The organism is Pseudoalteromonas sp. SG44-17 (assembly GCF_014164235.1).
Classification (GTDB): domain Bacteria; phylum Pseudomonadota; class Gammaproteobacteria; order Enterobacterales; family Alteromonadaceae; genus Pseudoalteromonas; species Pseudoalteromonas rhizosphaerae.
On record NZ_JACJEV010000002.1, the window covers coordinates 219,669 to 277,339 of the forward strand.

The 57,671-nt window shown below is 40.0% G+C and carries 49 protein-coding genes, 2 pseudogenes and 1 CRISPR repeat array (1 of these 52 only partly in view); of the genes and pseudogenes, 27 read left to right on the forward strand and 24 right to left on the reverse strand.

Annotated features, from left to right (window positions below):
* The 5 genes and pseudogenes from H5182_RS02375 to H5182_RS02395 form a co-directional block, all read left to right on the forward strand.
* On the forward strand, window positions 1-225 hold a 225-nt coding region (locus H5182_RS02375; RefSeq protein WP_182759439.1), incomplete at its 5' end, for a S9 family peptidase.
* A gap of 83 nt (window positions 226-308) precedes the next feature.
* Window positions 309-521 (forward strand): S9 family peptidase, encoded by a 213-nt coding sequence (locus H5182_RS02380; RefSeq protein WP_182759440.1) that lies wholly within the window; start codon window positions 309-311, stop codon window positions 519-521.
* Between the two features lie 71 nt (window positions 522-592).
* A pseudogene (locus H5182_RS02385) lies at window positions 593-817 on the forward strand (alpha/beta hydrolase family protein); the annotation flags it as partial.
* A 71-nt stretch (window positions 818-888) separates the two neighbouring features.
* A pseudogene (locus H5182_RS02390) lies at window positions 889-1,113 on the forward strand (alpha/beta hydrolase family protein); the annotation flags it as partial.
* Between the two features lie 357 nt (window positions 1,114-1,470).
* A complete protein-coding gene (locus tag H5182_RS02395; RefSeq protein ID WP_182759442.1) occupies window positions 1,471-4,203 on the forward strand; it encodes a choice-of-anchor I family protein in 2,733 nt (910 codons plus the stop codon).
* Window positions 4,204-4,508: 305 nt separating this feature from the next.
* Here H5182_RS02395 and H5182_RS22610 read toward each other — a convergent pair whose 3' ends face one another.
* From H5182_RS22610 to H5182_RS02410, 3 genes are all read right to left on the reverse strand, one after another.
* Window positions 4,509-4,901, reverse strand: a complete 393-nt coding sequence (locus H5182_RS22610; protein WP_182757415.1) for a GreA/GreB family elongation factor — start codon at window positions 4,899-4,901, stop codon at window positions 4,509-4,511.
* A 230-nt stretch (window positions 4,902-5,131) separates the two neighbouring features.
* Window positions 5,132-8,221: an efflux RND transporter permease subunit gene (locus H5182_RS02405; RefSeq protein ID WP_182759443.1), complete on the reverse strand. Its 3,090-nt coding sequence runs from the start codon at window positions 8,219-8,221 to the stop codon at window positions 5,132-5,134.
* Window positions 8,221-9,270 carry an efflux RND transporter periplasmic adaptor subunit gene (locus H5182_RS02410; protein WP_182759444.1) on the reverse strand — a complete coding sequence of 350 codons (1,050 nt, stop codon included), beginning with the start codon at window positions 9,268-9,270 and terminating at the stop codon, window positions 8,221-8,223. The genes H5182_RS02405 and H5182_RS02410 overlap by 1 nt, the downstream gene beginning before the upstream one ends.
* Window positions 9,271-9,440: 170 nt before the next feature.
* Here H5182_RS02410 and H5182_RS02415 point away from each other — a divergent pair, with 170 nt between their 5' ends.
* Window positions 9,441-10,046: a TetR/AcrR family transcriptional regulator gene (locus tag H5182_RS02415; protein WP_182759445.1), complete on the forward strand. Its 606-nt coding sequence runs from the start codon at window positions 9,441-9,443 to the stop codon at window positions 10,044-10,046.
* Window positions 10,047-10,063: 17 nt separating this feature from the next.
* Here H5182_RS02415 and H5182_RS02420 read toward each other — a convergent pair whose 3' ends face one another.
* Both H5182_RS02420 and H5182_RS02425 read right to left on the reverse strand, forming a co-directional pair.
* On the reverse strand, window positions 10,064-10,753 hold the full coding sequence (locus H5182_RS02420) for a VC0807 family protein (protein WP_149980025.1): 690 nt from the start codon (window positions 10,751-10,753) through the stop codon (window positions 10,064-10,066).
* A 107-nt stretch (window positions 10,754-10,860) separates the two neighbouring features.
* Window positions 10,861-11,769, reverse strand: coding sequence for a LysR family transcriptional regulator (locus H5182_RS02425; protein WP_182759446.1), 909 nt, complete (start codon window positions 11,767-11,769; stop codon window positions 10,861-10,863).
* 120 nt (window positions 11,770-11,889) lie between these two features.
* Here H5182_RS02425 and H5182_RS02430 point away from each other — a divergent pair, with 120 nt between their 5' ends.
* From H5182_RS02430 to H5182_RS02440, 3 genes are all read left to right on the forward strand, one after another.
* Window positions 11,890-13,878 (forward strand): ligand-gated channel protein, encoded by a 1,989-nt coding sequence (locus H5182_RS02430; protein ID WP_182759447.1) that lies wholly within the window; start codon window positions 11,890-11,892, stop codon window positions 13,876-13,878.
* A gap of 483 nt (window positions 13,879-14,361) precedes the next feature.
* Window positions 14,362-16,389, forward strand: a complete 2,028-nt coding sequence (locus H5182_RS02435; protein ID WP_182730900.1) for an ATP-binding protein — start codon at window positions 14,362-14,364, stop codon at window positions 16,387-16,389.
* A 330-nt stretch (window positions 16,390-16,719) separates the two neighbouring features.
* A complete protein-coding gene (locus H5182_RS02440) occupies window positions 16,720-17,583 on the forward strand; it encodes a sensor domain-containing diguanylate cyclase (protein WP_182759448.1) in 864 nt (287 codons plus the stop codon).
* A 65-nt stretch (window positions 17,584-17,648) separates the two neighbouring features.
* Here the strand turns inward: H5182_RS02440 and H5182_RS02445 are convergent, their stop codons facing one another.
* The 6 genes from H5182_RS02445 to H5182_RS02470 form a co-directional block, all read right to left on the reverse strand.
* The gene (locus H5182_RS02445; protein WP_182759449.1) at window positions 17,649-18,512 is read right to left on the reverse strand and encodes a DMT family transporter; all 864 of its coding nucleotides are present in this window, start codon (window positions 18,510-18,512) and stop codon (window positions 17,649-17,651) included.
* A 210-nt stretch (window positions 18,513-18,722) separates the two neighbouring features.
* A complete protein-coding gene (locus H5182_RS02450) occupies window positions 18,723-20,384 on the reverse strand; it encodes a methyl-accepting chemotaxis protein (protein WP_182759450.1) in 1,662 nt (553 codons plus the stop codon).
* 217 nt (window positions 20,385-20,601) lie between these two features.
* Entirely contained in the window at window positions 20,602-21,591 is a 990-nt protein-coding gene (locus H5182_RS02455; RefSeq protein ID WP_182759451.1) for a Gfo/Idh/MocA family protein, read from the reverse strand.
* A 2-nt stretch (window positions 21,592-21,593) separates the two neighbouring features.
* Window positions 21,594-22,397 carry a class I SAM-dependent methyltransferase gene (locus tag H5182_RS02460; protein WP_182730895.1) on the reverse strand — a complete coding sequence of 268 codons (804 nt, stop codon included), beginning with the start codon at window positions 22,395-22,397 and terminating at the stop codon, window positions 21,594-21,596.
* A gap of 8 nt (window positions 22,398-22,405) precedes the next feature.
* Window positions 22,406-22,777 (reverse strand): hypothetical protein, encoded by a 372-nt coding sequence (locus H5182_RS02465; protein WP_145234209.1) that lies wholly within the window; start codon window positions 22,775-22,777, stop codon window positions 22,406-22,408.
* Between the two features lie 57 nt (window positions 22,778-22,834).
* Entirely contained in the window at window positions 22,835-23,254 is a 420-nt protein-coding gene (locus H5182_RS02470) for a DUF3429 domain-containing protein (RefSeq protein ID WP_182759452.1), read from the reverse strand.
* Window positions 23,255-23,499: 245 nt separating this feature from the next.
* Between H5182_RS02470 and ahpC the strand changes: the two genes are divergently transcribed.
* From ahpC to H5182_RS02485, 3 genes are all read left to right on the forward strand, one after another.
* Window positions 23,500-24,069 carry an alkyl hydroperoxide reductase subunit C gene (ahpC, locus tag H5182_RS02475; protein ID WP_145234205.1) on the forward strand — a complete coding sequence of 190 codons (570 nt, stop codon included), beginning with the start codon at window positions 23,500-23,502 and terminating at the stop codon, window positions 24,067-24,069.
* Between the two features lie 103 nt (window positions 24,070-24,172).
* Window positions 24,173-25,747, forward strand: a complete 1,575-nt coding sequence (gene ahpF / locus H5182_RS02480; RefSeq protein WP_182759453.1) for an alkyl hydroperoxide reductase subunit F — start codon at window positions 24,173-24,175, stop codon at window positions 25,745-25,747.
* 135 nt (window positions 25,748-25,882) lie between these two features.
* Window positions 25,883-26,287 (forward strand): GFA family protein, encoded by a 405-nt coding sequence (locus H5182_RS02485; RefSeq protein WP_182759454.1) that lies wholly within the window; start codon window positions 25,883-25,885, stop codon window positions 26,285-26,287.
* Window positions 26,288-26,385: 98 nt separating this feature from the next.
* On the opposite strand, the gene H5182_RS02490 is transcribed toward H5182_RS02485, so the two are convergent.
* Both H5182_RS02490 and H5182_RS02495 read right to left on the reverse strand, forming a co-directional pair.
* Window positions 26,386-26,856, reverse strand: coding sequence for a DM13 domain-containing protein (locus tag H5182_RS02490; RefSeq protein ID WP_182730892.1), 471 nt, complete (start codon window positions 26,854-26,856; stop codon window positions 26,386-26,388).
* Window positions 26,857-27,056: 200 nt separating this feature from the next.
* Entirely contained in the window at window positions 27,057-27,869 is an 813-nt protein-coding gene (locus H5182_RS02495; protein ID WP_259398217.1) for a transporter substrate-binding domain-containing protein, read from the reverse strand.
* 140 nt (window positions 27,870-28,009) lie between these two features.
* Between H5182_RS02495 and H5182_RS02500 the strand changes: the two genes are divergently transcribed.
* Entirely contained in the window at window positions 28,010-29,635 is a 1,626-nt protein-coding gene (locus tag H5182_RS02500) for a methyl-accepting chemotaxis protein (protein WP_182730891.1), read from the forward strand.
* A gap of 155 nt (window positions 29,636-29,790) precedes the next feature.
* Here the strand turns inward: H5182_RS02500 and H5182_RS02505 are convergent, their stop codons facing one another.
* The 8 genes from H5182_RS02505 to H5182_RS02540 form a co-directional block, all read right to left on the reverse strand.
* Entirely contained in the window at window positions 29,791-30,636 is an 846-nt protein-coding gene (locus H5182_RS02505) for a patatin family protein (protein ID WP_259398218.1), read from the reverse strand.
* Between the two features lie 29 nt (window positions 30,637-30,665).
* Window positions 30,666-31,901, reverse strand: coding sequence for an ABC transporter permease (locus tag H5182_RS02510; protein ID WP_145234192.1), 1,236 nt, complete (start codon window positions 31,899-31,901; stop codon window positions 30,666-30,668).
* Entirely contained in the window at window positions 31,901-33,097 is a 1,197-nt protein-coding gene (locus H5182_RS02515) for an efflux RND transporter periplasmic adaptor subunit (RefSeq protein WP_145234190.1), read from the reverse strand. Before H5182_RS02515 ends, H5182_RS02510 begins: the two co-directional genes overlap by 1 nt.
* Window positions 33,094-34,254, reverse strand: coding sequence for an efflux RND transporter periplasmic adaptor subunit (locus tag H5182_RS02520; protein ID WP_182759455.1), 1,161 nt, complete (start codon window positions 34,252-34,254; stop codon window positions 33,094-33,096). Before H5182_RS02520 ends, H5182_RS02515 begins: the two co-directional genes overlap by 4 nt.
* On the reverse strand, window positions 34,244-35,215 hold the full coding sequence (locus H5182_RS02525) for an efflux RND transporter periplasmic adaptor subunit (protein ID WP_149980037.1): 972 nt from the start codon (window positions 35,213-35,215) through the stop codon (window positions 34,244-34,246). The genes H5182_RS02520 and H5182_RS02525 overlap by 11 nt, the downstream gene beginning before the upstream one ends.
* Complete coding sequence (locus tag H5182_RS02530; protein WP_145234184.1) at window positions 35,209-35,883, reverse strand: ABC transporter ATP-binding protein; 675 nt, start codon at window positions 35,881-35,883, stop codon at window positions 35,209-35,211. The genes H5182_RS02525 and H5182_RS02530 overlap by 7 nt, the downstream gene beginning before the upstream one ends.
* Before the next feature lie 320 nt (window positions 35,884-36,203).
* Window positions 36,204-36,656: an NfeD family protein gene (locus H5182_RS02535; RefSeq protein ID WP_182734054.1), complete on the reverse strand. Its 453-nt coding sequence runs from the start codon at window positions 36,654-36,656 to the stop codon at window positions 36,204-36,206.
* 18 nt (window positions 36,657-36,674) lie between these two features.
* Window positions 36,675-37,628, reverse strand: coding sequence for a slipin family protein (locus H5182_RS02540; protein ID WP_145234179.1), 954 nt, complete (start codon window positions 37,626-37,628; stop codon window positions 36,675-36,677).
* Window positions 37,629-37,822: 194 nt separating this feature from the next.
* On the opposite strand from H5182_RS02540, the gene H5182_RS22250 reads away from it, so the two are divergent.
* Window positions 37,823-37,957: a hypothetical protein gene (locus H5182_RS22250; RefSeq protein ID WP_259398219.1), complete on the forward strand. Its 135-nt coding sequence runs from the start codon at window positions 37,823-37,825 to the stop codon at window positions 37,955-37,957.
* Window positions 37,958-38,078: 121 nt separating this feature from the next.
* Here H5182_RS22250 and H5182_RS02545 read toward each other — a convergent pair whose 3' ends face one another.
* Entirely contained in the window at window positions 38,079-38,534 is a 456-nt protein-coding gene (locus H5182_RS02545; RefSeq protein WP_182734056.1) for a hypothetical protein, read from the reverse strand.
* A 558-nt stretch (window positions 38,535-39,092) separates the two neighbouring features.
* Between H5182_RS02545 and H5182_RS02550 the strand changes: the two genes are divergently transcribed.
* From H5182_RS02550 to cas2e, 11 genes are all read left to right on the forward strand, one after another.
* Window positions 39,093-39,824 (forward strand): FadR/GntR family transcriptional regulator, encoded by a 732-nt coding sequence (locus H5182_RS02550; RefSeq protein ID WP_182734058.1) that lies wholly within the window; start codon window positions 39,093-39,095, stop codon window positions 39,822-39,824.
* 104 nt (window positions 39,825-39,928) lie between these two features.
* Window positions 39,929-40,342, forward strand: coding sequence for an SMP-30/gluconolactonase/LRE family protein (locus H5182_RS02555; RefSeq protein ID WP_259398220.1), 414 nt, complete (start codon window positions 39,929-39,931; stop codon window positions 40,340-40,342).
* A 174-nt stretch (window positions 40,343-40,516) separates the two neighbouring features.
* Window positions 40,517-41,380, forward strand: a complete 864-nt coding sequence (locus tag H5182_RS02560; protein ID WP_182759456.1) for a YafY family protein — start codon at window positions 40,517-40,519, stop codon at window positions 41,378-41,380.
* 131 nt (window positions 41,381-41,511) lie between these two features.
* A complete protein-coding gene (gene cas3, locus H5182_RS02565) occupies window positions 41,512-43,920 on the forward strand; it encodes a CRISPR-associated helicase/endonuclease Cas3 (RefSeq protein WP_182759457.1) in 2,409 nt (802 codons plus the stop codon).
* Window positions 43,921-43,947: 27 nt separating this feature from the next.
* Window positions 43,948-44,493, forward strand: coding sequence for a type I-E CRISPR-associated protein Cas6/Cse3/CasE (gene cas6e / locus H5182_RS02570; protein WP_145234122.1), 546 nt, complete (start codon window positions 43,948-43,950; stop codon window positions 44,491-44,493).
* Window positions 44,494-44,506: 13 nt separating this feature from the next.
* The gene (locus H5182_RS02575) at window positions 44,507-44,923 is read left to right on the forward strand and encodes a type I-E CRISPR-associated protein Cse2/CasB (protein ID WP_145234120.1); all 417 of its coding nucleotides are present in this window, start codon (window positions 44,507-44,509) and stop codon (window positions 44,921-44,923) included.
* Window positions 44,924-44,970: 47 nt separating this feature from the next.
* Complete coding sequence (gene cas7e, locus H5182_RS02580; RefSeq protein WP_145234118.1) at window positions 44,971-45,996, forward strand: type I-E CRISPR-associated protein Cas7/Cse4/CasC; 1,026 nt, start codon at window positions 44,971-44,973, stop codon at window positions 45,994-45,996.
* Window positions 45,997-46,022: 26 nt separating this feature from the next.
* The gene (cas5e, locus tag H5182_RS02585) at window positions 46,023-46,670 is read left to right on the forward strand and encodes a type I-E CRISPR-associated protein Cas5/CasD (protein ID WP_145234116.1); all 648 of its coding nucleotides are present in this window, start codon (window positions 46,023-46,025) and stop codon (window positions 46,668-46,670) included.
* A gap of 31 nt (window positions 46,671-46,701) precedes the next feature.
* Complete coding sequence (locus tag H5182_RS02590) at window positions 46,702-48,132, forward strand: type I-E CRISPR-associated protein Cse1/CasA (RefSeq protein WP_310736900.1); 1,431 nt, start codon at window positions 46,702-46,704, stop codon at window positions 48,130-48,132.
* Between the two features lie 2 nt (window positions 48,133-48,134).
* Window positions 48,135-49,055 (forward strand): type I-E CRISPR-associated endonuclease Cas1e, encoded by a 921-nt coding sequence (gene cas1e / locus H5182_RS02595; protein WP_182759458.1) that lies wholly within the window; start codon window positions 48,135-48,137, stop codon window positions 49,053-49,055.
* A 9-nt stretch (window positions 49,056-49,064) separates the two neighbouring features.
* Complete coding sequence (gene cas2e, locus H5182_RS02600) at window positions 49,065-49,367, forward strand: type I-E CRISPR-associated endoribonuclease Cas2e (RefSeq protein WP_145234109.1); 303 nt, start codon at window positions 49,065-49,067, stop codon at window positions 49,365-49,367.
* Window positions 49,368-49,449: 82 nt separating this feature from the next.
* Window positions 49,450-51,553: a CRISPR direct-repeat array (repeat unit 29 nt; unit sequence GTGTTCCCCGTACTCACGGGGCTGAACCG).
* 254 nt (window positions 51,554-51,807) lie between these two features.
* Here the strand turns inward: cas2e and H5182_RS02605 are convergent.
* Entirely contained in the window at window positions 51,808-53,250 is a 1,443-nt protein-coding gene (locus H5182_RS02605; RefSeq protein WP_182759459.1) for a sensor domain-containing diguanylate cyclase, read from the reverse strand.
* A 217-nt stretch (window positions 53,251-53,467) separates the two neighbouring features.
* On the opposite strand from H5182_RS02605, the gene H5182_RS02610 reads away from it, so the two are divergent.
* Window positions 53,468-54,355, forward strand: coding sequence for a cation diffusion facilitator family transporter (locus H5182_RS02610; protein WP_182759460.1), 888 nt, complete (start codon window positions 53,468-53,470; stop codon window positions 54,353-54,355).
* A 130-nt stretch (window positions 54,356-54,485) separates the two neighbouring features.
* The gene (locus tag H5182_RS02615; protein ID WP_310741254.1) at window positions 54,486-57,209 is read left to right on the forward strand and encodes an ATP-binding protein; all 2,724 of its coding nucleotides are present in this window, start codon (window positions 54,486-54,488) and stop codon (window positions 57,207-57,209) included.
* A 4-nt stretch (window positions 57,210-57,213) separates the two neighbouring features.
* On the opposite strand, the gene H5182_RS02620 is transcribed toward H5182_RS02615, so the two are convergent.
* A protein-coding gene (locus H5182_RS02620; RefSeq protein ID WP_404936099.1) for an EAL domain-containing protein crosses the window boundary here: on the reverse strand, window positions 57,214-57,671 show its 3' portion. It continues 4,081 nt past the right edge of the window; only the last 458 of its 4,539 coding nucleotides appear in the window; its start codon lies off the right edge, out of view; the stop codon is at window positions 57,214-57,216.

The following is a 57,671-nucleotide window of genomic DNA, read 5'->3' on the forward strand; positions in this document are numbered from 1 at the left end:
GGCACCTTCCCAATGCAAAGCGAGCGTATGTACGCTGCGCTAAAAGGTTTAGGTAAAGAAGCGCGTTTAGTGATGTTACCTTACGAAGCTCACGGCTACCGTGCTCGCAAGAGTTTACTGCATGTGCTTTGGGAACAAGAGCAGTGGCTGGATAAATACTTGTTAAGTGACGAAGCTCCTGCAAGCGATGCTCAAGTAAATACTGAGCCTTCTTTAACAGAATAAATTCAAAGCGCGGTTTATGCCGCGCTTGTTGATTTAATTATATGGGGATGAAGACCCACCCTTAATCTCACGGCACCTTCCCGATGCAAAGCGAGCGTATGTACGCTGCGCTCAGAGGTTTAGGTAAAGAAGCGCGTTTAGTGATGTTACCTTACGAAGCCCATGGTTATCGTGCCCGTAAAAGCTTATTACATGTTTTATGGGAACAAGAGCAGTGGCTGGATAAATACTTGTTAACTGACGAAGCTCCTGTAAGCGATGCTCAAGCAAATACTGAACCTTCTGTATCAGAGTAAATTGAAAGCGCGGATTATGCTGCGCTTTTTAATTTAATTATATGGGGAAGAAGACCCACCCTTAATCTCACGGCACCTTCCCAATGCAAAGCGAGCGTATGTACGCTGCGCTAAAAGGTTTAGGTAAAGAAGCGCGTTTAGTGATGTTACCTTACGAAGCTCACGGCTACCGTGCTCGCAAGAGTTTACTGCATGTGCTTTGGGAACAAGAGCAGTGGCTGGATAAATACTTGTTAAGTGACGAAGCTCCTGCAAGCGATGCTCAAGTAAATACTGAGCCTTCTTTAACAGAATAAATTCAAAGCGCGGTTTATGCCGCGCTTGTTGATTTAATTATATGGGGATGAAGACCCACCCTTAATCTCACGGCACCTTCCCGATGCAAAGCGAGCGTATGTACGCTGCGCTAAAAGGTTTAGGTAAAGAAGCGCGTTTAGTGATGTTACCTTACGAAGCTCACGGCTACCGTGCTCGCAAGAGTTTACTGCATGTGCTTTGGGAGCAAGAGCAATGGCTGGATAAATACTTGTTAACTGACGAAGCTCCTGCAAACGATGCTCAAGCAAATACTGAACCTTCTGTATCAGAGTAAATTGAAAGCGCGGATTATGCTGCGCTTTTTATGCCAAAAAGTGCCCCTCACAATTTTAAGCATTTTATAAATTTTTTCTATTGCGCAGAGTTACAACCTGATATTCAGTACATCACTACAGCTATTAGTTAGAGAGCAACGGCAAGTAAATTCAACGTAGTTAGAGTTGGAAATTACTACCTGTACGTCTGAATTTTGGTTATTTAGAATGAGGTGAATTATAAATTAAATCATGATCTTATAGTTTATTCTCGTTCGCAATGTCATCCCATTGACATGATAATTACATTTAGCTGTCAATATTACGCTTTAGGGTATCGTGATTAATTAAAACTAAAACGATACCAAGGAAATGTGATGAAATTGAAACCGATAGTAGGCAGCTTATTATTGCTAGGTCTATTAAGTGGCTGTGATCTAGCAGATGCTGATAATGATTTAGAGCCTTTGCGTTACCAACTGATATTAAATATCACAGAGCAAAGTGCTGGAAACGTAGTAATAAGTCCAGAGCGTGCTGATTATGAGCAAGGTGCTATTGTTATGCTAAACGCTCAGGCTGCACAAGGATATAAATTTGTTTCATGGTCTGGCGATATTGGTAATGCAGACTATAGCGCGACTTCTTTAACTCTTACAATGAATAACCATAAAGAGGTTACTGCAACATTTAGCCAAATTACTGAGACACCATCAGCAGGGCAAGTGGTGATCAACGAGGTGCGTTCAAATGAAGGCGGTTATGATTTTATTGAGTTGTTTAATAACTCTGAACAAGCATTTACCTTTAGTGACGCTAATTGGGCAGTAAATGATTTAAAAGGCTTTGAGATTGATAAAGAGCCGGGCATTAAAATTCCACAAGGTACAACCATTGCTGCAGGTGGGTTTTTAGTGATTGCCACAGATCAAACTAGCATTCCATTTGATGCACCAACAGATACTTTAGTTGCCACTGCTGGCGATACTGATTTTGGTTTAGGTAAAGGCGACACCGCATTACTGGTACACAACAATCAAATTGTAGATAGCGCACATTGGAGTGATGGTAGCCATGTGTCTACATGGGGGCGTTTACCAGATGGTGGTAATTGGCACACTCAAGATGAAGCGCTCGCGCCAACGCCTGGTGCTGCCAATAAATTACCAGCGCCGGTTGATGGTGCAACTGCCGCTAATATTGTGATCAATGAAGTGGTTTCAAAAGGCCGTGATGACGCCGATTTTGATTTTGTTGAGCTGTACAACACATCTTCTGAACCATTTGTTTTTGCAGCTAATGAGTGGGAGTTAGTTGATTTAGACCGTGAAGCGAATAACCAAGCGGGTTTAACTATCCCTGCAGGTACAGAAATTCCTGGCCACGGCTTTATTGTATTATTGCCGAATTTAGTTACGGGTGCTCAGTTACCTAACGGTGCACCCGCAACGGCTATTTTAAATAATAATGAAGACTTTGGCTTAGGCAAAGGCGAAACCATTAAACTAAAATACCAAGGCCAAGTGCATCAACAAGTCAGTTATGGCGATTTCCATGTTAATAGTTATGGCCGTTTTCCTGATGGTATGGAATTTATAGAGCTTGTTGATGAGAATGCGCCACAACTTTATGCCAGCCCTGGACGTAAAAACTTCAAAACTCCTATGCATGTTGGTGCTGCAACTACATTAAATTTCACATCATTTAATGATCAAGAAGCGGCTCTTGAAAGCAAAGGCTTCCGAGTATTTGGTAAAGGTGCAGATTTAGCTGCAGACGTTGAGCCTGAGTATGTCGCCGTATCAGCTGATTCAAGCACTGCATGGGTGTCATTGCAAGAGAATAACGGCCTTGCAAAAATAGACTTAACCACGAAAACTATCACTGATATTTTTCCGCTGGGCTTTAAAGATTATGGTATGGCTGGCAATGAAATCGATGCCAGTGATAAAGATAATATGATCAAACTACAAACTCGCGCAAACGTAGTGGGTATGTATCAACCTGATGGCATCGCAACATTTACACAAGATGGCATAGATTACGTTTTAACTGCCAACGAGGGGGATATACGTGACTGGTTTAGCAACTTCGCTGAAGGTGAGAAAGTTGCAGATATCGTGCTTGATGAGTCGGTATTTACAGACGTAAGTATATTACAAAACAACGTCGAATTAGGGCGTTTATTAGTATCGCAATATGTTGATTCTGATACTGCAGCATCAAGTCATAATAAACTCTATAGTTTTGGTGCACGTTCATTCTCAATCTTCAATGGTGATACCGGTGAGCAGGTGTTTGATAGTGGTTCATCACTTGCCTTTGAAGCTAATAAAGCCGGCGTTTACCCAGATGGTCGCAGTGATGCGAAAGGCACTGAGCCTGAGAGTGTAACAACAGGTATGGTTGCCAATAAGCGCTATGCATTTATTGCTTTAGAGCGTGCTGATGCGGTTGCAGTATATGATATTAGTGATGTTAATGCCGTAAGTTTTGTGCAAATGCTCGTTACCCAAGGTGATGATGCGCCAGAAGGGGTGTTATTTATAACCGCTGATCAAAGCCCAACGTCAAAAGCGCAGCTGGTAGTTGCAAACGAAGACAGTGGTAATATCACCGTCTATAGTGAAAACAACGAAGGCAAGTTTGATTTTGCATCACGCTTGTTAATTGAAGGTGGTGAAGGCGCCGCAGAGATCACGGCTTATGATGCACAAACAAAACGTTTATTCGTAGTAAATAACGGCAGCTTGCTTAACGCTCCTCGTATTGAAGTGATTGATTTTGCTAACCCAAATAACATTGCAACACTTGGCGCAATTGATATTAGCTATTACGGTGCAGGTGTTAATTCTGTCGCAGTATCAAACGGAAAACTTGCCGCTGCGATCGAGTCAGGCGTGAAAACTGATACTGGCGTTGTTGCTATGTTTAACACGAGTAGTTATGAGCTTGAAATGATATCTGCGGTCGGAGCACTGCCAGATATGGTAACTTTCAGTCCCGATGGTAAATTAATCATCACCGCTGACGAAGGCGAACCGAGTGAAGACTATAACGTAGATCCGCTAGGCTCTGTATCAATTATTACCGTGCCAACAATACAGTAGCTAATTCAGATTTATTTAAACTTCATCTATAACAAAGGTCTTTATTGAGGCCTTTTTTATTAATATATTTAAACGATAAAAGCCCGACATTTTTATAATGCCGAGCTTTGGACTTTATTAAGGTTTCCATGAAACGTTATATGTAAAGTGACAACTCTTTACTTTTCGGTTGTCTTTGTTTTCTCTTTACGTATTTTTCGCTTTTATTTTAACGTCATTTTTGCTGGTTTTTTAGCTTTTTCTTTACTCATTATAAATAACTCCAATTAAATATATAAAAATTAATAAATAAAAATTGAAATGATTTACTCTATATAATTCTCCTTACTATTAATTGCTAATATTTGCCAAGAGTGAAAACATCCATATTCTTTACACTCAAAAATGTGACCTATTTTATGTCCTAAAAGATCAGTACCTATAGAAGAGTGTAATGACACAACATTATTACATAGCCCCTTTTCTGTAGCCGGAACTAAGCTTATACGGCGTTTATAACCCGTATCAGTATGCTGGATGACTACGGTACAGCCAATTTGTACATGTGGGCTAAACTTTGACCAAGGTCGTTGTGAATACTCTATTTTTTGCAACACATGCGCGAGTTTCAGCGGATGTAAAAATGCTGAACTTTGGCTTAAATAGTTTTTATACTTATAAAAAGCAGGGGTTTTGTACCCGAACAGAAAAGCAAACACGGACTAAATCTCCACGAAAACTGAACCGAACTTAAATTTAAAATAATACAGTGAGACTGCCGAGTGTAAGAGTTACACTCGGCTTAAATGTCGAAGGTGAGATTTGTTTTTTGTGGATGAGATATTAATATAAACATGATGTTCCTCTTATTTAAAGTAATCATACCTCATAAAAATATTATATCAATGGTGTTTTATAATTTAAAAATAAAGATATTAATTTAAATTTACTAGTGTGCGTTAATTCCATGTTTTTTTGTGCGTAGCGTGCGTTTTGATACTAAATAATATGCCACAGGAACAAAGTAAAATGACAACACAGTGGTTAATACAGTACCACCTGCGATAGCGACGGCAAACGGAGGCCAAAAACCTCCGCCGGCGAGTATGAGTGGTAAAAAGCCACCAACGGTGGTGATAGTCGTGGAGCTGATATGGCGTGAGCAAGTCATCACAGCGGCAACGATTTTGTTTTTATCAGTGAGGGCTTGCAGTGAATTTAACTCTGATAAAATGACAATGGCGGCATTTATGGCCAGTCCCATTAAGCCCAATAAACCAATGATCACAGTAAAACCAAACGGGTAGCCAGCAATAAATACACTGAGCAAGCCCAGCATTGCAGCTTGCAGGGCGTTTATTAAGATTAGCCCTGTGGTGGTAAATGAATTAAATGACATCACCAGTACGGTGATCAATAACACGACAATAATCCCCACTTGGCCAAGCAATTTACCAACCGCTTCGTTGCGTTTTTGCGACTCACCACCGAGCTCTAATCTGTAGCCATGGGGTAATACAAAGCCTGATTGTGCAATGGTGGCGGTCACTTCATTCAGTACGGTTTGCGGTAATACGCCAGTTGCTAAATAAGCTTCGATAATATTAACACGTTCACCGTCACGGCGAGCGATAGAGCCACGAGAAGGGCTCAGTGTTGCACTGGCAAATGATTCAACCACTAGCGGTTGTGCAGTATCTATTTGGTTTGAACTAGCTGGCGTATTTAACTGCGTACTAAATAGCGAGCTAATATCATCTCGGCGCTTATCTGCAACTCTAACGCGTACGGGAACGGTTTCGGTATTATCAATAATACTGCCGACCACGACACCATTGAACTGGTTTTGTAGTTGTGTTGCCATATTACTTAGGCTTAATCCTGCATGAGTCAGCGCTGCTTCATCGGTGTTTAACCATAGTTTAGGCGAGCCCGACAATAAGGTTGGACGGGTGTGGGTTATATCGTTATGAGCAATGAGCTGCGTGCGTAATTGTTGGCCCAGTTCAGAGAGAGTATCTAGGCTTGGGCCATAAATACGCATTTCAATTGGTGCATTGAATGGTGGACCTTGCTCAAGCTTTCTGACTAAAGTTTGTGCGTTTGGAAATGCTTTATCAAGTTGTATTTGCAAGCTTTTTATTAACTCGTTGGCACGTTTAAAGTCGGTTACTTTTACCATCGCTTGCGCATAGTTATTGGCGCCGCGATTACGCTGGAGCATATTATAGTAAAAGCTTGGGAAATTAGTTCCGATCATCCAATCAAGCTTTTCAATGCCTTCAGATTGCCGAATTAGTTGATCCATTTTCTCTATGGCTTGTCGAGTTGATGTAATACTCACATGAGGGGCAAAATGCACTTCAATTTGAAACATATCGCGATCTGAGGGCGGGAAAAACTGCTCGGTGAGTTGTCCTGCCCCAAAAAAACCGGCAACAGGGAGTATAAAGACCAGTAGTAAAGTGAGTATTGGTTTTTCTAGGCTACGTTTTAACGTTGCTTCAAAGCGTTTACTGAGTTTAGGTGTGCGTATACCTTGATAAATGATACCAGTACGCTGTTCGTTATTGATAAATTGCCCTGCAAATACCACCACTAAAGAGTGTGAAATCAGGTATGAACCAATTAAGGCAAAAATAACACTTAAGGCAATACCGCCAATAAACTCTCCTGCAGCACCTGGCATCAGCACAATCGGTGCAAACGCTAAAATAGTTGTTAGAGTTGAGCCAAGCAGTGGAAGCCAAAAATGTGCCACGGCTTTTTCTACTGCGGCTAAAGCTGTTAGGCCTTGTTGGCGAAAGCGCTGAACAGCATCGGTGATCACAATGGCGTTATCAACCATAATGCCCAGTGCCACGACTAAACCGGTAACCGACATTTGATGAATAGGTAAGCCATAGAGCTGCATACTTACTAACGTAAACAATACGGTTAAAGGTAACGCGGTGCCGACAACCAGAGCAGCTTTAAAACCTAAAGTGATAAATAATACCACTAGAATAAGCACAAACCCCACGGTAATATTGCTGAGTAAATCGGCTAAACGAGTTTGGGTATAACCGCGTTGATCAAAAATATCTTGGAGTAAAATTTGGCTTGGTAAGTCTTGGCTAAAGTTATCGATGGCGACATCAACACGCTTAGAAAAAGTATCGATACGCAAGTTTGGTAACATGCGGATCGCAATATAAATACCGGGTTTTCCATCAATTAATGCAATTTCGTTCACGGGGGTTTTTACTGAGCGAGTAATTTGGGCTACATCAGAGAGTTGATATTGCCCTGCATTTTGATTACTACTTAGTGGAATTGCGCCAATGCGAGCAATCGAGTCAAACGCACCGGTCACTTCAATTTGCATTTGCGATTTGTCATTTGTAAGGGTACCAGCGGCTACTTTTGCATCTGCACCTTGAATAGCTGCATGAATATGCGCTAAAGGAATACCAGCTAAACTGGCTTTTTGTTGATCAACCGCAACTAAAATTTCCTCATCAACTTGGCCAAAAAAATGCACCAACTCCACACCTGAAACATTACGTAATTGATTTTGCAGTTCTTTTGCATAGCGATTAACCGTTGCTAATGTGGTTATATCGTCATTGGCGTTAAGCGATAAGATACGAGTATAAGCATAGCCACGCTCGTCATCCAGTAGCGGTGATGAAGCATTTACTGGCAACTGGTTGTTGACATCACCTAATAAATCACGCATTCGCGACCAAATGGGTTTAACGTTCGTGACTTCGTCTTTTAGCTCAATGGTGATCACTGAGAGCCCAGGACGAGAAATCGACGATAAATGCTTTACTTCAGCTTGGGATTTTAGTTTTTGTTCGATTTTTTCACTTATTTGCACCTCAACTCGTTCAGCACTGGCGCCAGGTAAAGCAGTGGTTACGATAGCGATACGATTAGTTATTCGAGGATCTTCACTGCGCGCTAAGCCACTGATCGCAGCTAAACCACTAACGATAAGTAACGCCACTAAAAGCGCTTGGACACGCCCGTGATTAAATAAATAGCGGATCATCACAGCACCTTGGTTGGTTGATTTGCAACAACATTAACCGAAATGTTGGCCGACAGCTTATGCATGCCATTGGCAACAATTTGCGCACCATTGTGTAATGGGGCGCCAATAAACGCATAGCCATCATGGGCATAATAAAGCTGCACAATGATAGGTTTTAGTACCTTGTTTTTTATTTGATAAACCTGCCAAGTACCGCGCACACCATCGGCAAGGGCATCAAGAGGCACCCAAAAACCGCTTTGTTGCTGATATTGTTGCACTGTTAATTTTGCTAATTGGCCAGCATAAACAACTGCGCTACTTGGCAAAGCAAAGCGCATTGTTAAGGTTTGTGTATGTGGGTCGATACTCGCTCCTTTACTGATAGATTGTGCAGTAAAGTTTTGTCCGGCAATCTCAATGTCCATGCTATTTTGGATGGTGCTTTGCAGTGTCAGTGGGATCCCCATGCTTACTTGCGCATGTTGGTTTTCGATTAAACGCACAATCGGTGTACTGGCTGCAACAATTTCACCTTGTGAGGCAAAGCGCTGGCCTAAAATACCGTTGAATGGCGCGGTTAAATGTGCCTTTTCAGTGCGGATATTGACTTCATTCAAGTTTGCTGCTATTGCGGCTAGTTCTGCGTTAAGTACAGCGATATTGGTTTTAACTTGGTCAAGTGCCGAGGTGGCCGAGTAGTTCTTTTTATCAAGTTCTGCTAAACGCCTTTTTTCAAGTTTAGCGAAGGTAAGTTGTGCTTGAATTCGTTGTTTTTGCGCCTGGAGTTTTTGTTCTTCGATAACTAAAAGCTGCGTATTTTGGCGTGCAATAATATCGCCTTGTTTTACTTGCTCGCCTTGATCAAAATAAATTTGTGCAATTTTTCCTGGAAATTCAAAACTCAACTTTGCATCGTTTTGTATGACCACTTTGCCACTAAGCGTACGTGTTTGATAATAGCCCGCCTCTTGTTGTACTGTGTAGGCAGCTACATGAACCAGACTTTCGCCATAACATATAAATGATGTGAATAAAATGAATGCACTTAGCAGATATTTTTTCATTATAATATCCTTATTTATCGCCATGTTAAATCAGCGTGGTTAGTCAGGTGCATTAAACACAGTTATGCTTTGTGCTAGACGCAGAATGATTTAGAATTGGACTCAAGAGTCTAATTTTGTATAAATATAAATCAATCAAACTAGACTGTCTAGTTTGATTTGAGGTGAAAATGGAAATAACTACCCTAAGTCGGTCAGAACAAAAACGACAACAAATTATTACAGCTGCAACGACCTTGTTCATGGATAAAGGCTTTCCTAATACCAGCATGGATCAAATTGCTAAATTAGCCCAAGTATCTAAACAAACGGTTTATAGTCATTTCAAAGACAAAAATAATCTATTTGTTGAAACTGTAACAGCGCATTGTTCCTCCTCAAACTTACGTAAAGAGCGTTTTGAGCCAGCGCAAAGCCTAGAGGAAAACTTACTACGTGTTGTGACTAATTTTATTACACTGGTATTTTCACCCGAGGCATTGAAAGTATACGACACGTGCGTAGCGCACAAAGATGAATACCCTGAGTTGGCCTTATTGTTTTATGACGCTGCCCCTAAAGTAGTGATGCAGCAGGTAGAGGTCTGCTTATGTAGTATTTCACAGGCGGGCTTGCTTGATATCGACAACCCTAAGTTTGCCACGTTACAGTTACTGGGCATGGCCATAGGTGATTGGAAATTACGCCATGCACTTGGGCACGCAAAAATTAATGATGTACCGCCAGCAGCATATATTGAAGATTGCGTAAGGCGGTTTATTAAAATGTATCGCTAAGGCTTTTGAGTAACCACTTACTGCAATATAAATTCATCGATAGGTTGTTTAGTTAATTTACCTATTTGCTTAAAAATGAAAATAATTGCTCCGCCTAATAGCACCATAGTCGGCGCCACAATGACTGGGTAGCTTAACCAAGTCATACGTCCTAACTCTTCGGCATAAGCTGTGGTGCCGGGCATACTAACAACAATACTTTTCGCTAAAAAGTAGTTGAGTGTTGCAGATAAAAAGAACGCACTGGCAACAATAAAACCGGCAAGACGCATTTTTGCATCAAATACCGCGGTGTTGTTTTGTTGCTCTAACGAATGCATAAGTTTATCAATATCAAGCAATTCAGGATTAATTAGTAATTTACGGATCAGCGGATAAGGGGTGTACTGGCTGATCAATACAATCACACCAATAATTGCTGGTACCATCGCTTCTTTAATCGCGATATAAGCTGGGTCAAGTTCAAATAAACTGATACCGCCAGTAAGTAGTACGCTGATAATGCCAAGTACTGAGAAAAAGTTTACTTTGCCTGATTGTTTAAGTTCCCACAAACCAAATAACAGCGGAAAAGCAAGTGCTACCACTACTGCCCATACCGGGCCTAACGTATCAGGTGTACTAAAGCGGCTTAAAATCACCGCAGGTAAAATAATATTAAAAATTATATTACTGAAAAAATTACTCTTCTTTTTTGCCGCTGTCATTATGCATCAATCATTGGTATTCAATACATAAAGTATATACACAAGTTACTTTAAGATATAGACCCGCTGTGTTGCAGTAGTTACAAGTAAGTTTAGGATAATTTGCTTTATGCAGACTGCTTTAATGAATCTGAGATTTCATCACAGTGCTGTTTTAAAATTTCGATAGCCACTTTGGTTTTACCTGCCAAAATATCTCTTGCTGGGGTAATTGCATACACACTGTAGGTTGGCAGTTGCCAGTCAGTGCATAACTCAACGAGTTCTCCTTCTAGCAATAATGATTGTACTTCTGGCTTTGGTAAAATTGCATAACCAACGCCATCACACACTAATTGAATAATACTGTGCATATTATTAACCACGATACGTGGTTTTGGGAGCGCTTTTTTTTGGCTGTTTAAACTATGCGTTAGTGGGTGATCTGCAGTGCAATGCGAGATACGAGTATGATGGTTTAACTGCCAAGGCGACAGTGTGCAATGCTCAGCCAATGGGTGACTTTTATGCACACATAATACGAGTGGCCACTTCGCCAAAGGCCGAGCAACTAAACTTGAATCATCCAGCGGGCCAATCGCTATAGCCAAATCAGCGCCCGACTTTATTATATCAAGGGGTTCGTCAGATAAAGTCAGTTGCACATCAAAATCAGGGTACTGGTTGGTTAATTTTTTAAGCGGTTCACTTAATATTCCGCCACCAAATCCAACCGGTGCTACTAACTTTAATTGACCACTAGGGCTGTTTTGTAAAAATTGCAGCTTTTCACCAGCTTGTTTTGCAGCGGTGAGGATGGTTACACAGCTTTGATAATAAATCTCGCCAGCCTCGGTGAGTGTCAGTTCTCGTGGACTGCGATTAAATAAGCTCAACTTAATATCAAGCTCTATTTGTTTGATTTGTTGGCTAATTGCTGATGTGGTCATGGCAAGATCAACTGCGGCTTTACTCATACTACCCGTTTCAACAATGCGCACAAATACAGTTAATGTGCGAAGTAATTTTGTATTCATTTGGTTAAGTCTTACTTAATACTGTTTTAAGAAAATACACATTGTAGAAAAAGGAACATCTCACTACCATGCAAACGCTAATTATTATCATTTAAACTGCATTTGTCACGGAGAAAAATCATGAACCCGGTAAGTTGTAAGTTAATACCGTTAACTAGCGCCATTTTAACCGCGCTTAGTTTATCCAGCTCAATAGTGTTAGCTGATGAAACGAAACAAGATATGGAAGTTATCGTGGTATCAGCGTCAGGTTATGAGCAAATGTTAAAGGACGCGCCAGCAAGCATCAGTGTGATTGATCGCGCAGATCTGGAAAAACGCTTTTATCGTGACTTAACCGATGCAATGACCGATGTCCCTGGAGTTGTGGTTACCGGCGGTGGCGATCGCAAAGATATAAGCCTGCGAGGCATGGCTAGCCAATACACATTAATTTTAGTTGATGGCCAGCGACAATCATCACGTGAAACAAGGCCAAACAGTGATGGACCAGGTGTTGAAGGTGCATGGACACCGCCAATCTCTGCAATTGAACGCATTGAAGTGATACGTGGGCCTATGTCGTCCTTGTATGGCTCAGACGCTATCGGCGGGGTGATAAACATTATTACTCGAAAAACACCCCAGCAGTGGTATGGTGAGCTGCGTTTAGACAGTACAGTTCAACAAAGTAGCGACTCAGGTAATACTAATCAAGGTAGTTTTTTCGCAGCTGGTGGACTTGTCCCAGAATTATTAGGTGTGCAATTATATGGGCAGTTTTCCAAACGTGACGAAGATGACTTTACTGCAGGCTTTAGGGGCAAAGAGCAAAGTAACCTTAAAGCGAAGTTTATTTTAACGCCAAACGATAATCACGAAATAATGCTAGAGGTTGGCAGCGCGCAGCAAAAATTTGAAAACACACTGGGTAAAACAGTTGAACCATTGGCGCCGGGTGAAAGCTGTGGCCGAAGAGGTTGCCCAGAATCATCGACAACAGAGTATGAGCAACAAACTTACTCGTTAACCCATAACGGTTATTATGACTTTGGTAACTCGCGCAGCTATTTAAAATACGATAAGTACGATAATACTTCTCGTGAAATGTTTGTTGAAAACACGGATGCGCAAACCAGTTGGACTTTACCGATTTTTGCCGGTCATAACGCGACGCTTGGTGCAGCCTACTTAAAAGAAGTGCTTGATGATTACACGAGTAATAGGATCAGCGAGTTAACCCATGTAGAAAATAAACAGTGGTCGGTATTTGCTGAGGATGAGTGGAGCACCAGCGACAAATTTAAGCTCACCACAGGTTTGCGTTACGACCACGACGATAATTTTTCAGGCCATTGGAGTCCACGTTTATATGGAGTTTATACCGCGTCTAAGGCTATCACTATCAAAGGTGGTATTTCGACAGGTTTTAGAGCGCCTAATATTCGTCAATCAAATGCAGACTGGGGACAAGTAAGTCGAGGCGGCAATATCTATGGCAACCCAGATCTTAGTCCTGAAAAGTCATTGAATTATGAAATGGGTATTTATTACGATCCACGTGGTGATTACACAATCTCAAGTACTGTGTTTTACAATGAGTTTGATGACAAAATTACGCGAATTGCATGCCCACTTACGCAATGCACGGATGGCCAAAATCAGTTTGGTTCAGATCCGACAACCTATATAAATGTTGATGAAGCCGTGACTCAAGGGTTTGAATTTTCAGTCTCTTACGACTTAACCAGCGATTTAGGTTTAAGCGCTAATTACACTTATACCGATTCTGAGCAAAAAACCGGGCAATATAAAGGCAGTCCTCTCAATCAGTTACCTAAACATATAGTGCAAACATCGTTAAACTGGCAGCCAAGCGATAAGTTAGGGGGGTGGTTACGTGTGCATTATCGTGGTGAGGAAAGTCAACCAACCACAGGACCTTCACAAAGCAGCCTAATTGCACCTAACTACACGTTAGCCGATGTGGGTGGTAATTATGTTTTGACTAAAAGCGTAAAGTTAGGCTTTGGTATTTATAACCTATTTGATAAAGATATCACTGAGAATGAATATGGTTATGTCGAAGACGGACGCCGTTATTGGGCATCGCTCGGGTGGCAGTTTTAATGCATACCACTTAGTAACCCCTGCTTAGGTTAGTAATAAGGTCTCAATTGAGGCCTTATTTTATAAATGGAGCTTTATAACTAACTGAAAATATAAATAAACTATTGCTGATGAAAAGTTTCTACTCTAAAGTTAGGGTAGCATGTGTTTCTATTTCGAAGTTGCTTTGCAGCAATGTGTTTGGCTTTTAGGCTAGGCTGAGCTTATGTAGTGTGGTTATTCCTCATAAATAGGCGATAACGCAGCATTACTGGCAAACATACGGTGCGCTATATAAATAGGCGATAACGCAGCATTACTGGCAAACATACGGTGCGCTATGCGTTACACCTAAATAGAACAAATTTTAATCCTGAAAGGTCAGTCGCCTTAGTAAGGTAAATATTTAATTACACGCTATAATAATTAACCAATATGAAGTGGTTAGATAAGATTTTTTAGCTATGGCATCTGTCACTATGCAAAATAATACGAGGTATTTATTTGAATTTCCTTCGAAGCTTCCATGATATTGTATCTGATCAAAGTCAAAGTTTTGACGAGAAAACGCATAGTTTGCTCAAGTTTGGGCTTGATGTATTTAATTTAGATATCGCGATTGTTAGTAAAATTGAACAAAATATTTATACCGTGCTCTACGTTATAACACCTGATAATTCTTTAGCTTCTGGTACAACGTTTGATTTAGAAGGCACTTATTGTGTACATACACTCGCAGCAAATGCCGCGCTTACTTTTCATAAAGCGTCGAGTAGTCGCATTGCAAACCACCCATGTTACCTAAATTTCCAGCTCGAATCTTATATTGGTGCGCCAATAAAAGTCGGTGCAACCATATTTGGTACAGTTAATTTTTCATCACCGGCTGTATCTACTCCATTTTCACAACAAGCCCATGACTATGTTGAGCTATTTGCACAATGGTTGGGTGCTGAGTTTGCCCGCAAGATCACCAATGAACAGCTCGTTAAAAACAATAACACGCTGTTAAAATTAGAGGCTGTAGCAAATATTGGCACGTGGGAAGTTGATTTACTCACTGACAAAGTCACTTGGAGCGAGCAAACACGGCGTATTTACCAAGTTAGTGATAGCTATGTTCCTGATCTTAATGCTGCGACTGAATTTTTTAAAGCAGGAGAAAGCAGAGAAAGCATCGTTAATGCAGTGAACTCTGCAATACAAAGTGGCGAGAAATGGCATCTCGACCTCGAACTTGTTACCGCTAATGGACAGACTTTGTGGGTATCAACATTTGGTGAAGCTGAATTATTAAATGGTCGATGTGTGAGGTTATTTGGTACCTTACAAGACGTGACTGAATCGGTCATGCTTCGCGAAGAGTTAAAAAATAAAAAAGCAGAAGCAGAGCGCATGTTAGAAGATAGAAGCATGCTACTAGCTAAAATAAGTCACGAACTCAGGACACCATTGAACGGCATAACCGGAATGTTAACTACGCTATTAGGTGAGCGCCGTGAAGATAAGAGAGTTGAAAAACTAAAGATAGCTTTGCGTAGCGCGGATATTTTACTGAGTATAATTAACGAAGTGCTCGACTTTTCAAAAATAAACCACGGTGAGTTAAAACTCGAACCAAATCATTTTTTATTAAAAACAATTTTTGTTGATCTTGCTTCGTTGTACATTCCATTGTTTAGAGATAGTAAGGTTGATTTTCAAACAAATATAACGATAGCAGATGACTGTTGGGCCTATTGCGATAATGCTCGGCTGAGCCAAATTGCGTCAAACTTATTAAGTAACGCGTTAAAATTCACTGACGAAGGCTTGGTAAAATTTAATGCTGATGTGAATGTAGTCGGTGATAAATTAGCCTTGCATCTTGAAGTGTGTGACAGCGGAAGGGGGATGACCAACTCATTTTTAGATTCATTGTTCTCACCTTTTACACAAGAAATAGACGCAAAAAAGAGTAAAGGTGGTACCGGCTTAGGCTTGGCAATCGTAAAAGAATTGATTGATTTTATGGGGGGGACAATAACGGTTGATAGTACCTTTAATCAGGGTACGACATTTATCGTGGATATCCCACTTGCAGTCGGCGCCGTACAAATCGAAAATAATCCTCGGGTAAACGTTGTCATAGCGGCAACTAATTTATCGGTTTTAGTCGTTGATGATAACCAAATAAACCGATTAGTACTGGACGCTTCACTTGAAAAACTAAATATTAAAGCCGATTTTGCAGTTGATGGCGAAGACGCAATTTTAAAGTGTAAGCAAAAAAAATACGATCTTATTTTTATGGATTGCGTGATGCCGCAGCTGGATGGACTTGAGGCAACTAAAATTTTGCGAGCGCAACATATTTGTCCTTATGCAGATACCTTAATAGTGGCATTAACTGCAAATACATCATCTACCGATAAAGTTGCGTGCAAAGAAGCTGGCATGGATATGTTTATTTCAAAGCCTTTTAAACTACATTCGATTGAGGAAGCGGTAGTTAATGCTGTAGGAAGGAGCAAAACTAAAGAAATAAGCTAGTTTACTGCGGTATTTTTTAAGGTTTTAGCTTTTCAAGTTATATTTTGCGACGGGTTTTTAGCATTTGAGCAGTACAGTAAAAGCAGTTTACTGACAGATAAACATAACGTGGCCTAATATTTGTATGTATTTTAATGTGGTATTTGATAAAACGCACTATGATTAGTTTTATTATCGCAATATATTATTATTTCTTTATAGCTCTCAACAGCAATGAACCGTATCCTAAGATACGTTATACACTATTACGCAATGATTGATTGCTTAACTGATGTGTACTGTAAATAAATAATAAAGTCTGCAATTTTACTGTTTGAGGCATGGAGTTGAATGAAAAATAGTGGTGTGGTTTGTCTCACTGATGTACTTGAACTGATGCTTGACGCTGTTTGCGTGGTTGACAAGCAAGGGGTATTTGTTTTTGTGAGCGCGGCTTTTAAAGACATTTTTGGTTACGAGCCTTGCGAAGTAATCGGTAAACCAATGCTCGATTTTGTTTATAAAGAAGATGTTGAGATCACGCTTGACGCAGTAGATACGTTATTATCTGGAGGCTCTAAACCGCGCTTTGAAAATCGTTGGGTGAGAAAAGACGGGCAAGTGGTGCATATATTATGGTCTGTTCGCTGGTCTGATTCACATCAGTTCAGAATTGCTGTTGCTCATGATATCACCGAGCGCAAAAAATTTGAAAAGCAATTACAACATATGGTGGGACATGATCAGTTAACTGGGTTGCCCAATCGCATGCTGTTACTTGACCGAATTCAATCAACATTAACGAAAGCTGACCGACAGCAGGTTGAATTATCGCTACTATTTATAGATTTTGATGGTTTTAAAGAAGTTAATGATTCATATGGGCATCAATGTGGTGATCGATTATTACAAGCCATTGCTGCTCGGCTACAAGGGTGTGTTCGAGGGTCTGATACTGTTGGGCGTTTAGGTGGCGACGAATTTTTAGTCTTACTTCATGGGATTAGCTTACGCTCAGACGTACAAAAAACAGCTGAAAAAATCCGCAAAGAGTGCGAACAAGCTTTTGTGATAGATGAACATTCATTACAGCTTTCAGTCAGTATCGGTATCGCCAGTTATCCTGAAATGGGTGAGAATGAACAACAACTTATTCAACATGCAGATCAAGCAATGTATGTTGCAAAAAATGCAGGGGGTAATCGTATTGTCTAAACACGTTACTCCCCTTTGATTAAAATCAACATTTAGCTTTATAATTATACGTCTTTTTGGGTTTGTTAGTTACTGTCTTTACTTGTAGACATTGAACTGCCAACCGATGCAACTATCACCAAAAGAATGGCTAACCATTGCCAAAGAGTTAATAACTCGCCTAAAATTATAAAGCCAGCAAGTGCCGCAATAGCGGGCTCTAAGCTCATCATAATACTAAACCCTTGTGCAGGCATATTACGCAGTGCAACCATTTCCAGTGTATAAGGTAGGGCACTTGACATAATAGCAACCAATAAACCTAAAGGGATCACTTCCCAGTTTAGTAGTGCACCACCTTGAGAAATAGCACCATAAGGCACTAATATAAGTGCCGCGACACTCATACCAAGGGCAACAGTCATCCCGCCAGAGCTTTGATTACCCGTTTTTTTGCCAAATAAGATATAGCCAGCCCAACACGCACCAGCTCCCAGTGCCAGAATTACGCCCAGTAGATCGAGACTTTCTTCACCTTTCATATCCGGGAGCAACATTACGATCCCCGATATAGCACAGGCGACCCAAAATAAATCTCGTTTTCGTCGCGATGATAGCAGCGCTACCGCTAACGGGCCGGTAAATTCAAGTGCGACTGCAATCCCCAATGGAATACGCTCAATGGCGTAGTAAAATAAAATGTTCATACCGCCCAAGCATAAACCATAAACCATAATTGGCATGCGTTGACCAAGTGGCGGAAATGCGCGCCAAGGTTTAAACACTAAACACAATATAGCTGCTGAGAAACCCAAACGAAGTGCCGTTGTCCCTTCTGGGCCAATTATTGGAAACAGTTGCTTAGCAATTGAAGCGCCTGACTGAATAGTCACCATGGCAAGTAATACGCAAATAACAGCAATGAAAAAAGGAGGAATTGTGCGTTGCATTACAGTCCTTATAGTAGTGCAAAAGGTTATTGGCGGGGATTCTACGCGCTTTTTGAGAGCGGGGCTAAGCTTTTGCGGTAAAAGTTTTTAATTATGATGAGGTACCCAATGTGCCTTAGTAAACTTAGATTTTTGTATTCTTGCCTCAGCGTAGTCTTAAACTAAATATAGTGCTTTTAGTATAAATAACGACTGCTTTGGCAAGTGACATTAGTTTAATTTAAACTTATTTATTTGTGTATTTAAATTAATCGCAACTTGCGCGAGTTCACTAGACGAAGACGAAATTTGTGCGGTTTGCGACTTCGACTGCATACTGGCATCTTGAATACCAGTTAAACGTTCAGCTATATCTTCGGTTACTTGTGCTTGTTGCTCGGATGCAGCTGCAATAGTTCGGTTTGCATCTGAAATTAAGCGCACTTGGGTGCTTATTTCTTTGAGCATTGAGCCCACTTTTTCTGAGTTTGATACTGCATCTTTAACCCGCGTATCACTGCTACGGATCCGTTCGGTAACAGCGTTACTTGCAGACTGTAAGCTATTGATTTTTTGTTGTATCTCAACTGTTGAGCTTTGTGTTCTGCTCGCTAATGTCCTTACCTCGTCGGCAACGACGGCAAAACCTCGACCTTGTTCGCCAGCTCGTGCGGCCTCAATTGCAGCATTAAGTGCTAATAGATTAGTTTGTTCAGCAATATTGCTGATCACATTTAAGATCACCGCTACTTCGTTAACTGAAGATTCAAGATCATTTAAATCATTAATTGACTCGGTTAATATTTCAGCAACCGATTCGACAGAATGAATACTCTGATTAACGACATCGATCCCTGCTTGTGTTTTAGCATCCGCATCTCCTGCGTTTTGAGCCGCTTCAGAGCAGTTTTTTGATACTTCTTTGACGGCGGTGGAGTTTTCATATACTGAACTTGAGATCACCTCAATTGCTTGACTCTGCTCGTCATTAAGCAGTCTTGCCTGCTGTGCAATAGAATCTAGCTCGTTGGCAGCAATTTGGGCTTGTTGGGATTGCGAGTTAATTTCTGACAGTAAGGTAGATAGTTTATCGATCATAATATTAAAACTGGCTGATAACTCTGCAATTTCATCGTTACCGGAGTGAGCAATTTTATGCGTTAAATCACCATTGGCGATTCGTTGTGCTTCATTGACTAATAGCGTGGTTGTCTTTATTACGCGCTTCTCAAGCTGTAAATAGCATAAAATTAAAATAGTGATTATAACTAATACCATCACAATACTAATAAGGCTTAAATTAGCAACACGGTTGTTATTATTCATTACTTCTTGCAGGCTGCTGTTTTCTACCGCAGCTAAAAATTCTTGCACCGGTGTCTGTATTTTAGCTACTTCATCCATATATCCCTTATCGGTTAGCAGTCCTATTGCCTGTACCCACTGTTTTGATTCGCTCGTATTTAATAATGATGGTGATTGCCCAGCAAAACTACTTACCAATTGAAAAGCTTGTTCTTCAGTGTTGACTAACTGCAAAGAGAGCGAGTTAGATTTATTTAGCAAAGCAAGTTCTTGTTCATTCACATTAAATTCTTTTAAGCGATCAATATAAGATTTTTTACGACCGTCTAACCAGGGTTCAGTCCCTTCAATTTGATTTACAAGTTCATAGTATTGTTTTTTATAGCTAGGTTGAAGGGTTACAACATATTGCCGGGCGAGTTCTGTTAGCTTGATTGAGTTGGAGGCAGACAGCTTAGCAAAATGACTTAGTTGATAGCGTTGCTGAGCAGATTGTTGACTATCAGATAATCCTGTTTTTAACAGTAATATGATAATGAGTAGCCCTGCTGCAATTGTGATTGCTAGAGCAAAAACAGTTCTTAGCATTAATCTTATTGTCAAAATTGCCTCTGATGCGATTTAATAATAATGCTAAATAACTATAGAATATAATTTCAATTAACTAAAGAATTCATGAATTTTATTTATTATTGGATACGCATTAAATTAGTGAGCAGATTGCAAGAGTATGATAAAAGTGACAACAACATTGGCAAGCCTCAAAGCATTGAGGCGTTGTTTTGCGTGAATAATATTTTATAGCTTATAGTAGGTCGGCTGGATAAATAACACCAAGTTGCTGTCTTGCTTTATCAAGTACAGCCATCACATTGATACTTAGTTGATGGGTATTGATAGGTGATTCGAGTTGTCCTGCGTTGGCGATTGTAATGAAATGGGCAACTTCGTGGCGCATAAAGTGTTCATCAAATGGCTGTGATAATTCTTCAACACTGCCATCATTAGCAATAAATTGTATCTGTTTTAATAACGAAACGGCTTCAATTCTAATACGGCCCAGCTCACCTTGGATTTCTGTAAAATTATCACCTTGAGATATTTTTGAATAACTGATCACTGCTTGCTTATCACTATAATTTAGTAATACATCACCAGCACCATCTACCCCTGTTTCAAGTAATACTCCACTGGCTTTTACCGTGTTTGGTGCACCCCAAAGTGCAATCAAGATATATAGCGGATAAACCCCTAAATCGACGAGCGCACCATTAGCGAATGCTGGCAAAAAGGTGTTAGGGCTCTCACCATTTTTGTATTTATCATAGCGTGATGAATATTGACTATACTGACCTATGTATTTACGTGGCGTCCCAATTTTGGCAATGGCTTGTTGTAAAACGGCAAAGTTAGGCAAGTGAGTGGTCATCATCGCTTCCATATAAAGGCGATTATTTTGTTTTGCCGCGTCCACAATCGCGGCTAATTCTTGGCTATTTGCTGCTGCAGGTTTTTCACCTAACACGTGCTTTCCTGCATTTAAACAGGCCACAGCATAGCTTTTATGCAAACTATTGGGGGCTGCGATATATACAGCGTCTACACTGTCGTCGCTGCATACTTGCTCAATAGTCGTAAATACTTTTGCATTTTTTATAGCGTGCTTAGCTAAAAATGCATGACCGCTTTGCTCGGCTCGCGAACATACGCCATATAATGAAAACTCACTGACTGTTTTAGCCGCTGCAAGTAAAGTATCGCTAATAAAATTAGTGCCGACTATCACAAAATTCATGGTCACTCCTGATTGTTGAATTGTGCAAGCCAAGCTTGCCAGTCTGCCTCAAAGCCTAACATTTGTTGGTGCTTTTTAGCTAATAGGTGTTTTTGTTTATCTTCACTGGCTTGAAATGGACCTACTCGGCACAGCGAACAGCTATCAACTGCTAAGTAGCTTGGTATAGTTAATCGATTATGGAGTTCAGTCGTTTCTTTGGGGCTGAATACATAAGTGGTGCCACTGGTGTCTTTTACGTGTTTGTCACGATCAACATTACGGATTTTATAGCCAGGGAAAGGACTGATATCAAATGGCATTTGGCCGATATAGCGTGATGCTAAGCCATAATTTAAGCTGCCTTCAATATTCCACTCACGATATGGTTTAACATCTTTTGAGGTGATGTAGCACAACATTGGGCCATTGTTATCAAGAGCATAGCTGGTGGCATATTTAATATATTGGTGTAGCAAAGCCCGGTTGAGGGTGTTCATACTGGTTGTTTGGGTGTTTTCACGATAAGCACTCTCCCCGACAAAAGCAGGAATAAGCGGAAATTGAAAAATCACCACATCAAATAGCTCGCCATTTAAGCGTTGCCAGGCTTGTGGGTCAGTCACATCAAAACTATCAAGTACCGTAATGTGATGATCTCGTAGTGCATTTAGTGCGTTATCAGCATATTTGGAGGTAATCGTGGCTGCACTATCATAGGTAGAAGCAACTAACTTGGCCGGCTTTAGATCAGTAGATAAAGCATGAGAAAACGATAAGTCGCCATCGCCAACGGTAAGGATCCGCCAATTAGGATTTAAATACATTAATTCAATTATTCTAGTGGTGTGTTTTTAGCATCATGATCAATTAAACGTAAAAACGCTAAGCGAGTCTTTAGTCCTTCAATCGCGATTTGTTTGATAATTAAATTAAACGTGATTAATACTGCAAACGCAATATGAATAGGGCCATGAGTAAAGCCTGCGTCAGGATCGAAGAGCATTAAGCCAAACAGTAAAAATAGTACCACGAGTGCAATTTCAAGCCATTGATTAGAATAAAACGATAATCGGCCTTCACTCTTATGATCTTTCTTGATTTGAATAGCACAAAAAAAAGGGATCACTTTAATTTTGAAATGAGCGCTTTTCTCAACATAGTTTTCACCGAGTTGATCAAGCTGTTGGCGCAATTGGTCTATCATTTTAGTTCCTCAAAAAGCAGTGCACGGATGGTACATTAATCCGTTTTAAAGGGCGAGTTAGTTAGGGTATAAACTAATGCCTATTACTAATATATGGCAAACAAACACCACTGAGGTTAATACAAAGCGCATTTTTTGATAATCAGCATGATAGCTTTGCCATTGCGGGCTGGTTTTTTCAAATAGTAATACCAGCCAAAAACTAACCGCTAACCAAGCCAAGGTTATGTGTTGTGGTAAAAAAACTAAAAAGCCAAGCGGTAAAATCGGTAGTATAGCCTTAACCGCATCTCGATAACTCTGTTGTCCAGCGTGCCATAAGTTACCACTCATAAAAGCCAAAATCGCAATACTATAAAAAGTAAAAAACTGCATATTAAAGTTATTACTACCGACTAATAACGGCCAACCGACACACGCTAAAAAGGGCAATAAGCCTAAATAGCCTAACTGGATATGATTGATGAATTTATTCATGGCTTACCCCAAAATTAACTAAAAATACGTATTCGCGATATTTTTCAGTGAGCATTGTAACATTAGACGCAAAAAAAGCTTTAGCCCTATCTGTCCAGATGACAATGACCACTTCAGTCAATAAAATCGATTGAATTAATCTAAACAATCAATTTTATTAATTTTTATTTACACCTTATTGTATTACTCAAGCCAACGCAGCAACCTGCGTTGTTTACACTTTAAATAAACAAATGAGGAATACTATGAGCACTTCATTAATTAACACTAAATTACAACCTTTCAATGCAACGGCTTACCACAATGGTGATTTTGTTGAACTATCAGAACAAGATGTTTTAGGTAAGTGGTCTATTTTCTTTTTCTACCCAGCTGATTTTACCTTTGTATGTCCTACGGAACTGGGTGATGTTGCAGATCACTACGCGCAATTACAAGAAATGGGTGTAGAGGTTTACTCAGTATCGACTGATACTCACTTTACTCACAAAGCATGGCACGATACATCAGACACTATTGGTAAAATTACTTACCCTATGATCGGTGACCCAACAGGACGTATTACACGTAACTTTGGTGTAATGATCGAAGACGAAGGCCTAGCACTTCGCGGTACGTTTGTAATGAACCCTGAGGGCGAAATCAAAATCATTGAAACACATGATTTAGGTATTGGCCGTAGTGCCAAAGAACTAGTACGTAAAGTACAAGCGGCACAATACATTGCGACTCATGATGGTGAAGTATGTCCGGCTTCTTGGCAGCCAGGTGAAGAAACATTAGCACCATCGCTTGATTTAGTTGGCAAAATTTAAATCTGCTATTACAAAGCATTAATATGCTTGAAGGCTCATCATCACAATTTTATTAAGCACATTAGTGTGATGATGGGCATTTTTGCTAAAACAAGGGTAAGTCATGTTAGATACCAACATTAAAAATCAATTAAAAAGTCACTTTGCAGCTATTGCTGATCCTGTTGAGCTACTTATCGCCTTGGATGACAGCAAAAAATCAATAGAAATTGACAATTTAACCAACGATATTGCGTCGTTGAGCGACAAATTTTTGGTGCGAGATAATCCAGATAGTGGCGTACGCCGTCCATCAATAACGGTATCTTCACCTATTCGAGATAGCCAAATTACCTTTGCTGGTGTGCCGATGGGGCATGAGTTTACCAGTTTGGTATTAGCGTTGTTACATACGGGCGGGCATCCGAGTAAGGCGTCGGCTGCAGATCTTGAGCAAATTAAGTCACTGACTCAGCCACTCGAGTTTGAAGTGTATATTTCATTAAGTTGTCAAACATGCCCGCAAGTCGTACAAGCGCTTAATTTAATGGCCGCTAATAATAGCAACATTAAAGCAACTATGATTGATGGGGCATTATTTCAAGATGAAGTAGAGCAGCGAAATATACTTGCAGTACCCGCGGTGTACTTAAATGGCCAGCCCTTTAGCCAAGGTGCGATGAGCTTAACTGATATTTTAAATAAAGTTGATAGTAAAGGGGCAGAGCGCCAAGCCGCTTCTCTCAATGAAAGATCACAATTTGATGTGCTTGTCGTAGGTGGTGGTCCTGCTGGTGCATCTGCAGCAATTTATTCAGCACGTAAGGGCTTAAATACAGGCATTGTTGCTGACCGGTTTGGTGGACAAGTAGCTGATACGCTAGCAATCGAAAATTTTATATCTATTAAAGCAACCGAGGGGCCTAAGCTCGTAGCTCAGCTTGAAGAGCATGTTAAAGAGTACGATGTAGATGTCATGCACAATCAACGAGCCGTCGGTCTTAGTTATAAAAATGGTTATGAAATCACGCTTGAAAACGGAGCTGTGCTCAGTACTAAATCGTTAGTACTGGCAACGGGCGCTCGCTGGCGTGAAATGAACGTAGCTGGTGAACAACAATACCGTGGTCATGGTGTAGCGTATTGTCCACATTGTGATGGACCGTTATTTAAAGGCAAACCTGTTGCCGTTATTGGTGGTGGTAATTCGGGTATAGAAGCGGCAATTGATTTAGCTAATATTGTTGAGCACGTTACGGTACTTGAATTTGCAGATACGTTACGCGCCGATGACGTCCTTATTCGTAAAGCCAATAGCTTAGAGAATATCACCATTATTAAGAATGCCCAGACTACAGAAGTACTCGGTGATGGTAAAAAAGTGACGGGCTTAAGCTATACTGACCGCACCTCAGGTGAGAACAAACAGTTAAACTTAGCCGGTATATTTGTGCAAATAGGCTTAATACCTAACACTGAATGGTTAAAAGACAGTAATGTTGAACTCAGTCAGTTTGGCGAAATAATAATAGATGCAAAAGGAGCGACATCTTTAGCGGGAGTATATGCTGCGGGAGATGCAACGACCACACCATTTAAGCAAATTATCATTGCGATGGGCAGTGGTGCAACAGCAAGCCTAGGGGCATTTGATTACTTAATTCGTCAAACACCTAGTGAAGAGCAACGCGTAGCATAAATCGAATTATAGTCTCTTGATATAACAGCTCCCACCCATAGCTGTTTGTTCACCCAAGCCGCCCTCTCCAAAGGCGGCTTTTTTGTATAAAAAATTGTGCTAGTATTTATGCTTATTTTTTTAAAGAGTTTTAGCATGTATCAAGGAAGTTGTTTGTGTAACAAGGTCACAGTGCAAATTGATGGCCCGATCCAGAGCATTATTCATTGTCATTGCTCGTTGTGTCGTAAAGCCAGTGGTACCGCATTTGCGACCAATGGATTTATATCTCGTGTTGACTTTAAAGTAACCAAAGGCAATGAGTGGTTAAGCAGATTTGAATTTAAACCAGGGCGTATCCGCTATTTTTGTAGTGCATGTGGCAGCCCAATCTACAGTGAAAACCTTGATGATATAAGCAGACTAAGGTTGCGTCTGGGTATACTCGATAGTGATATTACAGAGCGTCCTATGAGCCATAACTTTGTTAGCTCAAAAGCGAATTGGGAGCAAATAAATGCTGATATCCCTCACTATGATGGTTTTGAACCGACACGCTAAGGTCGTTGGCTGATAGTGTTTTTATAATAAGTAAACTGGCAAATAGTCTGTGCCGCAACTCTCTGTTGCTTTTAAAGCAGTTGTTTCCCAGCACTTGTTCATTGGTACTGAGCCGCGGTTATAAATTGTTCAAAACTTTCACACCACACAATCACAGTGTTAAAGCGTGCAATATTAATATCGGCTGGCACCTTAATTATAAAACCATCGAATGTATTTACGCTTGCAACCCTTGTCATTGTACCTTTATATGCTAAAAAATCGGCTTCATTATCAATAAAGCGATTAGCTAAATAAAGCTGATAATCTGGGCCTGGGCTCAAGATGCCATCAAAAGAGATCATATTGTTGGTTAATCTGACTTGGCCGTTACCATAATGCAAAGCATCAGAGCCTGCGAGATCAGCTTTGAATTCACCACTATAAAGTGCTTGTTGTGCATGTGTGGCCAACTCAAGTTTGCTAGGAGAGGGTGGAGCCGTTAAAATTGGCAGTGTGTATAACCCTGCAACAAAGCCAACACAAAATATCATCAGATAAACGACTACCTGCCACAATTTACGCATCATAATAAGACCTTATCCATGAGAATATTCAGTATATTGGGCAAAACAAGCGGATGCCTTCATCTATAGTTATAAGCTAGCTTACAAAATCGGATTGGGCGAGTTCAATCGTCATTTAAGTATTTACTTTATTAGGGTGCTTGACCCTATTGTGAACTGACTTAGTTGTTAGCTCGCAATAAGTAATGTGAGCTATGTTGTTGCTAATTTAACTGGAAAATTTTTCTTGTTGATAATGCGAGATCTTGTTCTTTGTCACCAAAAAATTGTTGATAAAGCTGCTCAAACTTACCGTTTTTTTGAAGTTTTAGTAACCCAGCCTCTAACTCCATTAGTAAAGCATCGTTTTGTTTATGAGTGTAAAAATAATAATGACTCGGGTATTGCAACATGATCGTTGGTTCAATCATTAAGTTTTGATGCTGCAGTTTAGTCACCTCAGCGGCAATAGCTGATACAGAGCGAGGAAAATAATCTGCCAAACCTGTCTCGAGTGCTCTAGTCATGCCTTTATAATCTAGCTCTCCATTAACAGTGAAGCCATTGCGTATAAGTACATCATAATCAGACCAACTCTGCTTTTGTAATGCTATTAAAGGCTTAAGCTGTGCTGAAGTTGATATTTCAGCGAAGCGCGGTTGCTGATTTTTATTAATTATTAGTAATCGCTTGCCGTGTAAACCTTGGTAAATTGACAATGAGGTATGATGTAAATCTGGGTAGCTGTTAGCAGGGAGCGATAGCCAAGCTAAATTAATACTGCTTGCTTTTGACAACTCTTCCACCACGCGTTTTTTATTCATTGGTCTAATGGAGTATATAAAAGTAACCTGTTTTCCTTGCTCAGCAAAGGCGAGCGTTAATAGCGCATGAATATAGTGATTACGAGGGGTATCTGTGGTGCTGGGGCTTGCTAAGTGAAGATTAACGATTGCTTCATTAGCGTGTACAAAGTTAGTAAACGCCAAAGGCAATAACAATAACCAGAGCACTGCAAAATTATACAATTTCATCATTGAGCTATAACTTAAAAGTTTATGGCTCAAGTATAGCAAAATTATAATACCTCATTGTTGCAAAAAATATTATAAAAACGTAGAGGCTTTTGAATTACGTATTATACTTGTAAATATTAAAGATGTAGCTTTGGAATACTATGTTAAATAATTACTTGGTCCGTTCCCGTTTAATTGTATTAGCGCTTTTACCCGTTGTAATTTTTACGATTACTGCCATATATTCAATTAGTACTATGGGAGGATTAGTCAAAGGAATTGACAGTTTATATGAGAACCGTGTCGTACCATTGAAACAGATAAAAACGGTGTCAGATAACTACGCAGTTAATATTGTTGATTTATTTCATAAGTTCAAAGCTGGTACCATTAGTCAAAATGATTTACTTGCGGCAGTACAGCAGTCTCAAAATACAGCCGATAAAGAATGGAATACTTACCTTAGTACAGACTTAACCAGTGAAGAAAAAAGCTTAGTAAATACTGTCGAACAAAAACTTAAGCCAGTTCAAGCGCAAATTAAAAACTTGTTGAACAAAGTACGCACAGGGGATTTCCAGTCACTCCCACAACAGCAGTTTGTTACTGATCTATATAATGTATTCGATCCGTTAAGCGCAAGCTATCAAGCTTTAATAGAGCTGCAATTAAATGAAGCTAATCACTTTAAGAAACAAGCCGACGAAAACTTTGCGTTAGTAAGTCTAGTGATGAAACTATCAGTAGCACTGTTGATTTTTTTGTTGTTAGCCATTGCTTATTTTATTTACCGTTCAATTCAAAACCCATTGGTGGCGCTGCGCGATACCATTACGCAAATTGCAAATAATGCTGACTTGCGAATACGAGCCAATGTACTTGGTGAAGATGAAATTGCAGATACTGCACGAAACTTTAATAATATGTTGTCACGTATACATACTTTAGTAACCGATGTATCTGGGGCGACGTTAACTTTATCTTCTGCGGCAGAAGAAATGAACTCAATTAGTGAGCAAGTGGCCTCAACAGCCACAGAGCAAGAGCAACAGTCTACAATGATTGCGACAGCCATTACGCAAATGAGTAGTGCGATTGAACAAGTGGCACAAAATGCGATGGCCACATCAGAAAAAGCCACTAATGCAGATAGTAAAGCACAACAAGGGCAGCAAGCCGTTGCTGATAATATTAGCTCAATCCAAACGTTATCTAAGTTAGTAAATACAAATACACAATTAATAAACGACCTTAATACACAAACAAATGATATAAATCAGGTTGTAATGATGATCCAAGGCGTTGCAGAGCAAACTAACTTACTGGCTTTAAATGCTGCGATTGAAGCCGCAAGAGCAGGGGATTCTGGTCGTGGTTTTGCTGTTGTTGCCGATGAAGTAAGGCAGCTTGCTCATAATACCCAAAAAGCCACAGCGAGCATTAATGAAATGATCAGCAAGCTACAAGGTATGGCTCAACAAGCTGTTGTTGCTATGGGCAACGCTGAAAGTAGTGCACAAGAAAGTGTTGATCATGCAGAATATTCATCACAAGTTTTAACTGAAATAAATCAAGAGGTAACCGAAATTGCCGATATGAACACGCAAGTGTCAACAGCCACTGAAGAGCAAAAAATGGTGGCCCATGAATTAAGTAGTAACATCAACGAGTTTAGTTCTAGTATTGCATCAGTGAGTGAAAGTTCTCAGCAAAACGCACAAGCATCACAGGAGTTGGCGTTACTCGCAAGTATGTTACAACAACAAGTAAATGAGTTTAAAGTATAACACTGTAATGAGTGTACCTTGTTACTAATAGAGTACGAATGACAAGGTACAGTCTAAATTTATTAGTTTCACAAGGTTTGGATCGCGCAGCTTTGTGACAACATCAGCAAAAACAATAAGCTGCCACACACTTTTTTATAGATAAAATCATTGTTCTATAGCTGCATGTTTTGCAAGTGTTGCTGTGCAGCCACAATCCCCATCTGATAACCATCGCTGAGCTTTTGATAGTTTTTAGTGGTGCGGCCAACGTTAAAGTCAGCAGGTGGTGCGATGATATTTATTTTACAGTCTGCAGGTGGATTATGAATAAACGCAATACTGGCATTATAGTTATCAGCACGAGCTAAAGATGCACTGGCAAGTGCCGGGTGGTTTTTATAAATGCGGCGTGTAAACCATGGGGCCTTACTGGTTTTTTTACGATATCCAAGTGGTTGTGATAAAACGACCGTGATTTCTTCAGCCCCCATTTGATAGGCTTTTCGGATCGGAATTGAATCAGCCACACCGCCATCGGTCATGGCAATACCATCAATGAGTGGGTAATCACGATAAGCAATAGGAATCGCACAGGAGGCTTTTAACTGCTGCTCCATTTGCTCTGCTGTCGCTTTTAAATACTGCGCTGATGCTGTGTCTATATCGGTTGCGACTATATAAAATTCACAGTTCTGTGCTGCAAATGTGCCAAGATCTAAACGAATATCAGCCATGGTGGTTTGCCATAACCAATCTAAGTCAAATAAATGCCCACCACGGATAAAGCGCGCTAAATTAATAAACTCGGGTCGGCATGAATAATCAGTGATCACTTTATGATTACGTTTAGCTTGTTGGCATAAATAAGCCGCAATATTAGTTGCTCCAGCAGAGACACCAAAGCAGCGATTAAATGGTTGGTATTGTGCCCCTAAGAACGCATCAAGTACGCCGGTGGCAAATATGCCGCGCATTGCACCACCTTCTACAACAAGGGTGTGTTTGTTGTTGCTCACCAAATTTTCTCCTTTAACTACTAACATTCGAGTTAATCACTTTGCAGTGCTTCAATAGGATCAAGCTGTGACGCTTTGATCGCGGGGTATACACCAAAAATAAGGCCGACTAACGCACAAATACTAAACGATAACACTATGGCGGTCATTGACCACGATACCGCCCACTGCGAATACATAGAGATAATTTCAGACAAGCCAATACCAAATACCACACCCAGTAAGCCACCTAAAATAGAAATGGTAAAGCTCTCGGCAATAAATTGTATCCGAATGTCTTTTTGTGTTGCACCAATAGCACGCAGTAAGCCAATTTCTTTAGTGCGTTCAAGCACCGTCGCCAACATGATATTCATAATACCGATACCGCCAACCAAGAGTGAAATGCCTGCCACGCAGGACATCACAATATTAAATATTTGCTGGGTTTGTTTTTGCTGGGCTAATAACGCGGCAGGAATAACTAATTCAAAATCATCAATATCACTGTGGCGATTTTGCAGTAAATGTTCCAGTGCTTGTGCGGCAACAATTGGATCAACCGATTTATCAATGGCTAGTTTCAAGCTGCTGACTTCACTATCAAGTAAGCCACTTTCAAAGCGGTGTAATGCAGTACTAAGTGGAATAAATACTTGGTTTTGTTCGTTACCAAGTTTGACTCCTTGAAATTCTTTTTTCTTTAAATAAGGCGCTTGTAAAATACCGACTACTTTAAACCATAAGTGGTTAATTTTTATTTGTTGACCGAGTGCGTCACCTAACGGAAATAGTTGCTTGGCAGTATTTGCGCCAAGCATTGCCACTTGAGCAAACCGTTGTTGATCGTTTTTATTTAATATACGTCCAGCAAATAGTTGAAAATGTGACAGCTGAAAATAATTAGCGCTTACACCTACGGCATTGGCGTCGCTGTTATTGTATTGGCTAAAAATATGATACGTCTCGATGGTTTTTTGTGCGGCAAAATCGGTAACAAAAGGCAGCGAATCGTGGGCAACTTGGGCATCACGCAGGCTTAAACCGGCCGAATGCTTACGTTGCTCTTTGAGTTCTTTTTCATCGAACTCTTTGCCATTAACAATCAAATTATATAACCCCATAGAGTCAATCATTTTCATGGCTTCACGTTCAGCACCTTCACCAATATTGAGCATAGCAATGACGGCACCGACACCAAATATCATCCCTAATAAAGTCAGTAAAGTACGTAACTTATGCTGTGCAAGCTCTAAGGCGGTGTCAATAAATAAAGTTAAATATTTCATCAGATGTCCTTTATATCAATGAGTGAGATCACATCATTAGCAGCTAAACCTGCGAGGATCTCTACATGACTAAGGTTATGTTTGCCTAATGAAACGGTCTTTTTGACAAATTCGCCAGCTTCTTCAACATAAACATAATGCGCATTTTGTTCGGTAAAAACACTTTGTTTGGGTACCACTAAACGCTCACTTTGCGGTGTCACTAAAATAGTCGCATTGAGTTTTAAACCCGGGCGTAAAGCGTTATTTTGCTGATTTATCGTTGCTTTTAGCTCGTAAAATTTTTGTGGATCGCCGCGTTTTATTGATTTAGGAAACGGCGATACCGCGATTAACTCGCCGCTAAATTGCTGCTCAGGCAATGCAATAAGTTTGAATGTAAGTGACTGACCTACTGTTAAATCGATTGCTTCACGTTCAGACACATATAACATCAACTGCATTTGGCTAACATCAGGCAGTGCTGCTATTTTTTGACCAGGCCATAAGGATTCACCCGCTCGCGGTTTTTCGCCGCGCCAATTAGTACTATGGGTTAATAAGCCATCGTGAGGGGCGATGATCTCAAGCAATGATAGGTTAGTGTTCAACGTTGCTAATTTTTGTTTGTATTGGTCTTCTTTCATTTTTAATAACATCAACTCTCCGGTGGCACTTTGCTCAAAACGGCCAGTTTGCCAGTCGTAGTAGTTATGTTTTGCATTTAAAAACTCAACATTTTGTTGTGACTCTAAAATATCTAATTTAGAGCGAATGCGTTCATCTTCAATTGAGTAATCTTCGGCAAATTGCTTTTCTTCATTAACCAATACAATATCGTGCTCTAAAATAGTCTTATCTTTATCTATTTCTCCTGATTTTTGTGCTAAATCTTGCGCTGCTAAAGCCGCTTGATTAGTGTTTTTTTGGCTTTGCCGACGCATTTGTTCGCCATCAAAACGAGCAATGACCTGACCTTTTTTAACTTGGCTATATTCTGGCATTAACCACGCTAAAGTTTGTGGCCCACGGCTTGATGCTGGCGCAACAATCAGGGTTTCATTTGCTGCGATCAAATGCCCTTTGGCTTCAACCTCAGTTTTAAAACTATGTTCACTAACCGTATAAGTAAGCGCGTTTTGAATTTCATGTTCTTTTGAACAACCGCTGATAAATAAAGCTGTAACGATTAAGCTAAGTGCAAAGCTCGTTTTCATAATTTTACCTCGTCGCCTAGTTGTAGGCCGCTTTTGACTACGGCGAGATTATCGGTAAAGTGACTTATCTCTATAAATTGTTTGTTATTTTCAGTGGTTGCAACATAGGGACCTTGTTGATCATATTGCAAACTGGTTAAAGGAATACTTAATACTTGAGGTAGGCGAGCGGTGGTGATCTCTAAGCGCGCAGTAAGTCCTGGGCGAATAACACTGGTGTCAATATTATCAATACTAACAATGGCATCCACAATCCGACGCTTATCTTGATATGACTTTTCTCTAAATACACGACCCAAACTCTTTATTTTCCCTGACACAACTAGTTCGCTACTGCCATCAATGGTTATTTTAACGGTTTGCCCTGGGGCAATTTTACCGCTGTCGGGTTCATCGATTTGTGCTTTTACTTGCATATTTTTAAGTACAGCAAGCTCAATAACAGGCTGACCAAATTGCACACTTTCACCAATGGATGACTTTTCACCTTCATAATTGGTTTTATAAATTACCAGCCCATCAATTGGGGCTTTTACCTTAAGGCGTTCAATATCTTGTAAATACCCGTCTACCTCACTTTGCAGCCGTGCAACTTTACTCTGCACCATTTTTAAGTTTAGTTCTTTGCTCTGTTGCTGAAACGTTTTCTTACTTTTAGCAAGCGTTAGATCGTTGTTTGCAATAGTAAAATCAATTTGTGACTTTTTACGTTCAACTTCAGAGCGAGATTGATCAACAATCTCTGCTTTGCGTTTAGCTTTATCGTAGTTCATTTTCATTTCGGCAACGCTGAGGGTCAATTCTTGCTCTTTGATAAGTTCTTTATTTTGCGCATTTTCGAGCTGTTTTTTTGCTCGCTCTAATGAAGATTGTTTGTCGATTAGCTTATCGCGAACTTGTTTATCGTCAAACGATACCACCACTTGGCCTTTTTTAACTTGGGTGTTTTCCGCTAGCATAGTCTTAATTTGGTATTGCCACATACGAGCAACTGACGGCGGGGCAATGATCGCACTGGTTGATGACTCTAGTTCGCCATTGGCATTAACCGTAATAGCAATATCACTCTTTTTCACTAGATAATGTTGTTGCTCATCGTCATTACATGCAGTTAATAGCAACATACTCAATATTATGCATAAAACGTTATGATTCATCAGAGTCTTCTCCGATTGTTAATTTTGCACTCATGCCCGGTAACAGTTTTAAATTCTGAGCGTTAAAGTTAAAGCGAGTTCTAAAGTAGGCATCTTTGCCCCACTGAAGGCGTTCTTCTGGCTGAGTTGAAATTTCGCTTAAAGTCGCATTGAGCGGCTGTTGTAAATAGGCATCGAATAACAATTGCGCTTGTTGGCCAAGTTGTAAATGTTGATAATCAATTTCGTGTACCCAGGCTTCAATGTAGAGTTCACTCATGGCCGGTATTTCGACAATTTTCCAGCCAGGTTGGGCTGTCATACCAACAAATGCTTTTTCGCCATTCCACGGATGGTTTGCATACAAAACCGGCCCTGTACGCTGTGCTTTAATGCTCATACTTGCCAGTTGCGTTTTATTGTATGCAAGGTCTGTTTTTAGTTGTTCAATAGTCAGTAACTGCTTATTGCGCGCAACGGTATTTTCAGTTTTAACTTGGCTGAGTTCTTCGGATGATTTTTGTTTATTGATCAGGGCTTTTTCAAGTTCGAGCTGATTTTTTTGATAATCATAGGTACTTAAGTTAGCGTGTGGAATAGCAGCATCAATACGGGCACGCGCTAGTAAAAGCTCAGTGCGCTTAAAGTTAAACTCAGCTTCTATTTGTTTTTCTTGATTGCTGGTGGTGATCCTAAGCAGCTCTTCTTCGGCGGCCTCTAAACTTACTTCATCTTGTTCAATTTCAGTGGCAATTGAGCCGCTATCAAACACCACAACAACATCATCTTGTTGCGCTATTTCGCCTTCTTTCATCATCCATTGCACTTGTACTCGCCAATTGTCTGATTTTGGAGCATAAAAAATTTGCTTATCGCTGGCTTTTAGCTCACCGCTAAGTAACAAACTTTGCGCATTGCTTGAGAAAGCTAAGCTGCAAAGTAATAATCCTAAACAGGCTTTGAAACATTGACTTTTTAACATCCGCTATCCTCTATGACTATGCCATCTTTCATACGAATAATTCGCTTAGCATAAGCAGCAATATCTTCTTCATGGGTTACCATGACCAAAGTATGTCCTTGTTGGTGGAGTGAGCAAAGCAACTGCATAATTTCATGAGACGTTTTACTATCGAGGTTACCCGTTGGTTCATCAGCAAAAATGACTTTTGGCTCGTTTACTAGTGCTCTGGCAATAGCAACTCGTTGCCGCTGACCACCGGACATTTCAAATGGTTTATGGTGTGCGCGATTTTGCAAGCCAACCTTATCCAGCATCGCCATAGCGCGCTCACTGGCTTGCTGTTTTGGGGTGTCAGTATAACGCAGTGGCAAAGCCACATTTTCTTGAGCACTAAGGCGAGTTAATAAGTGAAAGGTTTGAAATATAAAGCCAATCTTTTTATTGCGGATAGCTGACAAACTTTCGTCATCTATTTCTTTAATACTTTCACCAGAGAGCAAATAACTGCCTGAGGTTGGTGTATCGAGACACCCAAGGATATTCATTAAAGTCGACTTCCCTGAACCGGAAGCGCCCATCACGGCGACAAACTCACCTTCTTTAATATGTAATGAAACATTACTTAATGCAATGACTTGCGTTTCGCCTGCACCATAAGTACGGCAAAGATTTTCGACCCTGATCATACAGTTACTTTTGTTTTTATTATTATCTGATTGGTTAAACTAGCGAGTTTTATAGCGAGACACAAGTCCAAATCTAGTAGTTAAATATACGTCTATTTGCAGCCTTTAATTGTTTTAACATTTAAAGGCTAATTAAATCATCATCAGTTAACAATTTCGTGGTTTTACCGTTGATTTGTTGCGTTTTAGCCAAGAGTTGAGCGGGTTTAGCGAATATTTTTTGTTACAAAAAAGCCAAGTAATTCGATAAAAGAATTACTTGGCTGGCTTTATGGTAAAAAATCATACAGCATATTCAGAGTGTTATACCCACATCTAGGTTAAATTGCTGCAACCCACATAACACCGACTTCTTTTTTTACCACTTTTACATGGGTGCCAGCACTCAGTGGTTGCTGGCTTTTTAGTTTCCAGCTCACCCCGGAATACGAGTAGGTACTAACACCTAAATCATCAACATCGCTAGTGAGTATAAAATCAAGCTCAGCAAAGTCACTTGTCACTTCTTTATGATCAACATTATCTTGCATGCGTTTTAGCGGTTTCCATAGTAAAACAGCGCATGCGGCGGTGACCAAGGTATTACTCCAAAGTGCGGTGGTTAATGAGTCTTCTAACAGCGCGAAGTTCATCATTAATCCAGTTGCAAATAATGATATACCCAAAAACAACAATATAAAGGTCGACATTCCCAGCACTGCTACTTCAATTATCAGTGCCAGTACACCTAAAATCATCAGTGTTTGGGCTAAATTATTGGTAATGAACTCCATAGTTTGCTCCTTTACAGTTTAACCTTTTTGTTTGGTATTTAAGGTATTAATAATCGACATCGCTTGCGCTACCATAGAGCTGGCATCGGTGCCGTTATCGGGTAATAAAACAACTGACGATTCTTTAGCAATGGCTTGTTTTGCGGCAATTGCTTTTGAGGCGAGGTCTAATTGAATGGCTTTTTGACCTTGCTCAGTATCAGCTGCTTCACCTACTTTACGTAGTGCATCAGCTTGTGCTTCGGCTACCGCAATAATGGCTTTAGCTTCACCTTCAGCACGCAGGATTTGCTCGGCTTTTTCTGCTTCAGCGGCTAGTACTTGCGCTTGTTTTTTACCTTCAGCGACATTGATATTAGCTTGACGATCACCTTCTGATTCTAAAATTTGTGCACGTTTAACACGTTCCGCTTTCATTTGTGCTTCCATCGCTTCCATTACTGATTGCGGTGGCACAATATCTTTAATTTCATAACGTAATACTTGAATACCCCAAGGATCTGCGGCTTGGTTAATTGCCGCAACAATATTAGTATTTAGTACATCACGTTCTTCAAAGGTTTTATCCAGCTCCATTTTACCAAGCTCTGAACGCATCGTTGTTTGCGATAATTGCGTAACGGCAAACACATAATCATCAACACCATAAGTGGCTTTGTATGGGTCCATAACACGGAAATACAATACACCATCAACAATCAATGAAATATTATCTTTGGTAATAGCAGATTGCGACGGCACATCTTGAGCTTGCTCTTTTAAGCTACGATCAGCGGCAATACGATCAACAAACGGCACAATAAAGTTTAGGCCTGCTTCTTTAGTTGATTGATACTTACCAAAACGTTCAATGAGCCACGCACGGTTTTGTGGCACAAATTTAACACTGCTTTTTAGCAGTACTAAAACAAAAATGAGTAAAAACGCCTCAACAGTGAATAACATGTTGAGAACTTGCGTGATCGGGTCCATAGATACTCTCCTTTAATAGTGGCCAATATGGCATGCCACACTATTACTTATGTAATTATTAGCGTGACTAAACCTAGGTTACCATCGTGCTGTTAACCCGCCTAGTGAAAATTCGTGACAAAGTATGTCAGTTAAAAATTGAGCATATTCTAGTTTTTAAGCAGATACAATAAGACGTTACTGCTTTTTAGGTGATGGTTAGTGCCACACGTTCATTACGTGCACAAAGATTTACTTGGAATGACGATGGTACGCCAAATTTTGCAAAAGCTGGCACAAACTTAGAGCAACAAGCGTTTACTGCGCTGTTGTGGCAAATGGTGCCTTAGTGCCTGGCTGGCGCGAATGTTGAAATGGCTTGCGAAACTAAAACAGCGCAATGGTGTATAACGCCAGTTGAAGGTAGGGCGTGATGTTGAACAATTTAATTATTGATATGTTTATCTAAGCTCATACCATGGCACTGATAAGCGCACCAGTGTCGGTAACACCAGCTTCTTTCATTGCTTCAGCGATTGTTTGAACTAATGAACCCATTTGAGCTTGCATTGATACAATCATATTAGTTTGCGCTTCGACTTGTGCTTTAACAGCCTCATCTTGCTGGTTATCTAGCGCTTTTAACTTAACGAGTTGCTCTTTTTGTTGTTCAATCTGTTCTTTGACTTTTTTCAGCTGTTCGATCATTTTAGCGATATGATCGGGCATATCTGAACTTGCCTCTTTTTCCGCTTTCTCTTTCGTTTCCCTGCCTGATAAGTTGTCTAACTCTTTCTCTGATAAACGATAGTCAGCACCGTTTTGGTTTTTTGATGTTGTTGCTGTTTCTTGTTTCGTTTTCTGTGTGGTATCTGTTTGCTCTGTCGCTATCTTTGTTGGATAGGCTTGCTGTTTGTGTATGTGCATTATTATTGATTATCCTTAATATTATATTTGTATGTTATCGGCCAACTTGGTAAAGCTCTAAAGAGCTAATAAAAAATAATTTAGTCAAATATTAACGTAGCTTGCATTTTAAGCTGCGTAATAAAGGAAATCACCGTGGTGAGCAATGTCAAATATATATATTCAAAATGAAAAAAGGATTGGCAGATTCAGCTTCGAAGTGCATAACCGCTATGCAGCTATCACTACCATTATCAGCAGTGAAGTGATCGTAACAACTGCTTTTTCGTAGGACTTTAATAAATCAATCGTTGCCGCTGTAACTGTGTCTGCTGATTTATCTTCAACAGCGTGCGGCCGCTCATCAATACTTACTCTATTTTTTAAAGCAATTCACATATATTCAGCTGGCCACTTTTTCTACCAATTCAAGTTATGTATTTATCTTCTGAATCTAAGTTATTACGCAGTTAAAACAGCGAATAAAAAGTATTTACAGCAGCATTGTCAAAGATTTGCCTGATGACGCGCTAAGGTTATAGTAGTATCATAGAATGAGTATTTTTAAAGGAACTGCTTATGGCACGCATTGAAAATTTAAATTTGTCACAACAGGTAACTAATGAGTTAGGTAAAGCCATTATTAATGGTCATTACACTGCTGAAACGGGTTTACCTACTGAAGCAAAATTATGTGAAGAGTATGGCATTAGCCGTACTGCTATTCGTGAAGCAGTAAAAATGCTTGCTGCCAAAGGGCTTATTTCATCGCGCCCACGTCAAGGCATTCGTGTTGAACCAGCAAACACATGGAATTTATACGACACTAGTGTATTAAAATGGTTGCTTGATAGTAGCCCGACCTTGTATGTATTAAAAGAATTTTTACAAGTACGTTTAGCCATTGAACCGCAAGCTGCGGCACTTGCAGCAAGACGTGCTGATAAAGGCGCAATTGCAGAGATTGCGATTGCAGTTGAAAAAATGCAAGCTGCGGCTGATGCCTCCGATGGTGAAATCCATGAAAGTGATTTAGCCTTTCATACCGCAATTTTGTTTGCCAGCGGTAATCGTTTTTTCTTTCAATTGCGTGATTTTATTTGTACTGCACTTAACGTTAGTATTCAGCATACAACTCCCGCGAAAGGTAATAAAAAAGCCATTGCGGATGAACACTTTAAGGTGTACCAAGCAATTTTAAATGGTGAGCCTGAGCGCGCTAAAAACATGATGACGAACATGATTGACGAAGCGATGTCATTTATTGAAAAAGCAATAGCTGAAAAAGAGTCTCAAAACGAATCGAAGTAACCATGTTTGTTAATGAATGCTCTTAATACTTAATGAAATAATTCTAGCCTCAATATCACACACAACAAGTTATTCAAGTCTCGTTGCTAAATGTGTTTTTATTAATGAGCACAATAGGCATGTATTTTTTGGCGCTATGGATAAACATCAACAACACAATACAGGGGTGTTGTATCGCTTATCTCAGCAACAAGCGTGTATTTGTAAAATTTGACGAGACAATGGGCTTTCCCGATGGCATGACAGTCGATAACGACAATCACTTGTGGGTCGCGTCTTGGAATGGCCACGGCCTTTATCGTTTTTGTGAAAATGGCACTATCGTGCATTTTTATCGACTTCCCGCACCTAGGATCACCAGCCTCACTTTTTTTGGCGATGACCTAACAACCATCGCCGTTACCTCCGCCCGTACTGGCCTAGAACCTGAGATACTAAAACAATACCCCTACAGCGGCGCCGTATTTATTTTAACGGCAAGCGTCAAAGGGATCGCAGAAAGCCCAGCCCAATTGTAATTAAGTAGATCGCAAATAAACGATGTATGCCCTTGTTATTAAAGGCCGCGCTCGAAAGTATGTTTAATTTTTGATCTAAAACAACCCGTTAAGGCAGAAAAGGAATTCTGCTTGTAATCAATGGTTTTTCTGATAACTTGGAATGATAATAAAAAATAATAGTGCAGGGAACGCATGGTTGAAACAACCGATCAAAATAGCCAGCCACTTAACTACAACACCCAACAACGCTTTCATTTTATAGAGCTCATTATTCAATGGGAAGGACGCCTGACAACCAATCATTTGCAGCAGCATTTTGGTATCAGTCGCTCTAATGCATCCCAGTTGATTCAAGATTATTTAGCGCTCTCCCCACACAGTTTAATTTACAACAACTCGCTAAAAGGGTATCAAGCGAGTGATAGTTTTATAGCCAAGTTTAAGCAGCTGGATCTAACCAATTACTTAAAAACTACACAAGCGAGTATGCAAGATCAAAGTGAGTACCTTACATGGCTAAACTCACCACTTGCACCCATACAACCAGATAAAGTAAGAGGCGTTTTACAAGCGCTGAAACAAAAGTTAAGGGTTGATGTTGGTTATGCATCCATTGCAAGCCCAGAATTCGAATCAAGAATTATCAGCCCACATAATTTAGTGTTTGATGGTACTCGTTGGCATGTACGAGCCTACTGTGAAAAAAACCAAGACTTTCGAGATTTTGTATTAACCCGTTTTAGTGGCGAATATGAATTTGAAGGCACCGCCCAATTTGACCAAAAACACGACACATTATGGCAAACTCACCTCAACGTAATAATAGAACCTGATCCGCGTTTAGCCCAAAACAAAGCGCGTATTATTGCGCTCGATCACCAAATGCAATTGCAGCCCAATGGCCGATATCAGCGCACTCTAAAAATACGAGCAGCTTTATTACTTTACCTTTTAAAACAATTAGGTGTTGTTAGTTATCACGTTAATCCTGAAGCGCAACAAATCATATTAAGTCCTGAATGCTTAGCCCAGTTACAGCCTTATTTACCTCGTTGATTTAAATCAACTGACTATAAAATAACGAATAAAAGAATATGTACAACTAAGCGACAGGTGATAAATGTACAGTGTTGTTGAATTAACCTAGTAAGCGTAGGGTTTGATAAAACCCGTTAAGGAATAGAGTGATGTCGATACCAAGTTATTTTAAATATTGGGGAAAAGCGAAAAAAGATCCGTTACAAAGTGGCGCTGATTATCATTTATTACCTTATCATTGTTTGGATGTGGCAGCGGTTGCTGACATTTGGTTAACTGAATCTCGCACTTTGCTAAAGCAAATTGCTATACAAATTAACTGCCTGGAATCAGATGCTAAAGCAATAATATTGTTTTATGTTCTACTGCATGATTTGGGAAAATTTGATGCTCGATTTCAAAACTATGTAGAAGAAATAAGAGTTCAGTTACAAGGCGAAGAGTTTGAGGTTGAGCCTGAAAAATACGCACATGGCTCGCATGGTTATCTTCACTTTATGAAGTCTTACGGCCATAACGAGGCAATGAAAGCTGTAGCCGGTCATCATGGTTATTGTGATACATCGATTGACCGTAATTTAGCTGAACCTGACGCTGATGAAGAATTAGTTGAGTTAGATAAAGTTGCTCGAAAAGAATGGATTGAATTTTGTTTGGCTTGGACAGGTTTAACAGAAATTCCAGATATCGGCGATATTCCAATGTTAGCTGGTTTATGCAGTGTTGCCGATTGGATTGGTTCTTCAATCACTAGTTTTAAAACTAAAGTTGAGGATTTAAATGAATATTATCAGTGCACTTTACCACGAGCTAAACAAGCGTTAATTGAAGCGGGTGTATTAAATAAGTTAAATGGTGCAGGTTTTGAATATTTATTCTCACCATACCAACCTCGCGGTATACAAACCCTATTGAATGATATGCCATTAGAAACAGGTTTAACTATTGTTGAATCTGATACTGGCTCAGGAAAAACAGAATTTGCATTAGCTTATGCATCTATGTTGATAGAGAAAAATTTAGCAGATGGAATTGTTTTTGGTTTACCCACTCAAGCAACCGCTAATGGTTTATTTGAACGCATAGGTGAAGCTGCTAGTAAGTTATTTCCAGATAGCACACTTACATTGGCGCATAGTAAATCTAAATACTTAATGCCAGATGAAAATGGATTTTTACATCAATCAAGCAAAAGAGCTTTTTTAGGTTCTTTGTCAGTTGCAACCGTTGATCAAATATTAATGGGGGTGTTGGGTATTAAGCACCAGTTTATCCGTTCATTTGGTACTAGAAAGTCGGTCCTTATTTTAGATGAAATCCATAGTTTCGATGCTTATATGTACGCTTTAATAGAACGTGTGTTACAAGGGCAACATCAAGCGTATTCTAGTGTCATATTACTTTCTGCAACTTTGCCTTTGTCATTAAAAACTAAATTGGTTAAGCCGTACTCAGGTAAAGTCAGCAGTATTGAGTATCCACTGGTCACTCATGTTGGTATGGATGGAAAAACCCAAGAAATTGATTTGAAACAACCCATAGCACGAAAAAAAGTTTATTTAGAAAATTGGCTGTCCAATGACTTATTGCCAACTGCAGAACAACAACAAAGCTTAATTGAACACGCAAAAAATGGTGCAGTTATCGGTGTTATTTGTAATACCGTGCATGATGCACAAAATTTATATCAACAGTTAAAATCTCAAATTAATACCGAAGATGAACCATTAGAAATAGATTTATTTCATGCCCGTTATACCTTTTCAGATAGAGCCAGAATAGAAAAGCAAATTTTAGATATTTATGGTAAACATGCTGGCCGTCAAGGCCGTATTTTAGTTGCGACGCAAGTGGTAGAACAATCCCTTGATTTAGATTTTGATCTTTTGGTGAGTCAAATAGCCCCCATTGAATTTTTAATGCAGCGTATGGGCAGACTATGGCGTCACGACCGTATAAATACCGAGTTAAGCCCTCGCAGTACACGTATAAAACAACCTACTTTTATTACCTTACTCCCAGATCAACCAATATCTAGTTGGAAAACGCATTATCAAGGTAGTGGTTTTGTTTACCGTAATATCCGCGTTTTATATCGTACAAATCAATACCTGAATAAAAACTCTAAGCTTACTTTTCCAGATTGTTACCGTGACGCTATCGAGTATGTTCACAATGAACAAGCATATACGGAACAACCAGAAGAGTTACTCTCCTTATTTGAAAGTTATCAACAAGAACAAGATGGTTCTGCTTATACCGCCAAAATGTATAGCGTTCTCGATTCAAAACCATTAAATGATGTTGACCCACGCTGCGCTTTATTAACCCGTGAAGGTGAAATGACCGCAACCGTTGTATTGCTTAACGAACAAGGTGAATTATGGCATGGCGGTGATTATCAAGAGCAACAAGACAGAGAGTTAAGTACTGTAGCAATTGCAAAAAAACATGCAAAAGGCAAACAGGATCCTGATTTATATTGTGTAAAAGCGATTGTTAATCATGACATTAATTACAGTGAATTAGGGGTATTTTTGCCTCTAAAGAATGAATAATAAGATTAAATATTCTAGGGAGAAGGTATGTACATATCCATAGTTGCACTAAAAGCGACCGACAGTTATGAACAGCATCAGGCTATTTGGAGTTTGTTTCCCAATACCCCTGAACGTCGGCGAGATCATTTATTTCGAGTAGAAAATACAATGGCAACGGGTGAAGTGACGGTGTTGCTGCAATCGGCCACAGAGCCGGTCAGTAGCGAAGAATCTAACGTTTTACAAAGTAAACCATTTAATCCAACGGTGGAAAATGAAGAGTTCTATAAATTTAAATTAGTTGCTTATCCTACTAAATGTATTAGCCAAGGTAAGAAAGTGATTGAAATAAAAAATGAGAACGAACAAATCGCTTGGCTGCATCGAAAACTCTCTGGGGCAAATGTCACCGTTACAGCACTTGATAGTTTTTTAGTGAAAAACAAAAAGAGCTTTAATAATCGCTTTGTTTGTTTTGAAGGGGTTTTACAAATTACTAATGCTGATCAAATTTATCAGGCGCTGGTTATGGGTATTGGCCGACAAAAACATGCTGGTGCCGGTTTATTATCTTTAGCGAAAGCAAGTTAACTTAGGGGAATTTATGTATCAACGTATTTATAACGCTTACAGTAGTTTAAGCAAAGGTGACCAAGCGGAGCTGAAAAGATGCAATCTAAGCAAGCTAGCAAATTGCCCTGCTTACTTTAGAGTTTTGAGGTTTTCTGGTGCTAAAGATACTACGCAAACACAACGTATTTTATTTTTGATGACATCAATTGATGTTTCTCAAGAAAGTGAAGCGCAATCTGTAGCTCTTGCTCTTTTAAAAGCAGGCGTAAAAGAGTCACAAATTATTCAAATAACCCGCAGCGGTGACAATGCAATTGAGTATTTAAAACGTCAATTAGTGCGTTGTAAACAAGTGCAATTAGAAAGCTTAGGGAAGTTAGCACAATTTTGGGGTGAAAACTCCCGCCGCCAACTTTTAAAAGAATTTATTTTAGCAGAACAAGATTAATCTAATTCAAATTTAAGTATTTAAAAAATTTTAAAAAGGACATTCAAATGACAACTTTTATTAATATCCATGCGTTAATTTCTCATCCATCATCAATGATGAACCGTGATGATTCGGGCTTACAAAAAACTGCCGTATTCGGTGGAACAATCAGAAGTCGCATATCAAGTCAGTGTTTAAAAAGAGCAATTCGCCAAAGTGATCTATACAAAGAAAATGTTGAAGAACTATCAATTAGAACGAACAAGTTTGATGATTTATTCGCTTTGTGTATTAAAGAATTGCCTGAATTTGAAGCTAAATTAATTGAAGACGTTTTAGAAAATATGGGCTCAAAAGTAAAAACTGAAACGAACAAAGAAACAAAAGAAAAACTCCGTTTTTTTGATGCGGTACAACCTTACTCTATTGGAGCGATCAGAGAAGCTATTAATATGGTTCAAGCAGGAACTGAATTAAAAGATTTAAAGAAAATCGTTCAAATACCCACTATAGATGTTGCACTATCGGGAAGAATGGACGCAAGTTGCCCTGAACGTAATGTTGAAGCAGCAATGAGCGTAGCACATAGCTTAACAACTCATAGCGCAGATATTGAAGTTGATTGGTTTACAGCGTGTGATGATTTGGCTGAACAAGGCTCTGGTCATATTGGCACCCATGAATTTAGCTCTGGCGTGTTTTATCGTTATGCTTCAATAGATGTGGAGCTTTTAGCAAAAAATACCAAAAAAACGGTCAGCGAAACTAAACACATTGTAAATACAATAGTAAATTGCTTTGCTCAAGTCTCACCATCAGCTAAACAGAAAACATTTGCAGCACACAATAAAGCTGATTTCGTTTTATGTACAAGTTCAAATCAACCTCTGTCATTAGCAAATGCATTTAGGAAGCCGATCAAAAATACCGGTGAAGTCATGGAAGAATCAATAAAAGCCTTAGTATCTCATTACGAAATGTTAGTTGATGGCTACGAATTACAATCACAAGCCAAAGCATTCGATTTAACTCAAACAGCATTGAGTGAAAAAATAACCTTAGTCAGTAAAATTAGTGAGTTAACGTTTTAATTAGTTTCACAACATGGGAGTTGTTTATGAAAACGTTAATTCTAAAAACTGAAGGTTTATCAGCTTATGGCTTGCAAACCTTTGATGTCCATAGGCGAGCAAATCATTTTCCTACCCGTTCAGCCATTGTGGGGTTATTGGCTGCGGCACTAGGTATTACCCGTAAAGAGCAACAAGCACTTTATGAGCTGTCAGAACAAATTACGACAGCGGTGCAAGTAAATCAAGCAGGTGAAAAAATGATGGATTATCATACAGTGCAAAATTTCCGTAGCCCTGACGGTAAAATTCAAAAAGGCACAAAACCCACATACCGTGAATATTGGTGTGACAGCGAGCACACCTTTGCTATTAGTGCTGAATGTGAACTAATTAGTAAATTAGAAGCGGCCGTTAAAGCGCCTAAATTCACCTTATTTCAGGGACGGAAATGTTGCCCATTAACTAGACCGTTATTTGATCGTGTAATGGATGAAAGTAACCCAGCAATCGCATTAAAAAAATTGGCGAATAAAGGTCAAATTTTTAGTGATATTGAAGGTGAAAACCAAGTAGCTCGAATACAAGTAAGGGATAAGTTAACACTTGCATCTAGAAAGTACGCGATGCGAATGGTGTATGTCAGTGGTGAAATGATTAAACCTGAACAGGAGTTGGCTAGTGAACTTACTTAAAGATCCCTTTATTTCAACGACTGATGGCAAAGTGTCATTAAAAGATATTTTGACCTCAAATAAAGACTATCAGTTACAGTATTTTTTTGATGAAACACAGTTGGCTATGTTGCAAATGTTGTCATCACTTTCAACAGTAGTGTTAAAGCCAACAATATCAGATTTGAATGATTATTTAGCAAATGGATTAAGCCCTGGACAATATGATGCACTACTTGAAAAAGTCGATAGCCAGTGGTTTGAAGGTGAGCGTTTTATGCGTTCAGCTTTTCCTAGTAAAGCAAAAATAGCCGATGGGCCTATTACCAAATTAGTCTCTGGCATTGAATGTGGCGGTTCTGCAAATGCCCTAGGGTTATTTTCAGAGTCTAGCGAAGTGAGTATTTGCTGCACCGACTGTACACATGTTTTAAATTATAATTTACACATGAATATTAAAGGTGAGTGTTTTGGGCCAACAGGTGCTACAGGTATTCGTGGTGGTGGTTCTATAAGCACTCTTATTTCTGGTGAAAATTTAAAGTCGACAATTTTATTAAATACTGTTTGTATTGATTACTTTAATGAGCAAGCCCAACTAGATGATGATGCCGAAAGTCGTTTTATGTGGGATATTCCGCCGATATCAGACATTTATTCTGCACCCAAAATTGGTTTAGAACGTGGTTTATTTGCACTTGCTTATCATATTGATTTTCCAGTAATTGATACTCCATGTACTTGTGATATATGTGGCAACACAGCAGATCAGAGTGTAACTACTTTTCAGCGCGTTAAGTATAGTGGATCGTATGGCTCCACCAAAAAAGGTCGTGATAATGGTGCTGGCTGGTGGTTACACCCTTATACACCAAGAAATGTAAAAGAAGATGGTATATATGCCGTTTGCGCACGAGATCAATATTGGCAGTCATGGCAAGAATTAACATCATATGTTATCGGTAAAGAAACAGATAAAACATCAGTTAAACCAGCATTCATTATCAACCAATTTCAAAATAAATTGGGTGTAGATTTGTGTTTAAGTCTCCTTGTAGGTGGAAATATTGCCGATCAAGGCTCGATCGCTGGGCGAGTCTATGATTTATATTCAATGCCATCATCATTATCTAAAAACAATTCAAGAATATCGTTAGTTATCAATGCAGGTTTAACTCAAAAGGAAAAACTCTCATTAGCGTTCAATAAAATATTCGGTGTGGGTTACGATAAAAACTTTGTTGGAGGTATTAAAAACCAGGCAATACAAAAATTTACATCGAATGCGCAGCAAATTGTTCAGCAGATCTTATTAGATGTTAATCGAAAAGAAGCTACACAGTTAAGAAAAGAGGCTATTGAAGCGTTAAACAAAGAAGCTAAATCGATTTTTAAATCAGTACAACGTAAGTACCAACACGACTTGCCTTTATTTAAAGCATTAGTAAAAGGTGAGTTCATTTTATATAAAGCAGATAGTTAACAATGGCTTTTCTCCAGCTTAAACCCATACCAATTAAAGATCGTAATTCGATGATTTTTGTAGCGATGGGGCGCATTGATGTTCGTGATGGTGCATTTGTTGTGATTGACGAAGTCAATGGTGAGCGAATGCATATACCCGTTGGCTCAGTGGTGTGTATTTTACTCGAACCCGGCACACGTATAAGCCATGCTGCGGTAAAGCTTGCAGCCACGACAGACACATTGCTGATCTGGGTCGGTGAAGCTGGGGTCAGGCTCTATTCCGTAGGGCAGCCTGGAGGTGCAAGATCAGATAAATTACTATATCAAGCAAAGCTAGCGCTTGATGAAACTTTACGTCTAAAAGTAGTGCGAAAAATGTTTGAATTGCGTTTTGGTGAAGTCGCGCCAGAGCGACGTAGTGTTGATCAACTCCGAGGAATCGAAGGGGCGCGTGTTCGTAAAACTTACGCATTACTAGCTAAACAATATAATGTCGAATGGAAAGGACGCCGTTACGATGCAAAAGATTGGCAAGCTGGTGATATTATCAACCAATGTATTAGTGCCGCCACATCATGTTTATATGGTGTAACTGAGGCTGCTATTTTAGCCGCAGGTTATGCCCCTGCAATTGGCTTTTTACATTCCGGTAAACCGCTGTCATTTGTATATGATATTGCTGATATTATTAAATTTGATACGGTTGTACCCGCTGCCTTTAAAGTAGCAAGTAAAAGACCAAAACAGCCAGATCGAGAGGTACGAATAGCGTGCAGAGAAGCATTTAGAAAAGATAGAACCTTACAGCGGTTAATTCCTTTAATCGAAGAGGTATTAAGCGCTGGTGAGATCACGCCACCTAAACCATATGAAGATGCCCAACCGCCAGCACTACCAGAGCCTGAATCTATTGGCGATGACGGGCATCGCACTAATTAGGAGTGGATCATGAGTATGTGTGTTGTTGTAACTGAAGCTGTACCACCCAGATTAAGAGGGCGATTAGCTGTATGGTTACTAGAAATTCGCGCAGGTGTATACGTTGGTGATGTAGGTCGAAAGATTAGAGAAATGATTTGGTTTCAAGTCTCTGAGTTGGCAGAACAAGGAAATGTGGTTATGGCGTGGGCTACAAATACTGAATCGGGTTTTGATTTTATTACTTATGGTAAAAATGCACGGATGCCTATAGATTTAGAAGGATTAAGGCTGGTCAAGTTTACACCAGTAAACAACGAAACATTAAGCTAAAAATAACTGTTACGCTCTTTAAAAATTTGGTAGATTTGAACTAGCTGTTTTTATTTATAAAAAACAAGCATATACTATTAGAGTGTTCCCCGTACTCACGGGGCTGAACCGCTATAATACTTTGTATGCTGCAGCTTTAAATAGTGTTCCCCGTACTCACGGGGCTGAACCGCGGTATGTATCGAGTAAACGAAACTGGTGTTCGTGTTCCCCGTACTCACGGGGCTGAACCGTATGCAGAAAGGCACTAATATACAACGAAACGGTGTTCCCCGTACTCACGGGGCTGAACCGCGCAGCTTGGCGGGGATGGGCAGCGCCCATGAGTGTTCCCCGTACTCACGGGGCTGAACCGACCGTAAAAATCACGCCACACAAATAACAACGGTGTTCCCCGTACTCACGGGGCTGAACCGCCGTGGGTTAATCGCGCAGACTCACTTGATGAGTGTTCCCCGTACTCACGGGGCTGAACCGGCACTGGCAAAATCCAGTGTCGGGATTAGTACGTGTTCCCCGTACTCACGGGGCTGAACCGCCAGTATTGTGACTGGGGATTAAATGTAACACGTGTTCCCCGTACTCACGGGGCTGAACCGCTAACATCAAAATACACAGTTGAATTATCACGGTGTTCCCCGTACTCACGGGGCTGAACCGCTCAATCATTCTATACGTCCTAAATTCCAATTGTGTTCCCCGTACTCACGGGGCTGAACCGCAAACGGGTTTAAAAGGCAATAAAAAACCCCGCGTGTTCCCCGTACTCACGGGGCTGAACCGCAAGATATAGCCGGATGTCTACCTATTGACGAGTGTTCCCCGTACTCACGGGGCTGAACCGCGGTTGTACGACACATAATACCTACTATTACAGTGTTCCCCGTACTCACGGGGCTGAACCGCAGAGGTATATTAACGCCGGTGGTCAAACAACGTGTTCCCCATACTCACGGGGCTGAACCGTCATTGAGTACGACAAGAACAACCAAGTTCATGTGTTCCCCGTACTCACGGGGCTGAACCGTATCAGCCAAACCAAAAAGACACAGCCTTTGAGTGTTCCCCGTACTCACGGGGCTGAACCGTTAAAAGGTAAAGCGGCTGCTTTCTTTTCTGGGTGTTCCCCGTACTCACGGGGCTGAACCGCTTTCAGCATGTTGCTTGCTGCCGTTGATATAGTGTTCCCCGTACTCACGGGGCTGAACCGCTTGAGCCTAAAATCGGTGTAGGTATTGCGTAGTGTTCCCCGTACTCACGGGGCTGAACCGCAGTTTTCGATAGCCATTTTGATAAATAATTTGTGTTCCCCGTACTCACGGGGCTGAACCGGGCTTGGAAACTTAATGCATCCGGGCTTTGCAGTGTTCCCCGTACTCACGGGGCTGAACCGCGTAATACTTAGTATGGAATTTTTTAAATGGAGTGTTCCCCGTACTCACGGGGCTGAACCGAAGGTCATATATTCGCAGCTTTCACTAAAACGGTGTTCCCCGTACTCACGGGGCTGAACCGCAAATTGAAAAGAATGCAGGGGATAATCTGATGTGTTCCCCGTACTCACGGGGCTGAACCGCTTGCGTAGCCACCATTTATCACAGCTCATACGTGTTCCCCGTACTCACGGGGCTGAACCGAGGGTATACATCAATGACTAGACTAATAACAAGTGTTCCCCGTACTCACGGGGCTGAACCGCAAGTGCGCTTTAGTAGCAAAATTGAAGCGGTGTGCTCCCCGTATCCACGGGGCTGAACCGACGAAATTATAGAGCCGATCCGCTATGCAGCAGTGTTCCCCGTACCCACGGGGCTGAACCGGCCGTGTACTTCATTGGTGTTGGTGTTGTCATGTGTTCCCCGTACCCACGGGGCTGAACCGCAATCAATAATATCGACATACAATATTGCATTGTGTTCCCCGTACCCACGGGGCTGAACCGGCAAAGTGACCGCCTTTAACTTGAGCGCATAAGTGTTCCCCGTATCCACGGGGCTGAACCGTAATACTCTGTACACAAATTGACGAGTTTAATGTGTTCCCCGTACCCACGGGGCTGAACCGTTATTTGTTTTTTGTGTCTTAATAAATTAGCTGTGTTCCCCGTACCCACGGGGCTGAACCGTACAGAAAAGAGCCAGTATTACACCTTGTTTTGTGTTCCCCGTACCCACGGGGCTGAACCGAAGAATTTAACATAGCGCAGCTTGAGCAAAACGTGTTCCCCGTACTCACGGGCTGAATTGGTGAATTTAACTGGCTAATATTTCACTTGCTGAAGTGATCATTTTGCATTGCGGGTGACATTTCGCGCTAAAGCACGGCCTACAGTACAGTACAGGACATTTGGAGTATTGTTGAATTTATAAAGGGAGGGGTTAAGCAACATGTAATACTTTGATTTGTCGCGAGGTAAACTCGCTGCTACGAATACATGGCTCTAATGCTCTTCATCAAAGATTTGAATTTGATTGCGGCCTGATTTTTTTGCTACGTAGAGTGCGCTGTCGGCGGCGAGGATCATCATATCTGCGGTGGTATGTTTATCTGGTTTACAGCTGTAACATCCGATGCTGAGGGTGAGGTGGTCGGCGATGTTTGAATTTGGGTGCAGGATATTTAGTTGACTGATTTGCTGTTGCAGTAATTTGGCAAATTTTAAACAGTGGGTTTTATCAATGCTGGGTAACACAATTGCAAATTCTTCTCCGCCGTAGCGGGCTGCTAAATCACCTTGTCGCTTACATAAGTTATGTAGTGCATGGGCAACTTGTTTGAGCGCTTCATCGCCTTGCTGGTGGCCATGATTGTCGTTATAAAGTTTAAAATAATCGATATCACAAATGATTAAACTCAATGGTTGATTTGAGCGTGTTGCACGTTGAATTTCATTAAGTAATGTTTGATCAAAACAGCGACGATTGGCGATATTTGTTAGGCTGTCGAGGTTTGCTTGTGATTGCAGTTCTTGGTTGACCAATAGTAATTGTTGTTGAGCTTGCTCTAAGCGTTGTTTATACAGAACGTTTTTGAGTGCATTGGCAATAATTTCACCCACCAGTTTGATCCGCATAAGATCGGTGTCGGTCCAGTGGCGTATATGTGTTACGCAATCACAGCCAATAAAACCAAACAAGGAGTTCTCAGAGCGAAGCCCAATGCATAAAACAGATTTGATCCCTTCGGATTCAAATTCAGCTTTTTCGGCTGCAGCGGCTGGAGGGAGTAAATTAACATTCGGTACCTTAAAAACGTGCTTTTCGTTCATCATAGTAAAAAAGTACGGTAGTAAATCTTGCTGAATACCTTGCAGCTTTTCTTTAAATGGCTTGATCTGTGTATTAACCCATTCATGGGTATTACTCATTTCTTTGCCGTCTTCGCTAAATTGAAATAAATAGCTGCGGTCAGCATCACAAAATGTACCTATGGTTTTTAAAGCACTTTCGATTTGTTGGTCTAGATTATCTATCTGTATATCAATTAGTTGCGTTGATATTTTTGCTATTACTTCGTCAAAGTCAGCTTGCACAGAGCACGATGAGTGTGATTTTAACACCAGCATCATTAATTGTGGGCCAATTAGACTGTAGGTGACTGTTACACAGGATATTGTGTGTTTTGTGGCGATATTATAGGTTTGTTCGGTGTTATTTTGGGGAGTTAAAAAGGTGTGATAATCAACAATCGTGTGGTTTTCTGTTTGTTTAATAGATAAGTGCTGAAACGCTTTTTCTACTGGACTTATTGCCGGCATTAAATTTAGTAACTGTTGGCTCAATGCATTGGCGTGCAGCGTGTCTGTTTGTTGATCAAACAATACGATTGCAAGTGGTAAGGCTTGTAAAGATTGCCAAATTTCGTCTACAGAATACTGTCTCACTGGATTTCCAACTTCCTATTAACAAATTAAGCTTACATTCAATTTTAAGAAAATGGTACTTTAATTAGCCGTTTTATATATAAATTAACTCGATATTAAGTTTTTAGTGCGTTTGACTGATGGAAGTACTACAATTGATACTGTATATCATTACTCTTTTAACGTTTCTTAGAATGATGACTCTTAGCACACTAAAGCACAGGTAAAACCGCCTTTCATGACCGACATTACAACTCACCAAGCATCACGACGTAGATTATTAATTGCATTAGCCATCACTAGCTCATTTATGATTATCCAAGTGATTGGTGCCTATTATGCAAACTCTCTTGCTGTATTAGCCGATGCAGGGCATTTATTTGTTCATAATAGTTCTTTATTTATTGCTTTGATCGCATCGAGCTTAGCGATTCATTTAGCTAAAAACTACAACGATGGTTATCAAAAAGCAGAGTTGACAGGTGGTTTGATCAATGGCTGTTTGTATTTAGCGATCAGTTTAGTAATTTTATACGAAGGTGGCGAGCGCTTTATGCATCATCATGAAGGGCAAGGGCCAGTTGTCAATAGTTATTTAATGTCGGTAATTGCTGCCACAGGGTTTTTATTTCACGGTGCCGCAGCATGGGTATTATATAAAGGCAGAAAGGCCAGCTTTAATGTTTATGCGGTATTTTTGCACTCATTTTTTGATTTGATTTCAACCGTGTCTACGTTTGTCGCCGGTATACTTATTTATCTAACGGGTTGGAGTGTTATTGATATTTTATCAAGCATGTTGATTGCGTTATTTGTTTTGTTTACAGGCGTAAAAGTAATTGTTGGTTGTGTTAAAGGTCTGCGTTTAAATAAAGCGAAACTACCCGATGTGGCCGATATTGAAAGTGCCATAGGGCAAGTTGAGCACGTAGAAAATGTACATAATGTTACGGTTATGCGCCGCGATAAGGAGTTAGTTGTTGGGGCACATGTGGTCCTTAAACAACATTGCACTAAAGAAAAACATGATGAAGCATGTCGACTTAAAGTTGAGCAATTGTTAGCCCAGCAATTTAATGTTGGTAATAGCGTTTTACAAATCGAAAGCCATGGTTGTCAGCATTAAATACAAGTAGTTAACTTGGCAAAATGCGTTTTTTCTTTTACTTTTAGATATAGTCTATTTTATTCGGAAGCAAACATTGCCGTTTTCTCAGCATCGATATTTTGCATTTAGCTGCTCCATACTTTTGGGCGTGTTGGCCGGCTTTGTTAATTTACTGCCATTTTGGTTTCTAGACAGCTCTGAATTTTTATTTGGTCAGCTTTTTGTTTTAATTTGTTTGTTGCTATTTGGCTTACGCTACGCGTTAATTGCTTGCGCTATCAGTGCGGCTTTTATTTTTTATCGCTGGGGGCATTGTTGGCCATCAATCGTATTTGTTGGTGAAGTACTTTGGCTGTATCACTTTAGCTTTAAAGCCGCGCGGCTGCTGTTTATCCGCGGTATTATTTATTGGCTGTTAATAGGTATTCCACTGCTGGGGCTAATTGGTTATTTTATCATTGAGCTACCCATACTTGCTATAGTAACAGCCTTAGTTAAGTACTTCTTAAATGCCGCTATTGTTTTATGTGTTATTGATTTATTGAGCTTTTTCTTTATTCAGCAGGTATGGCAAAAGCGACCAAATTCGTTGTATAAAATTCTTAATTACATTGTAAGCATTCTCATCATTTTAGTGGTGTTATTAACCTCCATTGTACTTACCAACAATCATTACGCGCGTATCGAATACGAAGTGAAGGCGCAGCTTTCTGAAAAATCTGAAGACATTGCCGAAAAAATTGACCTGTATTTAAATGACTATCGCCGTGGCATCGTATTAACTGCAAAAGCCATAGAGCAGGGGGTTGATAAACAGTTAGCACTGAGTCATTTGATGGCACTATACCCTAACTTTCTTACATCAATGGTTACGGATGAAAACGCAATTGCGCGGATATTTTACCCACTTAGTTTACAAGAAAGCTTAAAAGGTAGCGATTTATCGGTTGCCGATCGGGATTACTTTACAATAGGTAAAGACTCGCCAACAGGCTATATTTCTAATGTATTTAGGGGCCGAGGATTTGGTAATGAACCTATTGTTGGTGTTTCTGCACCAGTGCATATTAACGGGCGTTTTCGGGGAGTTGTTGAAGGCTCGTTAGTGTTGGGCTCATTTTTGCAATTTAGGCCAACCATATTTGATAATGATGGTGAATTGATAATTCTTGATGCCAAAAAACAAGTGGTATTTAGCACCTTGCCTAATCATTATTCGGTATTGACTCAGCTCACTGAAGATAAATTTACCCAGTTAAAAGGTGATCAACAAGCCATTATGACCACCGACATTGATGGTGAACAATATTACGTAAAAATATATTTATCACAGCATCAAGGCTGGTATGTGGCAAGCTTATTAAAACGTAAATACGCTAATCTTGTGGCGGCAAGTGCGTGGGGGCAATCACTGTTACTGACTTTTGTGGTGATTATTTTGATCAGTATTTTTATCACCCAGTTGAGCCGTTGGTTGGTAAGGCCAATAGAAGAGCTTACCGAACAAATCGATGCCTTTGATCCTAAAGCTGATATCAGTGATTTACAGACTCAAAATAATGCGTGGCTGGAAGTACTGAGTTTACAGCAGCAATTTGCAACTTTAGCATTTAAATTGACCAGCAACTTTAAAGATCTAGAACAAGTAAATACTGAAAATGCAGCACTTAATCTGCATTTAAAACAGTTTAATGTAGAGTTAGAGTATCAAGTAAATGAAAAAACAGATGAATTAGTTAAAGCTGTGGCAACTGCAAATCAGGCCAGTAAAGCTAAATCACAATTTTTAGCGAATATGAGTCATGAAATTCGCACCCCGTTGAACGGTATTATGGGGCTGACTGATATTTTACTTAATGCTGATGACGTGAAGTTGGAATACCGTGAACAGTTGCAAATGATACAGCAAAGCGCAAAAAATCTATTATTGATTTTAAACGATATTTTAGATTTTTCTAAAATTGAGGCGGGGGCGGTCAAACTAGATATTCATATAGTTAATGTACGAAAACTGCTTACCCAGTTAGCGCAGGTGTTTACAAATACTGGCGTACAGCCAGGCGTTGAATTTGTATTAAATATTGCCCCGTCAGTACCAGATGTGGTGCAGTTAGATTCATTAAGGTTAAGCCAAATTGTCAATAACTTGTTGAGTAATGCAGGGAAATTCACGAAAACTGGCAGTATAACTATGAACATTGATTATGCTGATAATCATTTGTCTGTGGCTGTAACAGACACCGGTATTGGTATTTCTGGGCAGCAGCAATCATCGTTGTTTAGTGAGTTTACTCAAGCCGATATTTCAACCACGCGGCAATATGGTGGTACTGGTTTAGGCTTGGCTATTTGTAAGCGAATAGTTCAGTTAATGGGGGGCAAGCTTAAATTACACAGCGAGATTGGCAAAGGCAGTTGCTTTACTATCACCATTCCTGTTGAGGTGGCGCAACTCAGTGACGAAGTTGACATACAGCAAAACATCCCTGATTTAACTGGATTGAAAGTATTACTGGTAGAAGATAACCAAATCAATCAAATCGTTATTGCTAAAATGCTCAGTGATACTCATTGCACCTTAGAGGTTGCTAACGATGGTGAAAAAGCACTGGCGTGCTTACAACACAACATGGCCGATATTATTTTGATGGATTGCCAAATGCCTATTATGGATGGGTACCAGTGCACAGCTGAAATCCGTAACAATGGTGCTCAATTTGGCCATGTGGTTATTATAGCCATTACTGCTAATGCTTTTGAAGACGATCAAAAACGTTGTTTAGAAGTGGGTATGGACGATTTTATTGCCAAACCGGTCGATCGTGCCCAACTTTTTCAATGCCTTAAAAAGTGGGCTGATACATTGAGTTAACTAGCTATGTAGTTTGCAATTTCTCTTGCAGTGCTTGGATATACGCATCGCTAATGAGAATCTCGGCAGTTGTTGGTTTTGCAAAGTAATAGCCTTGAAGGTCATCGCAGCCGATACTGTTTAAAAAGCGTATTTGCTCAATTGTTTCTACACCCTCTGCAATGCAATACAGATTTAGGTTTTCAGCTAAGGTATGGATTGTTCTGATAATTGACTCATTATTGCTATCTCGCCCGATATTACGCACAAAGCTTTGATCAATTTTAATCACATCAATTGGAAATTGACTTAAATACGTTAAAGATGAATACCCGGTGCCAAAATCATCCAATAACAATTTAAAACCAGCGCTTCTGAGTGCTTGCAGCTGCTTAGCCGCTTTGTTTTTGTCATCAAGCAAGGTGTTTTCGGTGATCTCTAAACGTAACTGAACAGGTTTTATATGATGCTGATTTAGAATAA

Excerpts from the sequence above, each read along its gene's own strand:
- H5182_RS02560 (WP_182759456.1), top strand. The coding sequence starts at position 40,517 with ATGGTTGAAACAACCGATCAAAATAGCCAGCCACTTAACTACAACACC.
- H5182_RS02395 (WP_182759442.1), top strand. The coding sequence starts at position 1,471 with ATGAAATTGAAACCGATAGTAGGCAGCTTATTATTGCTAGGTCTATTA.
- H5182_RS02420 (WP_149980025.1), bottom strand. The coding sequence starts at position 10,753 with ATGACAGCGGCAAAAAAGAAGAGTAATTTTTTCAGTAATATAATTTTT.
- H5182_RS02405 (WP_182759443.1), bottom strand. The coding sequence starts at position 8,221 with ATGATCCGCTATTTATTTAATCACGGGCGTGTCCAAGCGCTTTTAGTG.
- H5182_RS22250 (WP_259398219.1), top strand. The coding sequence starts at position 37,823 with ATGGTTAGTGCCACACGTTCATTACGTGCACAAAGATTTACTTGGAAT.
- H5182_RS02545 (WP_182734056.1), bottom strand. The coding sequence starts at position 38,534 with ATGCACATACACAAACAGCAAGCCTATCCAACAAAGATAGCGACAGAG.
- H5182_RS02470 (WP_182759452.1), bottom strand. The coding sequence starts at position 23,254 with ATGAATAAATTCATCAATCATATCCAGTTAGGCTATTTAGGCTTATTG.
- ahpF (WP_182759453.1), top strand. The coding sequence starts at position 24,173 with ATGTTAGATACCAACATTAAAAATCAATTAAAAAGTCACTTTGCAGCT.
- H5182_RS02550 (WP_182734058.1), top strand. The coding sequence starts at position 39,093 with ATGGCACGCATTGAAAATTTAAATTTGTCACAACAGGTAACTAATGAG.
- cas5e (WP_145234116.1), top strand. The coding sequence starts at position 46,023 with ATGAAAACGTTAATTCTAAAAACTGAAGGTTTATCAGCTTATGGCTTG.
- H5182_RS02520 (WP_182759455.1), bottom strand. The coding sequence starts at position 34,254 with ATGAATCATAACGTTTTATGCATAATATTGAGTATGTTGCTATTAACT.
- H5182_RS02440 (WP_182759448.1), top strand. The coding sequence starts at position 16,720 with ATGAAAAATAGTGGTGTGGTTTGTCTCACTGATGTACTTGAACTGATG.
- H5182_RS02575 (WP_145234120.1), top strand. The coding sequence starts at position 44,507 with ATGTATCAACGTATTTATAACGCTTACAGTAGTTTAAGCAAAGGTGAC.
- H5182_RS02555 (WP_259398220.1), top strand. The coding sequence starts at position 39,929 with ATGAGCACAATAGGCATGTATTTTTTGGCGCTATGGATAAACATCAAC.
- H5182_RS02490 (WP_182730892.1), bottom strand. The coding sequence starts at position 26,856 with ATGATGCGTAAATTGTGGCAGGTAGTCGTTTATCTGATGATATTTTGT.
- H5182_RS02460 (WP_182730895.1), bottom strand. The coding sequence starts at position 22,397 with ATGTATTTAAATCCTAATTGGCGGATCCTTACCGTTGGCGATGGCGAC.
- H5182_RS02525 (WP_149980037.1), bottom strand. The coding sequence starts at position 35,215 with ATGTTAAAAAGTCAATGTTTCAAAGCCTGTTTAGGATTATTACTTTGC.
- H5182_RS02430 (WP_182759447.1), top strand. The coding sequence starts at position 11,890 with ATGAACCCGGTAAGTTGTAAGTTAATACCGTTAACTAGCGCCATTTTA.
- cas2e (WP_145234109.1), top strand. The coding sequence starts at position 49,065 with ATGAGTATGTGTGTTGTTGTAACTGAAGCTGTACCACCCAGATTAAGA.
- cas3 (WP_182759457.1), top strand. The coding sequence starts at position 41,512 with ATGTCGATACCAAGTTATTTTAAATATTGGGGAAAAGCGAAAAAAGAT.
- H5182_RS02415 (WP_182759445.1), top strand. The coding sequence starts at position 9,441 with ATGGAAATAACTACCCTAAGTCGGTCAGAACAAAAACGACAACAAATT.
- H5182_RS02485 (WP_182759454.1), top strand. The coding sequence starts at position 25,883 with ATGTATCAAGGAAGTTGTTTGTGTAACAAGGTCACAGTGCAAATTGAT.
- cas7e (WP_145234118.1), top strand. The coding sequence starts at position 44,971 with ATGACAACTTTTATTAATATCCATGCGTTAATTTCTCATCCATCATCA.
- H5182_RS02445 (WP_182759449.1), bottom strand. The coding sequence starts at position 18,512 with ATGCAACGCACAATTCCTCCTTTTTTCATTGCTGTTATTTGCGTATTA.
- H5182_RS02500 (WP_182730891.1), top strand. The coding sequence starts at position 28,010 with ATGTTAAATAATTACTTGGTCCGTTCCCGTTTAATTGTATTAGCGCTT.
- H5182_RS02380 (WP_182759440.1), top strand. The coding sequence starts at position 309 with ATGCAAAGCGAGCGTATGTACGCTGCGCTCAGAGGTTTAGGTAAAGAA.
- H5182_RS02515 (WP_145234190.1), bottom strand. The coding sequence starts at position 33,097 with ATGAAAACGAGCTTTGCACTTAGCTTAATCGTTACAGCTTTATTTATC.
- H5182_RS02495 (WP_259398217.1), bottom strand. The coding sequence starts at position 27,869 with ATGATGAAATTGTATAATTTTGCAGTGCTCTGGTTATTGTTATTGCCT.
- H5182_RS02425 (WP_182759446.1), bottom strand. The coding sequence starts at position 11,769 with ATGAATACAAAATTACTTCGCACATTAACTGTATTTGTGCGCATTGTT.
- H5182_RS02540 (WP_145234179.1), bottom strand. The coding sequence starts at position 37,628 with ATGGACCCGATCACGCAAGTTCTCAACATGTTATTCACTGTTGAGGCG.
- cas1e (WP_182759458.1), top strand. The coding sequence starts at position 48,135 with ATGGCTTTTCTCCAGCTTAAACCCATACCAATTAAAGATCGTAATTCG.
- H5182_RS02465 (WP_145234209.1), bottom strand. The coding sequence starts at position 22,777 with ATGATAGACCAATTGCGCCAACAGCTTGATCAACTCGGTGAAAACTAT.
- H5182_RS02455 (WP_182759451.1), bottom strand. The coding sequence starts at position 21,591 with ATGAATTTTGTGATAGTCGGCACTAATTTTATTAGCGATACTTTACTT.
- H5182_RS02410 (WP_182759444.1), bottom strand. The coding sequence starts at position 9,270 with ATGAAAAAATATCTGCTAAGTGCATTCATTTTATTCACATCATTTATA.
- cas6e (WP_145234122.1), top strand. The coding sequence starts at position 43,948 with ATGTACATATCCATAGTTGCACTAAAAGCGACCGACAGTTATGAACAG.
- H5182_RS02610 (WP_182759460.1), top strand. The coding sequence starts at position 53,468 with ATGACCGACATTACAACTCACCAAGCATCACGACGTAGATTATTAATT.
- H5182_RS02530 (WP_145234184.1), bottom strand. The coding sequence starts at position 35,883 with ATGATCAGGGTCGAAAATCTTTGCCGTACTTATGGTGCAGGCGAAACG.
- H5182_RS02510 (WP_145234192.1), bottom strand. The coding sequence starts at position 31,901 with ATGAAATATTTAACTTTATTTATTGACACCGCCTTAGAGCTTGCACAG.
- H5182_RS02535 (WP_182734054.1), bottom strand. The coding sequence starts at position 36,656 with ATGGAGTTCATTACCAATAATTTAGCCCAAACACTGATGATTTTAGGT.
- H5182_RS02450 (WP_182759450.1), bottom strand. The coding sequence starts at position 20,384 with ATGCTAAGAACTGTTTTTGCTCTAGCAATCACAATTGCAGCAGGGCTA.
- ahpC (WP_145234205.1), top strand. The coding sequence starts at position 23,500 with ATGAGCACTTCATTAATTAACACTAAATTACAACCTTTCAATGCAACG.